Source organism: Nocardioides sp. (assembly GCF_035503875.1).
Classification (GTDB): Bacteria; Actinomycetota; Actinomycetes; order Propionibacteriales; family Nocardioidaceae; genus Nocardioides.
Window position 1 is genome coordinate 1 of record NZ_DATJTA010000105.1, and the last position, 56,038, is coordinate 56,038.

Sequence of the window (56,038 nt, forward strand, 5' to 3'; positions counted from 1 at the left end):
CGGCAGGTCTTCACCAGCAACACTGCCCGCGCCGCTGCCCTTGCACCCTGGCTCGAGCACTACAACACTGAACGCCGCCACAGCGCCCTCGGAGGCAAGCCCCCAACCAGCCGACTGTCACCAACCTGATGGCCGGGTACACCTAGCGGCGCTAGCGGTTCACGCCGATGGTGCGCTCGGGAGCGTGCCCGTGCCGGATCTCCTCGGCCACCTCGTGGATCCGTACGCCGGCGGCCTGCCAGTCGCCGACCTGCTCCTCCCACCACGGCCGGAATCCCCGCCGCGCCTCGATGGTCCAGTGCCGCCCGAACAGCACCCGGCCGAGCACGGCGAACGGCAGGACCAGCAGCAGGAGCAGTAGCTCCAACCCGGCGACGAGCGCGAGCAGCAGGAACGGCAGCAGCAGGATCAGCAGGACGATGCCGATGATCGCGCTGACCGGGTCGTCCCCGAGTCCCGAGCTGGGCAGACTCGGCATCGCGTCGAGCGTGCCCTTGAGCCGCCGTCGCCACGGCACCCAGCGTCGGGTCACCCGCCACGTCTGTCCCTGTGGATCGCGCACCTTCACGAGGCGGAGGATAGGGGTGGCCCTCCGGCTGCCTGCCCAACGGCTGCAATTGCGGCCTCCGGACATGTTCCACCGCCCGCGACCTGTCCAACGGCTGCAATTGCGGCCCCCGGACAACCCAGCCCGGCCCCCCGACATCCCAGCCCGGCGCCCCGCACCCCGGATCGAAAAAGTCACACTTCGTGGCCGACCTCACCCAACGCTCCTAAGGTGCCCTCCATGACCGAGGTGGAAGGTGGGCTCCCGGAGCCCGAGGAGCTCGAGCCCGCGCAGGGTTCGCTCGACCTGGCGGCTCCCGAGGACCGGCACACCCGCGAGGAGTGGGAGGCGGCGACCGCGGCCGTGCTCCGCAAGTCGCGGCGGATCGGCGACGACGCCCCCGACAGCGTCGTGTGGGAGAAGCTGGCCCGCACCACCCTGGACGGCATCGCCGTCACGCCGCTCGGCACCCCCGAGCTCCTCGACGACCTGGTGACCAGCGGCCGCCCGGCTCGCACCGGCGCCTGGGACATCCGCGCGCACCATGGCGCGGGCGCGGCGAAGGCGGTCAACGAGGCGGTCCTCGTCGACCTCGATGGCGGCGTGAGCTCGCTGTGGGTCGAGACCGACGGCTCCGACCTCGCCACGGTTCTCGACGGGGTCCTCCTCGACCTCGCCCCGGTCGTCCTCGACGCCATCGACGCCCCGCTCGACGCCGCCCGCGCGTTCGTCGAGTACGCCGCCGGCCGCGAGCTCGCCGCCGGCACCAACCTCGGCGTCGACGCGACGGCCGCCACCGACGTACTCGTCGCCGCCGCGAGCCTCGCCCGCGAGGCCGGCACCCTCGCCCTGGTGGTCGACGGCACCGCCGTGCACGACCGCGGCGCCTCCGACGTCCAGGAGCTCGCGCACTCGCTGAGGGTCGGGGTGGGTGCGCTGCGCGCCCTCGCCGACGCCGGGGTCCCGGTGGCCGAGGCCGCCGCGCTCATCGAGTTCCGGTACGCCGCGACCGACGAGCAGTTCCCGACCATCGCCAAGCTCCGGGCCGCCCGCCGGCTCTGGGCGCGCGTCCTGGAGCTGTCGCAGGCGACGGGCACGATGCGCCAGCACGTCGTCACCAGCAAGCCGATGATGACCCGCTACGACCCCTACGTGAACATGCTGCGCACCACCGTCGCCGCGTTCGCCGCCGGCGTCGGGGGAGCGGACGCGGTCACCGTGCTGCCGTTCGACAGCCCGCTCGGCCGCCCCGACGGCTTCGGCCGCCGGATCGCGCGCAACACCTCGCACCTGCTCGTCGACGAGTCGCACGTCGCGAAGGTGGCGGACCCGGCCGGCGGCTCGTACGCCGTCGAGAAGCTCACCGACGACCTCGCCCGCGCCGCCTGGGACCTGTTCGGTCGTCTGGAGGACGGCGCCGACCTCGACGCCGAGATCTCCGCGACCGTCGAGCGCCGCGAGGCCGAGGTCGCGAAGCGCAAGCGCCCGCTCACCGGCCTGTCGGAGTTCCCGAACCTCGCGGAGACGCTGCCTGAGCGCGAGGACGACGGCGCCTGGGCCGGCGTCCGCTCCTACGGCGCCAGCTTCGAGGCGATGCGCGACACCCCGCCCGCCACCCACGTCTTCCTGGCGACGCTCGGCCCGATCGCCCAGCACACCGCCCGGGCCACCTTCGCGAGCAACCTGTTCGCCGCGGGCGGCGTCGCGGTCGACGTCGCCGGTGCCACGAAGGGAGCTGACGACCTGGTCGCGGCGTACGCCGGGCAGCAGGTCGTCTGCCTCGCCGGCTCCGACGCGGCGTACGCCGAGTGGGGCCAGGCCGCCGCCGAGGCGCTGCGGTCCGCCGGAGCGTCGTACGTCGTGGTCGCGGGGAAGCCGATGGAAGGCACCGACGACTCCTGCGCGACGGGCGTCGACGCCCTCGCGTTCCTCACCCGCATCAGGGAGCAGCTGGCATGAGCGTTCCGAAGTCCTTCTCCGGCCTGTCGCTGGGCGGCGGCGCCGTCCCGACCGGCGAGGCCGTCGCGGCCGAGCCGTGGATGTCCCCCGAGGGCATCGAGATCAAGCCGTCGTACGACGCGAGCGACCTCGCGGGCCTCGACGCGCTCGACACCTGGCCGGGCCTGAGCCCGTTCCTGCGCGGGCCGTACCCGACGATGTACACCACCCAGCCCTGGACCGTCCGCCAGTACGCCGGGTTCTCGACCGCCGAGGAGTCCAACGCCTTCTACCGCCGCAACCTCGCGGCCGGGCAGAAGGGCCTCTCGGTCGCCTTCGACCTGGCCACCCACCGCGGCTACGACTCCGACCACCCCCGGGTGCGCGGCGACGTCGGCATGGCGGGCGTGGCCATCGACTCCATCTACGACGCGCGGACCCTCTTCGACGGCATCCCGCTCGACGAGATGTCGGTGTCGATGACGATGAACGGCGCGGTGCTGCCGGTCCTCGCGCTCTACATCGCGGCGGCCGAGGAGCAGGGGGTGAAGCCGGAGCAGCTCGCGGGGACCATCCAGAACGACATCCTCAAGGAGTTCATGGTCCGCAACACCTACATCTACCCGCCCGCCCCGAGCATGCGGATCATCTCCGACATCTTCAGCTACACCGCCGCGAAGATGCCGCGCTTCAACTCGATCTCGATCTCCGGCTACCACATCCAGGAGGCCGGGGCGACGGCCGACCTGGAGCTGGCGTACACCCTCGCGGACGGCGTCGAGTACATCCGCGCGGGCCTCGAGACCGGCATGACGATCGACCAGTTCGCGCCGCGGCTCAGCTTCTTCTGGGCCATCGGCATGAACTTCTACATGGAGATCGCCAAGATGCGGGCGGCGCGGGCGCTGTGGAGCCGGCTGGTCCGCCAGTTCGACCCGCAGAACCCCAAGTCGCTCAGCCTGCGCACGCACAGCCAGACCTCCGGCTGGTCGCTCACCGCGCAGGACGTGTTCAACAACGTCGGGCGCACCGCGATCGAGGCGATGGCCGCGACTCAGGGCCACACCCAGTCGCTGCACACCAACGCCCTCGACGAGGCGATCGCGCTGCCGACCGACTTCTCGGCGCGGATCGCCCGCAACACCCAGCTGCTGCTGCAGCAGGAGAGCGGGACGACGGGCACCATCGACCCGTGGGCCGGCTCCTACTACGTCGAGCGGCTCACCCACGACCTCGCCGAGCGGGCCTGGGCGCACATCCAGGAGGCCGAGCAGGCCGGCGGGATGGCGAAGGCCATCGAGCAGGGCATCCCGAAGATGCGCATCGAGGAGGCCGCGGCCCGCACCCAGGCCCGGATCGACTCGGGTGCGCAGAAGGTCATCGGCGTCAACACCTTCCGGCTCGCGGCCGAGGACAAGCTCGACGTGCTCCGCGTCGACAACGACGACGTCTACCGCCAGCAGATCGCCAAGCTGGAGCGGCTGCGCGCCGAGCGCGACGACGACGAGGTACGCCGCAGCCTCGAGGCGCTGACCAACAGCGCCGAGCGCGGCTCCGAGCGGGGCTCGCTCGACGGCAACCTGCTCGCGCTGGCCGTCGACGCGGCCCGCGCCAAGGCGACGGTCGGCGAGATCTCGGACGCGCTGGAGAAGGTCTACGGCCGCCACCAGGCGGTCATCCGTACGATCAGCGGCGTGTACCGCGACACCGCCGGCGAGGGCGACGGCACCCTGGTCCAGCAGGTCCTCGACGCCACGGACGAGTTCGAGGAGTCCGAGGGCCGCCGCCCCCGGATCCTGGTGGCCAAGATGGGCCAGGACGGCCACGACCGCGGCCAGAAGGTCGTCGTCTCGGCCTTCGCCGACCTCGGCTTCGACGTCGACGTGGGGCCGCTGTTCTCGACGCCCGAGGAGGTCGCCCAGCAGGCGGTCGACGCCGACGTGCACATCGTCGGGGTCAGCTCGCTCGCGGCGGGCCACCTCGCGCTGCTGCCCGCGCTGAAGCAGGCGCTGGCCGAGCAGGGACGTCCCGACATCATGATCGTGATCGGCGGCGTGATCCCGCCCGACGACGTACCGACCCTGCGGGAGATGGGCGCCGCCGCGGTGTTCCTGCCCGGCACGGTCATCGCGGAGTCGGCCCTCGACCTGCTGGCCGCGCTGCGCGAGCAGCTCGGGCACGATGCCCCCGCCTGACGTCGACCAGCTTCTCGAGGGAGTCCGCGCGGGGCGTCGGGCGGCGGTCTCGCAGGCGATCACGCTGGTCGAGTCCTCCCGCCCGCAGCACCGCGAGCGCGCCCGCGAGCTGCTCACCCGGCTCGCCGAGTCCGGCGACGCCGGCGTCCACTCGCCGGCGACCCGGGTCGGCGTCTCGGGCGTGCCCGGTGTCGGGAAGTCGACCTTCATCGAGGCCCTCGGCAGCCGGCTGACCGCCGCCGGCCACCGGGTCGGGGTGCTCGCGGTCGACCCGTCGAGCGTCCGCACCGGCGGCTCGGTGCTCGGCGACAAGACCCGGATGGCGCGGCTGAGCGTCGACCCGTCGGCCTTCATCCGGCCCTCGCCGAGCGCGGGCACCCTCGGCGGCGTCGCCCGCGCGACGGTCCAGGCGATGTCGGTCCTCGAGGCGGCGTCGTACGACGTCGTGCTCGTCGAGACCGTCGGTGTCGGCCAGTCCGAGGTGACCGTGGCCGGGATGGTCGACACCTTCCTGTTCCTGACCCTGGCCCGCACCGGCGACCAGCTGCAGGGCATCAAGAAGGGCATCCTCGAGATCGCCGACGTGATCGCGGTCAACAAGGCCGACGGCGACCGGGAGCAGGAGGCCCGCGCCGCCGCCCGCGAGCTGGCGGGCGCGCTGCGGCTGGTCCGCGGCCACGACGAGTGGGCGCCGCCGGTCGTCACCTGCTCCGGCCTCACCGACGTGGGTGTCGACGACCTGTGGGACCGGGTCCTCGCGCACCGCGATCACCTCGGCACCGACGGCCTCGCCGCGAAGCGCGCCGGCCAGCAGCTCGACTTCACCTGGGCCCTCGTGCGCGACGAGCTCGACCAGCGGCTGCGGCACTCGCCCGCCGTGCGCGCGATCCGCGACCGGGTCCGCGCCGACGTACTCTCCGGCGACCTCCCGGCCCCCGTCGCCGCCGACCGGATCCTCGCGGCGTACGACGAGCGCTGAGCCGCACCTCGCCGCACCCAGCTCCCGGGTCGGCCGGGACACGGCACCCTGTCGCCCGGGACACCGGGACCGGGAGCCTCCTCGTGTTCACCCACGACTGGAGGCACCACCCATGCGTCACACCACCCGTTCGCCCCTCGCCGTCGCCGTCGGCGGCCTGACCGTCCTCGCCCTGCTCGGCGCGGCCACGTCCGCCGTCGCGGCCCCGCCCGGGACGGAGCCGGCCGAGAAGGCCGTCGCGAAGGGACTGCTCAGCCCGTTGAGCCTGGCCGTCGCCGAGAACGGCACCGTCTACTACTCGCAGAACTTCGCCGGCAGTCTGCACGCGCAGCGGCCGGGCCGGAAGGCGCGCACGATCTTCACCGCGAAGACGCCCGGCGACGAGGTCGGCGCGGTGTCCGAGCGCGCCGGTGTCGTCACCTTCGCGACGACCAGCGGTACCGGCCAGACCGCCGTCCTGCAGCGCTCCGCCAAGGGCAGGGTCCGCACGCTCGCCGACCTCGACGCGTTCGAGCGCAAGCGGAACCCCGACCGCGGCGTGACCTACGGCATCCGCGGCCTGGCGGCGGACTGCGCCGCGCAGTTCCCGGCCGAGGGCCTGCCGGCGACGTACCGCGGCATCGTCGAGTCGCACCCGTACGCCACCGCCACCACCCGCCGCGCGGTGTACGTCGCGGACGCCGCGGCCAACGCCGTGTTCCGCGTCCGGGGCCGCAAGGTCACCACCGTGGCCGTGCTGCCGCCGGTGCCCGTCAAGATCACGTCCACCGTGGCGACCTCGATGGGCCTGCCCGCCTGCGCGGTGGGGAGGACGTACCACTTCGAGTCGGTCCCCACCGACGTCGAGGTCGCGCGCGACGGCGACCTGTACGTCTCCACGCTGCCGGGCGGTCCCGAGGACGGCACCATGGCCGGCCACGCCGCCGTCTACCGGATCGACCCGGCCGCCAAGCGCCCGCGGGCGAGGAAGGTGGCCGGCGGCCTGACCAGCGCCACCGGGCTCGCCGTCTCCTCGAAGGGCAGCGTGTACGTCGCCCAGCTGTTCGCCGGCTCGGTCGTCGAGATCAAGAAGGGCTCGAAGCGGGCGCGTCCGGTCCGCAAGGCGATGATGCCCGGTGACGTGGAGTGGACGCCTCGGGGGATCTACGCCACGACCGGCGTGCTGAGCGGCCTGGAGCCGGGCACCGCGCCGGCCGGGAAGGTCGAGCGCTGGCGGCGCTGACCCGCGCACTGATGGACGGCAGGGACCGTCGGGGGCCGTCGTGAACTAACCTCGCTCACGATGCCTGCGGACGAACCGACCTCCTCGCTCCTGGCCGGCGTCGTGGAGAAGCACGACGCCGAGCTGGTGGGACTGCGCCGCGACCTGCACGCCCATCCCGAGCTCTCGTGGGACGAGGTGCGCACCACCCGGCTGGTCGCCCGGCGTCTGGAGGAGGCCGGCTGGCGGGTCACCCGGCTGCCCCGCACCGGGCTCGTCGCCGAGCTCGGTGCGGGAGCCCGCGTCGTCGCGCTGCGGGCCGACATCGACGCGCTGCCCGTTCAGGACGCGACCGACGACCCGTGGAGCAGCACCGTCGCCGGAGTCGCCCACGCCTGCGGGCACGACGTGCACACGACGGCCCTGGTCGGCGCGGCCCTCGCGCTGGCCGAGGCCGACGCCCGCGGGCTGCTCGACGGCCGGGTACGGCTGTTCTTCCAGCCCGCCGAGGAGGTCATGCCCGGCGGCGCCGTCTACCTGATGGGGCTGGGCGCCCTCGACGACGTCGAGCGGATCTTCGCCCTGCACTGCGACCCGGGCGTCGACGTCGGCCAGGTGGGGCTGCGCCTCGGCCCGCTGACCAGCGCCGCCGACCGGGTCGAGGTACGCCTCGAGGGCCGCGGCGGGCACACCTCCCGGCCGCACCTCACCGGCGACCTCACCTTCGCGCTCGCGAAGGTGATCACCGAGCTCCCGGCCGTGCTGTCGCGGCGGATGGACCCGCGGGCCGGGGTCAGCGTGGTCTGGGGGAGCGTGAACGCCGGCTCCGCCCCGAACGTCATCCCCGACCAGGGTCTGGTCGCGGGCACGGTGCGGATCCTCGACGCCGTCGCCTGGGCCGACTGCGAGAAGCTGGTACGCGAGCTGGTCCCCGAGCTGGTGAGCCCGTACGGCGTGACCGCCCACGTCGACTATCAGCGCGGCGTCCCGCCGGTCGTCAACGAGCCCGTGTCCAACCGGATCCTCGCCCGGGCGGTGCTCGACGTGCTCGGCGAGCGGGGCCAGGTCGTCGCCCCGCAGAGCCTCGGCGGCGAGGACTTCGGGTGGTACCTCGACCAGGTCCCCGGAGCCATGATGCGGCTCGGCACCCGCACCCCGGACGGCCCGACGTACGACCTGCACCAGGGCAACCTGCGCATCGACGAGCGGGCGATCGGGATCGGTGCGCGGGTGCTCGCCGGTGCCGTGCTGGGAGCCCTCGCGGAGGACTGACGCGCCGGCCGGAGCACGCCCGATCCAGGTTTGACCGGAGGGGGTCACGGGCAGGACGCGGCCATGGGACTGGCGGATCCGGGTGCGCTGGAGGACCTCGCCGCGAAGCTCGACGGACGGGCGGAGGAGGTGCGGGAGCAGACCCGCGCCTTCCGCTCCGAGGTCGGCCTCGTGGCGTGGCACTCGGCGGGCGCGGACCGCTACCGCGAGCGGTGCTCGGGACTGTGCGAGGACCTCGAGGGCAACGCCCAGCAGCTCAACGACGCGGCCGACGACCTGCGCGCCCACGCCCGGGCCGTCCGGGACCGAATCGCGTGGATGCACGACATGGTCGACAGGATCCGGGACACGGCCGAGGAGGCCTGGGACGAGACCCAGGGGGCCTTCGAGTGGGGCCACGACAAGGCCGAGGAGGCGTGGGACAGGGTGACCGGATGGCTGTGATCCGGCTCGGCGAGCGGCGGCCCGTCGCCGCCCCTCGCCGCGTGCGGCTCGGCCTGCCGGGGCTGAGCGCCCTGGACCGCGCCCTGGTGGAGTCCGGCGACCTGCGGCTGCCGGCTGACCTGGTGCCGGAGCCGTCGCCGACCGTCGCCGCGCTCGCCGGCGTCGACCTCGACCTGCTGCTCGCCGAGGCCGGAATCGCGCTGCACGGCCACGGCGTGCTCGACGACCACGGGGTCACTCCCGCCGTCGCGGCCAATGTCGCCGGCCTGGTGGCGGCGCCCCGGAGGGTGCGGATCTCGCTGGCCGGAACCGGCCTCGACCTGCTCGGCTACCACTGGGTCGACGCCGCGGTCGGCGGGTCGCTGGTGCGCGACCGGGCCGACGCCGTGCTGTCCCTGTACGACGCCCGCTCGATCGGCACCGAGCTCCTGGCCGCGCTGCCCGACCCGGGCCCGGGCGGCGACCGCCGGCCGGTGGAGGTCCCGCTGGAGGCGCTGAGCACGCTGCCCGCCGCCGCGGGCGACCCGGCACTGCATCCCGAGCTCGCCGGCCTGCTCGGGGTCGACACCGACGTCGTCCCCCTGCTGCAGGAGTGGAGCGGCAGCGTCCAGGGCGTCCTGCACGTCACCGTCCTCCCGAGCGTGCCCGACCGGCTGCCCGGGATGCTCGTGTGGTTCCTCGACCAGCACGGCTGGTGGGGTGCCCGCACGCATCGGGGCGACGACGGGACGCCCCGGGTGCGCCTGGAGCCCTGCGAGCGTGGCGACTTGGTGCCCCGGCTGGCGACCCTGATCGAGGGGGCCTGGGCGTGAGCGACCGCGACTACACCGTCGTCGGCGGCAGCCACGGGGTGGAGGCCGACCTGGAGGACATGGACGCCGCCGGGGGCCTGATCCGCAGCAAGGGCTGGAACGTCGGCGAGACCGCGCTGGCCACCCACAAGTACGTCCTCGACGCCAACCTGCTCAGCAGCGCGGTCCTCGCCCCCGCGACGTTCGCGACCTTCGAGAGCGGGTTGCTCGGCGCGCTCGACGGCCCGGGCGGCCTCAGCGCGAACGCGGTGCGGATGACCGCGACGGGCTCCTTCCTGCAGGCCAAGGCCGCGGCCCTGGCCACGACCGACCGCGCGCTGGAGTACCTCGTCGACGTCCGCCAGCACACCCAGGGCCTGGTCTTCGGGCTCGGCCTCACGACGGCGCCGCTGCCGACCGCGGCGGTGACCGCGCTGGCCCTGTGGCAGGGCGACTTCTTCGAGGACCCGAGCCGGTGGCTGCTCGAGCACCCCGACGTGCTGGAGGAGGTGGTCGCGAGCACGCCCGGACTGCTCGACTTCTTCATGCCCGGGGTCGGCTTCCCTGCTGACGCCGAGCAGGGCGCCGCACTGCTTGCCCTCCTCTACGACCAGGACCTGGGCGGGCTGACGTCCGAGCAGGACGAGGAGGTCGCCCCGGCGAGCCTCGCCGACGCGATGCGCAAGCTCGACGAGATGGCCGACCAGCCCGACGCGTTCAAGATCGAGCGCGTCGGCACGCCGCCGCACGAGGTCTACAACGTCTACCTGCCCGGCACCAAGGCCTTCGACGGCCCGTTCCCCGCCGGCACCCCCGGCCTGCCGGACGAGCTCACCGACAGCGGCCTCGTCCAGAACCTCGGCACCAACTTCGCCGGGGTCGCCGGGGCCGACAACGCCTACGTCGAGGCGGTCCTCCGCGCGATGCGCGAGGCGGGCATCCCGCCCGATGCGCCCGTGAACCTGCTCGGGCACAGCCAGGGCGGCATCGTCGCGGCCCGGGTCGCCGAGGCCGTCTCGCACGGCGAGGGCGGCCGGTCCTACCGGATCGACAACGTCGTCACGGCGGGCTCGCCGGTCGACCACGTCGAGCTGCCCGACGACGTCTCGGTGCTCTCCCTGGTCAACGAGTACGACATCGTGCCGCGCCTCGACGGGGAGGCGTACGGCGACGACGCCCGGCACACCACGATCGTCACCGAGGTGCAGACGGGATCGGTCGCGGGCAACCACTCCATGACCGAGCTCTACCGGCCGATGGTCGACGACCTCGAGGCGTCCGACGACCCGGCCGTCCGCGACGCGCTGGACCGGCTCTCGGGGCTCCACCCGGGCGGCGGCTCGACGGCCTGGACGTTCCACATGGCACGCGGGTGAGGCGGCTCCTCCCCACGGTCGTGGTGGCCGTCGCCCTCTCGGCCTGCGGCCCGGCCGCCTCTCCGGAGCAGGCGGGGGCGAACCAGGAGATCCTCGACCGCGTGGCCGAGCAGCTCGCTGCCGAGGACGGCGTCACCGGCGTACGCGCCACCTACGTCGACGACGCCGGGAACGAGGCCAAGGCGTCGGTCCGGGTCGACTGCCGTGGCTGCGACCTCCCCGCGGTGCTGGACTCGGCCGTGCGGGCCGTCTGGGGCTCCGAGGTGACGCCCCTGCTGGCGATCAGCGCCTCGGTCGAGGATCTCGAGCGGGCCGAGTCCGACGACGTCGCCCTCAGCGTCCGCACCGACGAGGCCGAGCTGACCCGGAGGTACGGCGAGCGCCCGGTCCCCAGCCTCCCCGGCGACGACTGACCGGGCCGACCCGGGGTGTTTTGACCCCGACCAGCCCGGGAAGGAGGGGGAGGCGACCGGGGTCCCACTCCCGGTCGTCGGCGCGAGTGACCGTGAGTGACGAGGAGTGCAGTTGATGATGGCCGGCCGACTGGCTGCCCTGCTGAGCGTAGGGGTCCTCGCCCTGACGGCCTGTGGTGACGACGGCGGGAGCGAGCCGGAGCAGCTGAGCCTCGACGAGCCGACGCCCACCGCCACCCCGGAGCCCACCACGCCCGTCGACGACGGCCCGATCCCGGAGGACCCGGTCGACGGCGAGGTGACACGGGGGCTCTCCGCCGCGAAGGGCGCCGAGCAGCGGGCCGTCGAGGACGTCTGGTTCGCGTACTGGACCGAGCTGATCGAGATGTACGCCACCGGAGAGGTCGACCGCGACGCGGTGTACGCCCTCGCCGACGACGCCGCCGCGAGCGGACCGCTCGAGTACGCCGCCGAGCTGAAGGCCGAGGGCCACCGCCAGACCGGCGGCGTGATCGCCGCGACCACCAGCATCAAGGTCGCCGGCGACACCGCCACCGTGATCGGTTGCATGCGCAACACCACCATCGACGTCGACGCCGACGGCAAGGCGGTCGAGCAGCCGTCGGCCTTCCTGACCACCAAGGACACCCTGCGCCGGGAGGGCCCCGACTGGCGCCTGACCGAGCAGATCATCACGGACAAGGACGCCCCGTGCGCATATCGCTGACCTGCGGCGCTGCCGCCGCCGTCGTCGCCTCCACCCTGACCGTCGCGCTGACGGCCGGACCCGCCGCGGCCGACCTCGGAGGAGGCGGTGGCACCGACACCGACGGCGGGTACGGCGCCGGAGCCACCCACGTGACGGTCACCGGCCACGTGAGCCAGGCCCTGCGGGCTTCGGTTCCCGGGCCGCCGCCGCTGTGCTGGTGGGAGCCGATCAGCACCTCGTGGGACGTCGACCCCGACGATCCGGAGGCGGTGCAGAAGTACTGGGACGAGGAGCTGCGGCCCTACCTCACGGGGCACGCGGCCGAGGGCACCCAGTCGGTGCACTACGAGCGCTTCGAGCAGGCGATCAAGGCGCACGCCCGCGGGGAGGACATCACCTGGTACCGCCTGCGGATCAACCAGGGCGCCGTCCCCGGCGGAGACGGGTACGAGCAGGCCGCGGCCCTCGACGCGGCGGGGTGCGGCAGCGGCACCCAGCCCGGCCGGGAGGGTCCGATCCTGGTCACCTACGACTGGTTCCCCACCGGGCAGCAGCCCGAGCCGGTGGTCGACCCGTTGATCCTCGCCGAGTACGCCTACGAGGTGATGGACCTCGTCGAGCCGACGCTGGACTGGAACCCCAAGATCGGCAACGTCGCGAACGCCTCGCTGGTCAACCTCGCGACCTGGATGTGGGTCGACGACGTCGCGGCGGTGGGGGAGCGGTCGGTGACCGCGACCGCCGGCCCGGTCAGCGTGACCGTCGTGGCCACCACCGACGGGCTGTCGGTGACCTCCCCGGCCGGCACCACCCGCTGCGACGCCGAGCAGGCCCGCCGGGCGTACGCCCCCGGCGCGTCCGAGGACGCGGCGTGCACGCTCTCCTTCGGTCGTGCGTCGTGGGGCTACCCCTCGGGCTTCCCGGTCGAGGCCTCCGCGGTCTGGCAGGCGACCTGGACCTCCAACCAGGGCGACGCGGACACGCTGGAGGACAAGACGCGCGGCGCCACGACGTACATCCCGGTGGCCGAGTCGCAGGCGCTGGTGAACGCGGTCGGCTGATCCGACTCCCGACGCACCGAGGGGGCGTGACCGTCACGGTCACGCCCCCTCGGTGCGTCTGTCGTCGCTGCTGCCCGCCTAGCCTTTTCGGTACGGCACGCCGACCGCGGCCGGACCGCGGGAGCGCCCGACCAGCCCGGCGACGGCGAAGATCGTCACGACGTACGGGAGCATCAGCATGAACTCACTCGGCACCGGCGAACCGATCACCGAGAGCACGCCCTGCAGGTTGGAGGCGAAGCCGAAGAGCAGGGCCGCCAGCGTCGCCCGGATCGGGTCCCACTTGCCGAAGATGACGGCGGCCAGGGCGATGTAGCCCGCGCCGCCGGTCATCTCGCGGTTGAACTGCTGGACCGAGACGAGGGTGTAGAAGGCCCCGCCGGCCCCCGCGATCGCGCCCGCGATGAGCACCGTGCGGTAGCGGGTGCGCAGGACGTTGATGCCGACCGTGTCCGCCGCCTTCGGGTGCTCGCCGACCGCGCGCACCCGCAGGCCCCACCGGGTGCGGTAGAGCGCCCACGCGACGACCACGACGGCGACGTAGAGCAGGTAGACGAGGGGCGACTGCCGGAAGAAGATCGGGCCGATCACGGGGATGTCACCCAGCACCGGGATCGCGACCGGACCCAGCCGTGGCGGGCTGTTCAGGTCCGCGGTGTTGGGGGCCAGCACCTGCGAGAACATGAAGCTGGTGACGCCGATGACCAGCACGTTGAGGACCACGCCGACGATGACCTGGTCGACGAAGTAGGTGATGGCGAAGATCCCGAGGATCAGCGCGACCAGGGCGCCGGCCGCCATCGCACCCAGCACGCCGGCCCACGCGGAGCCGACCACGGAGCCGACGACCGCCGCGGCGAAGGCCCCGGCGAGGAGCTGGCCGTCGATCGCGATGTTGACCACGCCGGCCCGCTCACCGAGGACTCCACCGAGGGCTCCGAAGACGAGCGGTACGGCGAGGGCCAGCGCGCCGGCCAGCAGACCGACGACCGGGAGCGTCCCGCCCGCCGCGGCCCAGGTCAGGAAGCCGATCATGCCGATCACCGAGAAGACGGCGGTCAGCCAGAGCGGAGTGGTCCGCTTCGCGACGTAGCGGCGCGCCGACTCGGCCGTGCACAGCGCCATCAGCGCCACCATGACCCAGGCGGTCGCCTCGGCCGGGACGGTGACGGCCGGCAGCTTGTAGACGTCGTGGCGGGTGGCCAGCCGGAAGGTGGTGTCACCGGACTGCGAGCTGAAGCCCACCGCCGCGGCCAGCCCGAGGGTCAGCACGGCGTACAGGACCGGGACCTTCTTGCTGACCAGGGTGATGACCTGGGGCTGGTCGGTGACTCCCGGGGCGGGGACCGACGGGGTGGTCGTGCTCACTTGGCCTCCTTCGCGGGCAGCCGGAAGACGGCGCGCACCAGGGGCGGCGCCGCGATGAACAGCACGATGAGCGACTGGATGACCAGGACGATGTCGACGGGGATCCCCTCCGAGGCCTGCATCGAGAAGCCGCCGGCCTTGAACGCGCCGAACAGCAGCCCGGCGGCGAGGATCCCGAACGGCCTGGACCGGCCGAGCAGCGCCACGGTGATGGCGTCGAAGCCGATGCCGGCGTCGAGGTCGACGGTGACGCCGCTGGTGACCGTGCCGAGCACCTGGTTGGCGCCGGCGAGACCCACCAGCGAGCCGGCGATGAGCATCACGATCACGTAGGTGCGACCGACGTCGATGCCGGCCGTGCGCGCGGCGTGCGGGTTCACGCCGACGGCGCGGAAGCGGTAGCCGAGCGAGGATCGGCTCAGCAGCCACCACACGACCACCACGGCGACCAGGGCCAGCAGGAAGCCGAGGTGCAGGTTGTAGCGGTCGCCCGCCAGCTTCGGCAGCACCGCGCTGTCGTCCATCGGCAGCGACTTCGGGTTGATCGAGCCGGGCGCCTGGAGAATGCCCTGGGTGGAGAGGGCGTAGAAGACCAGGTAGAAGCCGACGTAGTTGAGCATGATCGTGACGATCACCTCGTGGGCGCCGGTGCGGGCCTTCAGCAGGCCGGCGAGGCCCGCCCAGAGCGCTCCGGCGAGCATGCCGGCCGCGACGGCGACCACCAGGTGCAGCGGGAACGGCAGGTCGACCTGGGTGCCGACCCAGCCCGCGGCGCCGCCGGCGAGCAGCATCTGGCCCCGGCCGCCGATGTTGAACAGGCCTGCGCGGAACGCGAGGCCGACACCGAGGCCGGCGGTGATCAGCGGCGCGGCGAACTTCAGCGTCTCGGTCAGCGGCCGGATGCCGGTCTGGAAGTCCTCGGCCCGGGTGTTGTAGATCGACCCGCGGAAGAGGGCGCCGTACGCACCGGTGATGGCCTCGCGGGCGGCGGAGAAGAAGTCGCCCGGGCGGGCGGTGATGTAGCCGGCCGCGCTGCGGACCTCCTCGTCCGTGGCCAGGATCATGATCGACCCGACCAGGACGGCGAGCAGCACGGAGAGGAAGGCCACCATCGCGTTGCCGGTGGTGATCGAGCGCAGCGTCTCGTGCCACCGCCCGGCCTCCGGCGGGGAGTCCTCGCTGCCCGGCGGCGGGGACGCCTGCGTCTCCACCTCGGTGGGCTGTTCGTCGGCGTGCGTCATGCCACTGCTCCTGCGGGTCGTTCTCCGGTCATCATCAGGCCGAGCACATCGCGTGGGGTGTCGGCCGGCACGATGCCGACGACCTGGCCGCGGTAGAGCACCATGATCCGGTCGGCGAGCGCCACGACCTCGTCGAGCTCGGTGGAGACGACCAGCACGGGGACGCCCGCGTCGCGGGTCGCCACGATCTGCTGGTGGATGAACTCGATGGAGCCCACGTCCACGCCGCGAGTGGGTTGGGCGGCCACCAGCAGCCGCAGGTCGCGGGAGAGCTCCCGGGCGACGACGACCTTCTGCTGGTTGCCGCCGGACAGCTGACTCGCGAGCGTGGTGATGCCGGGGGCGCGGACGTCGTACTCCTCCAGCTTCTCGCGCGCGAAGGTGTCGCGAGTGCCGACCTGCAGGGTGCCGTTGCGGACGAAGGGCGGGGCGAAGCTGCGGTCGAGCATGAGGTTCTCGGCGATCGTGAACTCGCCGACCAGGCCGTCGACCTGCCGGTCCTCGGGGACGAAGCCCACCCCGGCGTCGAGGATCTTGCGGACCGAGCGTCCGGTGAGCTCCTTGCCGTCGAGCCTGATCGAGCCGAGCACGTGCTCCTGCAGACCGAGCAGCGCCTCGGTGAGCTCGGTCTGGCCGTTGCCCTGGACGCCCGCGACCGCGAGCACCTCGCCGCGGCGGATGGTGAAGCTGACGTCGTCGACGTGGACCAGGCCGCTGCTGTCGGCGACCGTCAGGCCGCTGACGACGAGCGCGTCCTCGCCGAGGGTCGGCGGCTCCTTGTGGACGGTCAGCTCGACCGGACGGCCGACCATGAGGGAGGCGAGCTCGGCGTTGCTGGCCGTCGGCTCGGCCTCGCCGACGACCTTGCCGCGGCGGATCACGGTGATCCGGTCGGCGACTTCGCGGACCTCGCGGAGCTTGTGGGTGATGAAGACGATGGCGGCCCCGGACTCGCGGAGCTGGCGCATGGTCTGCATCAGCTCGTCGGTCTCCTGGGGCGTCAGGACGGCGGTCGGCTCGTCGAAGACCAGGATCTTGGCGTCGCGGGAGAGCGCCTTGATGATCTCGACGCGCTGCTGGACGCCGACGGGGAGGTCCTCGACGACGGCGTCCGGGTTGACGTGGAAGCCGAACCGCGCCGAGATCTCCCGGACCCGCTCGCGGGCCGCGTCGAGGTCGAGGGAGCCGGCGAAGCCGGTCTGCTCGTTGCCGAGCATGACGTTCTCGGCGACCGTGAAGACCGGGACGAGCATGAAGTGCTGGTGCACCATGCCGATGCCCGCGGCGATCGCGTCGCCCGGGTTGGCGAAGCTCATCACCTCGCCGTCGACGACGATCTCGCCCTCGTCGGCCTGGTAGAGCCCGTAGAGCACGTTCATCAGGGTCGACTTGCCCGCGCCGTTCTCACCCAGCAGGCAGTGGATCTCGCCCTGGTCGACGGTCAGGGAGATGCGGTCGTTGGCGACGAGGCTGCCGAAGCGCTTGGTCACGTTGCGCAGAGCCAGTTGCATGGAGCGATCCTAGGAGGAGACGACGGGGGTACGTCGAGGGCGCGTGGGCCGCATCGACGCGGAAGGGAGGCCGACCGGCCGGAGCCGGTCGACCTCCCTTCGCGGAGGTGTCACTTGCTGAGGTAGGACTCCACCGGGATCGAGCCGTCGATGATGCCGGCCTTGATCTCGTCGAGCTCGCCCTGGAGGGTCTCCGAGACCTCACCCTCGAAGTTGTGGAACGGGGCGATGCCGACGCCGTCGTTCTCGAGCGTGCCGATGTACGGCTCGCCGTCGAAGTTGTCGTCGGCGGCCGCGAGCACGACCTCCTTGGTGGAGATGTCCATGCCCTTGAGGACCGAGGTCAGGATGACCTCCTGGGTGCGCGGGTCGGACTCGAACACGTCGGCGTCGGTGCCGATCATCACGGCGTCGGCGCCCGAGTCGGCGATCGCGGTCAGCGCGCCTTCGTAGATCGGGCCACCGACGGGCAGCAGCACGTCGGCGTCCTGGTCGAGCAGCTGCTGAGCGGCGTTGGTGGCCTTCTCGTTGGCCTCGAAGCCGCCGGTGAAGGTGCCGTTCTCCCCGTCCCAGCCGACGACCTTGACCTTCTTGCCCTTCTGGGCGTTGTAGTACTCGACGCCCTGGCGGAAGCCGTCCATGAAGATCGTCACGGTCGGGAACGGCTGGCCGCCGTACGTGCCGACGGTGCCGGTCTTGGTGAAGTCGGCGGCCGCGTAGCCGGCCATGAACGCCGCCTGCGCGGTGTCGTAGAGGAGCGGCTTGACGTTCTCGGCGTCCTTCTCACCGTCGAAGTCGTTGTCGGCCGCGTCGTCGATCAGCGCGTAGTGGAGGTCGGGGTTCGCGGTGGCGGACTCCACGGTGGCCGCGGAGAGGGCGAAGCCGACGGAGACGATGATGTCGCAGCCCTCGGAGACCAGGCTCTCCAGGTTGGGGCCGTAGTCGTTCTCGCTGTTGGACTCGACGCCCTTGAAGTCGGCGTTGAGCTCCTCGGCCGCCGCCTGGACGCCCTCGTAGCCCAGCTGGTTGAACGACTTGTCGTCGAAGCCGCCGGCGTCGGAGACGATGCACGGGAGGAAGTCGCTCTTGGCCTCGGACCCACCCGAACCCGACTCGTCAGGGGCGTCTCCACACGCGACCAGCGCGCTGGACGCCGCCAGGACGGCGATACCGCCGACGATGGCCTTCCGCATCTTCTTCACATCTGCCTCCAAGTCCTTGCCCCGCCTCTGGGGGCGACGACCGGCACCGTAGTGCGTTCGGCGGTTCCGCGGGGCAACTCCGGGGATCGGAGACGAAAGGGTTATCGACTTGGGACCTTCGCACCGGCGGTTCTGCTGTCTGTGGCAGGGTCGGCACGGACGAAAGGGGGCCGGATGGCCGAGGTGGACCAGGCGCCGTGGACGGACCTGCGCGCGGCCGCGATCGAGGTCGCGAAGCGCGCCTACGCGCCGTACAGCGGCTTCCCCGTGGGCGCAGCCGCGCTCGTGGACGACGGCCGGGTCGTCGTCGGCTGCAACGTCGAGAACGCCGGGTACGGCGTCACCCTGTGCGCCGAGTGCGGCCTGGTGTCGTCGCTGGTCGCGGGCGGGGCCGGCCGGCTGACCCACTTCGTGTGCGTCAACGGCGACGACGACGTGATCATGCCGTGCGGCCGGTGCCGTCAGCTGCTGTGGGAGCACGGCGGGGCGGCGCTGCTCGTCTGGACCCCCGCCGGGGTCCTGCCGATGGACCAGGTGCTGCCGCAGGCCTTCGGTCCCGAGGCGCTGGAGCGCTGAGGATCCCGGTTAGCCTGACGCGGTGACACTCCACGATGCGGTCGAGGTGATCCTCGCCAAGCGGGACGGCGGCGCGCTGTCCGACAGCCAGATCGACTGGGTCATCGACGCCTACACCCGCGGCGAGGTCGCCGACGAGCAGATGTCGGCGCTGGCGATGGCCATCCTGCTCAACGGCATGGACCGGCGCGAGATCTCGCGCTGGACGGGCGCGATGATCGCCTCGGGCGAGCGGATGGACTTCTCGGGTCTGTCCCGCCCGACCGCCGACAAGCACTCCACGGGCGGGGTCGGCGACAAGATCACGCTGCCGCTCGCACCGCTGGTCGCCGCGTGCGGCGTCGCCGTACCCCAGCTGTCCGGGCGGGGGCTCGGCCACACCGGCGGCACCCTCGACAAGCTGGAGGCGATCCCCGGCTGGCGGGCCGCGCTCAGCAACGAGGAGCTGTTCGCGCAGCTCGAGGACGTCGGCGCGGTGATCTGCGCCGCCGGGGACGGCCTCGCGCCGGCCGACAAGAAGCTGTACGCCCTGCGCGACGTCACCGGCACCGTCGAGGCCATCCCGCTGATCGCCTCCTCGATCATGAGCAAGAAGATCGCCGAGGGGACCGGTGCGCTGGTCCTCGACGTGAAGGTCGGGTCCGGGGCGTTCATGAAGGACGAGGCCCGCGCGCGGGAGCTGGCCGAGACGATGGTCGCCCTGGGCCAGGACGCCGGCGTCCACACCGTCGCGCTCCTCACCGACATGTCCACCCCGCTCGGGCTCACCGCCGGCAACGCCCTGGAGGTCGAGGAGTCCGTCGAGGTGCTGGCGGGCGGCGGTCCCGCCGACGTCGTCGAGCTCACCCTGGCCCTGGCCCGCGAGATGCTCGCCGGCGCGGGCGTCACCGACGTCGACCCGGCCGACCGGCTCGCCGACGGCTCCGCGATGGACGCCTGGACGGCGATGATCCGCGCCCAGGGCGGGGACCCCAGGGCCACGCTCCCCACCGCGCGCGAGACCCACGTCGTCACCGCACCGGCCACCGGGGTGCTGACCCGGCTCGACGCGATGGCCGTCGGCCTGGCCGCCTGGCGCCTCGGCGCGGGCCGTGCCCGCAAGGAGGACCCGGTGCAGGCGGCGGCCGGAGTCCGCTGGCACGCCCGGCCCGGAGACCGGGTGAGCGAGGGTCAGCCGCTGCTGACCCTGTGCACGGACGAGCCCCAGCGCTTCGACCGGGCCCTCGCCGCCCTCGAGGGTGGGTACGACGTCGCGCCCGACGGCTCGTCGTACACCCCGACGCCGCTGGTGATCGACCGCATCGGCTGAGGTTTGGCGTGGTGCCGACCGGGCAGAACGGGGTTTGTCCAGGCACCACATCATCTCGAGGAGTGACGCATGTCCGACGGCAAGATTTCCGTATCCCACGGTGATATCGAGACCCAGGCCAAGAACCTGGCCGACATCAAGAACCAGGTCGAGCAGATCCTGACGACGGCCAAGGGCCAGGTCGACAACCTCCGCGAGAGCGGTGGCTTCAAGTCCGTCGCCGGTGACTCCTTCAACGGCACCTACGAGGAGTGGAACGCCGCCAACATGAAGAGCGTCGGCCTCCTCGAGGAGATGGCGACGTACCTCACCAAGGCCTCCGGCGCCTTCGCGGAGATCGACGCGGCGTACACCATCAAGTGACCCGCTGACCTGGGCGCGGCGACGCGCCTCCTCGGGTCGATGACCGCACGAGGCCCGGCTCCCTCTCGGGGGGCCGGGCCTCGTGGCGTCTGCGTGTCCGGGGACCCTCAGCCCGCGAGCGGCACCTGGACGCCGATCTGGTCGCCGTTGCCCGGGAAGAGCACGCCGCGACCGGGCTGCACCCGCGCGACCAGGGAGGTCCGCGCGACCCGGCCGCCGAAGATGTCGGCCTGCAGGGCCTCCTGGGGGGAGAGCAGCAGGCCCTTGCGACCCTTGCGCGCCTCGGTGATCCACCCCGAGAAGCCCGATCCGAGCTCGGTGATGCCGCCCGCGACCACCACGGTGAACCCACGCTCGCGCGCCTGGCGCACCACGGCGAGCAGCACCGGGGCGAGCGGACCCTCGCGGAGCGCCTCGCCGTCGTCGATGAGCACGACGGAGCCGTCGGTGAGGCCACGCAGCCGCTCGACCACCGCCGTCGGCTCGGCCTCGGTCCCGACGACCGCGCGCTCGCCCAGCGCCGCGCTGAGGGCGTTGGCGACCGGGGTCAGCCCCAGGACGTCGCGACCGGTCGCCTCCGCCCAGCGGAGCAGGAAGAGCAGCGTGCTGGTGCGGCCGCTGCGCGGGGGGCCGACCACCAGGGCCGGGGAGCTGGCCGCCTCGACGCTCAGCAGCTCCAGGAGGTCGCCGCCGACGCCGAGCGGCACGTACCCCGCGGGCACGGCCGCGGCGCGCGCCGCGAGGGTCTCGGCGGCGCCGATCTCCGCGGGGAGCGCAGCCAGCCGCACCGGACGGAGGCCGGATGGTGCGGGCGGGAGCGCCGCCTCCCGGTCCGTCAGGGTCGCGCCGAGATCGCGGACGTACGCGCTCTGCGCCGCCCCCGACACGTCGTCGGTGAGGACGGCGACCTGGGCCTCGATGCCCGACTCGCCCCACAGGCCGCGCCCGTCGGCGAGGTTCTCCGGCACGTCCTTCGGCCGGAGGCCGGCGCTGGAGTAGTCGGAGCGGTCGGGGAGTCGCAGCATCAGCTTGTGCTCCACCAGCGCGGCCACCCGGCCGCTCAGCAGCGAGCGGTCGCCGGTGACGACGAGCTGGATGCCGACGCTGGCCCCCTCGCGCAGCAGCGAGAAGACCCGGTCGTTGAGCCGGCCCATGTCGACCTCCGCCAGGTCGGACACGAAGCCCTCCCAGCGGTCGATCAGCAGGACGACGTACGGGAGGCGCTCGTCGGGGGCCGCGGCCGCGCGCTGCTCGTCGATGTCGGCGAAGCCCGACCGGCCCAGGACGTCCTGGCGGCGCTTCACCTCGTCGCCGAGCCGGTCCAGCAGCCGGCCGGCTCGCTCCACCTCGGTGCGCTGCACCACGGCCCCGGTGTGGGGGAGCGCGGTCAGCGGGAGCAGCGCCCCGTTGCCGCAGTCGAGGCCGTAGACGTGCAGGTCGCGGGAGGTGGTCACCTCGGCGAGGCCCGCAGCGATCGTGCGCAGGGCGGTGGAGCGCCCCGAGCGCGCGCCGCCGACGACGTACAGGTGGCCGGAGGTGCCGAGCGCGAACTGGCGGGTCCGCTGGGCCTGGTCGGCCGGGTGGTCCTCGAGCACCCAGGGGGTCGACCACCCGGTCACGCGTACGCCGTCGCCCGCGTCGCCGTCGCGTGCGCGGAGCTCGTCGAGCCGGACCGGTGCGGGCAGCTCGGGCAGCCACGGCGAGTGCTGGGCCGGGATCCGGAGCCGCTCGGCGGCGCCGTTGACGGCCTCCACCAGCACCGACAGGTCGGTGTCGCCCTCGTCGGTGTCGCTGCCTGCGGCCTTCGGCCGGCCGGGCGCCGGGTGCCCGACCACGGACCAGCCGATCGGCCAGGCCAGCGGTGCCTCCCGCGCGAGGAGCTCGGTCGCGCCGACGCGCGGTCGTGCCCCGCCGACCCGGCCGGACTGGAACGGCAGCAGCGAGGAGTGGCCGAGCCGGGCGTAGCCCCGACCGGGCTGGTCCGGCCCGATGGTCGCCGACTCGCTCGCGTCGATCACGTCGCGCGACTCCGACTCGTCGGTGACCCGCAGCGCGATCCGCAGGTTGGTGTTGGCCCGGATGTCGTTGGAGATGACGCCGGAGGGTCGCTGGGTCGCCAGCACCAGGTGGATGCCCAGCGAGCGACCGCGCTGCGCGATGGTGACCAGGCCGGTCACGAAGTCGGGCAGCTCGGCCTTCAGGCTCGCGAACTCGTCGATGACGATCGCCAGCCGCGGGATCACCGGCAGCGACGGGTCGCGCCGCTGCATCGCCCAGTAGTCCTCCAGGTCCTTCGCACCCGGCCCCGCCAGCAGGTGCTCGCGGCGCCGCAGCTCCGCGCCGAGGGACGTCAGCGCCCGGCTGACCAGGTGGGTGTCGAGGTCGGTCACCATGCCGACCGTGTGCGGCAGCTGCGCGCAGTCCTTGAACGCCGAGCCGCCCTTGTAGTCGACCAGCACGAAGGTGAGCTGCTCGGGACTGTTCGCCAGCGCCAGGGAGGCGACGAGGGTCTGCAGCAGCTCGGACTTGCCGGAGCCCGTCGTACCGGCGATCAGGGCGTGGGGGCCGTCCTTGCGGATGTCGAGGCGGAACGGGCCGTCGAAGCCGACGCCGATCACGACGTCGGTGCGGGCCTCGGGACCCCACCGGCGCGCCACCAGCTCGTCGGTCGGTTCCTCCAGCCCGAGGACCTCCAGCAGCCGCGCCGACGACGGCAGCCCCGACGACTCGACGCTCGGCGTGGTGTCGCGCACCGGTGCGAGGGCGCGCCCGACGAGCTCGCCCCACGCGGGCTCCACCAGGTCGGGCCGGATCCGGGCCACCGCCTCGCTGCCGGTACGGCGCAGCTCGACCACGCCCTCGCGCAGGTCGAGCACCGCCGCACACTCCTCGGGCAGCGAGCGCTGGTCCTCGTCGAGGCAGAGCAGGTGGATGCCGACGGCCGGGCCGTCGCGCAGCAGGCTGACCACCCCGGGCAGGGTGCGCAGCCGGCGCGCCCCGTCGAGGACGACCAGCACGTCGGGGCCGGGCGGGAGCGCCTTGCGCACCGCGGCCGCCGGGCCGGCGGCCTGGGTCCGCTGGGCGAGCAGCTGGCCGAGCTCGCCGACCCGGCGCGAGATCGAGTCCTGGTCGGTGCCGATGAGCGCGCCGACCGGCTCGCCCTCGACGCGGCAGTGCGGGAGCCAGCGCAGCCAGCCCCACTGGTCCTCGCGGTCGGCACCGGTCAGGACGAAGAGACGCAGGTCGGTCGGCGAGTGCAGCACGGCGGCCTGGCCGAGGAACCAGCGCGCCACGGCGTCGACGCCGGCCTGGTCGCCGCAGGCGCCGATGATGGGGACGTCGCGCACCGAGATCGAGACCGGGACGTCGTGGAGCACGTTGGGCTCCCGGGGGGCGTCGGTCTCCTTGACCGACTTGTCCCGGACCGCCAGCGCCGACGGGCGGTCGGCGACCCCCACCCGGAGGGTGAGGTAGTCGGGGTCGGGGCGGCGCCGCATCCACAGCCGCTGGCCGGGCCCGACCGCCTCGAGCAGCACGGCGGCCGGGTCCGGGTGGTCCTGGCGCAGCTCGTCGCGCTCGAGCCCCTCGGCGACGGCCAGCCGGTGGCGTACCGAGCGGAGCTCGTGGCGGTACTCGACCAGCCGGTCGCGGTAGTCGCGCACGGTGCCGCGGCGCTGGGCGACGAAGTTGAAGAGGGCCATGAACGGCGAGAGCAGGGCGAAGAGCAGGAACCGGGGACCGAAGAAGAGGGCCATTGGGCCGGCCATGAGGAGCGGGGCGATGATGAGCGGCCACGGCAGCGTCGCCCGGCGCGGCGCCTTCGGCTCCTGGGGGATGACGAAGGAGCGCTCGCGGTCGGCGCGCAGCATCCGTGGCGGCCGGTTGAAGTCGATGCCGAGCAGCTCCTCGCTCGGGCTGATGTCGGCGTCGGGCACCCAGACCTGGCGCCATTGGAGCAGCGTGTCGCCGATCCGCAGGTCCGCGCCCTCGGGCCACACGATCTCGGCGGGCTCCTCCGGTGCGGCGCCCCGGCTCCTCGCCCGCTGTCGGGCCTTGGCACGGCGCCGCTTCTGCCGGCGCTCCCGCCGGGTGAGTGCGGCGTCCGGCAGCGAGTCGAGGAAGTCCGGGTCGTCGTGGTCGACCTCGGTCTCGTCCGCGCTCGGGTCGTCCGCCGCCGGGTCCGGATCGCCCGGCCGGCGGCCGTCGACGGTCACCGGGAGGTCGCACGCGACGACCTCGACCTCGGCGGCCGTCGTGACCCGGATGGTGAGCGCCTCGGTCGGGAGCAGCAGGTCGGGCAGGGACATGCCGGCGGCTCCGTTGCCCAGGGGGTGCTCGCCGATGCCGAGGCGGTGCACGCGGCCGGCGCCGGGGCCGGAGACGACCCGGACCTCGACCACCCCGCGCGGCAGGGCGCCGGTCGCGCCGGTCGGCTCGTGCAGGGCGACCACCGCGCCCGGGCGCAGGCCGGCGTCGCGGAGGGTGAGGTCGTTGTCGACCCGCCCGCCGTCGACGTACACCGCCGTCTGCCGGGCGAACGACTCGTGCATCTCGACACCGAGGGTGCGGAGCAGGACCGGGAGGAGCTCGGCGACCGTGCTGTGGGGGTCGGCGTCGACGAGGACGTCGTGCTGGCGGTCGGAGGTCCCGTCGACCACGCTGAGGCTGAATCTCACCCGGGTGTCCTTCCACACCGGGTCCGGATTCATGCGCATCCGGAACCGGACCAGACCAGATCACACGCGCTGCACGATGTGACCCAGCCGGGTGGTTAGAGCGCAGGTCGCAGGGGAAACAACCCCCTCGTGAGCACCGACATCCAGCCCGCGGCCGCCGACCGTCAGCGCGCCCGGGCCTTCCGGCGGAACACGCCGGCAGGTTCCGCGTCCAACCGCCCCACCACCGAGCCGCCGCGCCAGCGCCGCCCCGCGCTGGCCGCGCTGGCGCTGCTCCTGATCGTGGGCGGTGCCCTGGCCGCCGGCCTGCTCGCCGTACGGATGGACTCGCGCGAGCCGGTGCTGGGCGCCGCGCGGGACATCCCCGCCGGCACGCTGATCACGGCGGAGGACCTGCGTGAGGTGCAGGTCGCGAGCGAGGACGTGTCGACGATCTCGCTCGACCTGCTCGACCAGGTCGTCGGCACCTACGCCAAGGTCCCGATCCCGGCGAAGTCGCTCGTCACCGAGCCCATGCTCACCACGACCAGCCCGGTCTCCGACGACCGGGCCGAGGTCGCGATCCCGCTGAACCCGGCGCTGACGCCGGCCGGGCTCGCCAGCGGCGACCTGGTCCAGGTCATCCGGATCTCCGGCGCGGGCGGCGACGGCGGCGCCGAGGTGCTCGGCGAGGGCCTGGTGATGGAGGTCAGCGACGGCTCGTCCGACCAGCTCGGCGGCAGCCAGGCGGGCTCCCTGAACCTGCTGGTGCCGGCCGGGGCCGCCGCGTCCATCGTCAACGCCGCCGGGTCGAGCACCGCCGGCCTGGCGATCCTGGACCGCGGCCAGTCCACCGACGTCGACCTCTCCGGACCCGAGCAGTGAGCGTCATCGCCCTCGCGTCGGCCAAGGGATCGCCCGGGACGACGATCACCGGGCTGGCCCTGGCCAGCACCTGGCCCCGTGACGTCGTCCTGGCCGAGGTCGACCCGGCCGGCGGCGACCTCGGCTGGCGCTGCCGCGACCGCTCCGGCGACCCGCTCGACCCCGACCGCGGGCTGCTGTCCCTGGGCGCGGCCGCGCGCCGGGGCGCGTCCGAGACCACGCTCGGCGAGCACCTCCAGGAGGCGGCGTTCGGTCGTCCCGTCCTGGTCGGTGTGTCCTCGCCCGACCAGCTCGCCGGTCTCGGCGGCGCCTGGAGCCAGCTGTCCGCGCTGTTCAGCGCCCACCCCGACGACGTCCTGGTCGACGTCGGCCGGGTCACGCCCGGGTCGCCCGCGCTGCCGGTGCTGGTCCGCGCCGACGTCGTGCTCTTCGTCGTCCGCCCCGACCTGGAGGGGGTGGCCCACCTGCGCGAGCGGCTGCAGTCCCTGCGCACCGCCTTGCGCCTGGGGGAGTACGACGGCCCGCCCGTCGGCGTCGTCGCGGTGACGTCGTACCGCGACACCAACGTGGTCGACGACCTGCAGCGGCTGCTCGACTCGGAGAAGCTCGGCGTCCACGTGCTCGGCATCGTCGCCGACGACCCCAAGGCGGCCCGGATCCTGTCCTCCAGCCGGCTCGGCGACCCGCGCAAGACGCTGCTCGGCCGCTCGGCCAAGACGATCGCGGAGCGCGTCGTCCAGCTGGCCGGCGACGCCCGGCTCTCGGAGGTGAGGTGAGCATGGACCAGCAGCTCGTACGGCGGCTCCGCGAGGAGGTCGCGGAGGTCCTGTCCCGGCAGCGGCGCGAGGACGCGCTCAACGGCGTACCTCCCATGTCGGCGGAGGACGAGCGCCAGTTCGCCCGGGCCGTCGTCGCCCGGGTGCTCGACGGCTACGCCCGCGAGGAGGTCCGCGCGGGGCGTACCCCGCCCTCCCCGGACGAGGAGACCGCGCTCGCCGAGGGTGTGCACGCGGCCCTGTTCGGCGTCGGTCGTCTCCAGCCCCTCCTGGACAACCCCGAGATCGAGAACATCGACATCAACGGGCACGACCACGTCTTCATCGGCTACGCCGACGGTCGCGAGGAGCGCGGCCAGCCGGTCGCCGACTCCGACGACGAGCTGGTCGAGCTGGTGCAGACGCTCGGCGCCTACAGCGGCCTGACCAGCCGGCCCTTCGACACCGCCAACCCGCAGCTGGACATCCGGCTGCCCGACGGCTCGCGCCTCTCCGCCGTGATGGGCGTGTGCCGGCGGCCGTCGCTGTCGATCCGCCGGGCGCGCCTGTCCCGCGTCTCGCTCGACACCCTGGTCGGCTACGGCACCATGTCGCCGGAGCTGGCGGCGTTCCTCTCCGCGGCGGTGCGGGCGCGCAAGAACATCATGATCGCGGGCGCCACCAACGCCGGGAAGACCACGCTGCTGCGGGCGCTGGCCAACGAGATCGAGCCCGGTGAGCGGCTGATCACCGTCGAGCGCGCGCTGGAGCTCGGCCTGGGCGAGTTCCCCGACCTGCACCCGAACGTCGTCGCCTTCGAGGAGCGTCTGCCCAACGCCGAGGGTTCCGGCGCCATCCAGATGGCCGAGCTGGTCCGCCGCTCGCTGCGCATGAACCCCAGCCGGGTCATCGTCGGTGAGGTCCTCGGCGACGAGATCGTCACCATGCTCAACGCGATGAGCCAGGGCAACGACGGGTCGCTGTCGACCATCCACGCGAACTCGTCGGCCGAGGTGTTCAACCGGATCTGCACCTACGCCATCCAGAGTGCGGAGCGGCTGCCGTCGGAGGCGACGATGATGCTGATCGGCGGCGCCATCGACTTCGTGGTGTTCGTCGACCGGATCAACACCTTCGCCCAGGGCGGCAACCTGCGCCGCGTGGTCACGTCGGTGCGCGAGGTCAACGGCGTCGACGGGCGGGTGCTGTCCAGCGAGGTCTTCGCGGTCGGCGCCGACGGGGTGGCCGTGCCGGCCGCCGCCGTCTCCTGCCAGGCCGACCTGGAGGCCGTCGGGTACGTCCCGGGGGCGGCCGCGACCTGGCTGGAGCCGGTCTCGTGACCCTGACGCCGGAGCTGGCCCTCGTCGTCCTGGTCGGCGCGCTGGCGGGCGGCGGCGTGGTGCTGCTCGTCGCGGCCCTGACGCCGCGGGAGCAGGCGGCGCACGTCGAGGCGCCGTCCAACCTGCTCGAGCAGCTCCGGGGACTCGGGCGCCGCGTCCCGTTCGGCATCGGCGCGGGGGTGCTCGTGCTGGTGCTCACCCAGTGGCTCGTGGTCGCGCTGGCGGTCGGCGCCCTGGTCGCCTTCTGGGACCGGCTCTTCGGCGGCAGCCGCGAGACCCGCGACGGGGTGGCACGGATCGAGGGCCTGGCCGCGTGGACCGAGTCGCTGCGGGACACCGTCGCCGGCGCGGTCGGCCTCGAGCAGGCGATCCCCGCGACGGCATACGCCGCCTCCCCGGCGATCGCCGCCGACCTGCAGACCCTCGCCGACCGGCTGCGCGTGCGGGTGCCGCTGCCCGAGGCGCTGCAGCGCTTCGCCGACGACATGGACGACGCCGGCGCCGACCTGATCATCGCCGCACTGATCCTCAACGCCCGGCTGCGCGGACCCGGCCTCCGTGAGGTGCTGACCTCGCTCGCCGAGTCGGCCCGCGCCGAGCTGGAGATGCGCCAGCGCATCAACGCCGGCCGGCGCAGCACCCAGCGCAGCGTGCAGATCGTGGTGGGCGTGACGATCGTCTTCGTCGTGGGCCTGTCGATCTTCAACCCCGAGTACGTCGAGCCCTACGACAGCCCGGTCGGCCAGATCGTGCTGCTCTTCATCCTGGGCCTCTTCGCGGCCGGGTTCATGTGGATGCGGGCGCTGTCGAAGTTCGAGATGCCCGAGCGCTTCCTGCGCTCGCGGGCCGCGGGGGTGGTGCGCTGATGTGGCTACTGCTCGTGATGGCCGCGGGGGCGCTCGTCGGTGCCGGACTGCTGCTGGCCGGGATGCTCGTCGCCCAGCCGCGGACCTCCGGTCCCGTGGCGCTGGCCCAGCTCGACGCCCGGCTCGCCCGCGGACGGCGCCAGGCCACCGTGACCGCCGACCGGCGTCACCAGGCCGAGTCGGCCCGGATGCGCAAGTTCGGTGCCGAGATCTCCGACAGCCTCGACAACCGGGGCATCCGGCTGCCGCGCTCGCTGCGGGCGAGCCTGGCCATGGTCGGGCAGTCCCGGGAGATGTTCCTGGCGCAGACCGTGCTGTGCGGGCTGCTCGGCCTGGTGATGCCGGCCCTGCTTCTGGGCGCGCTCAGCGCGCTCGGGCTGCTCGGCGTCACGATCCCGTTCTGGCTCAGCGTGATCGGCGCCGTGCTGGGCGCCGCCGCGCCGTACCTGCAGGTGAGTAGCCAGGCCACGGAGCGGCGCCGGGGCTTCCGCCACGTGGTCAGCTCGTTCCTCGACCTCGTGGCCATGAACCTCGCCGGCGGCCGGGGCGTGCCCGAGGCACTGCAGGCGGCCTCGCACATCTCCGACGGCTGGGCGATGGTCCGCATCCGCGACGCGCTGGAGGCCGCCCGGCTGCAGGGGCGCACCCCGTGGGCCGCGCTGGGCGACCTCGGCGAGGAGGTCGACGTCGACGAGCTGCGCGACCTCTCCGCCGCGCTCGCCCTGGTGGCCGAGGACGGCGCCAAGGTGCGCGACTCCCTGACCGCCCGGGCCGCCTCCATGCGCCGCAAGGAGCTGGCCGACGCCGAGGGCCGCGCGGCCGCCCGGTCCCAGTCGATGCTGGTCGCCCAGCTGCTGCTCTGCGTGGGCTTCCTGGTCTTCCTGGGCTATCCGGCGGTCGCGCAGATCCTGGGCTGAGAATCACCCCGCCCCGAGGATTCATCCGCCGAGGCCGGGGAACTCTGATCACCAGTCGTTCATCCCGAGGAGACATCACCATGACCGAGTTCCACCAGTACCTCCGCATCCTGATCGCCGGCCACCTCGAGAAGGCGCGCAGCGAGCGCGGCGCGTCGGCCGTCGAGTGGGTCGTCATCACCGGCCTCGTGATCGGCATCTGCATCGCCGTCGGCGCGATCCTGATGAACACGATCAGCGACGGTGCCGATCAGATCAACCTGGGCGGCAACTGATCCCATGCGGCGACCCCGGCGGCGTGACGAGCGCGGTGCCTCGGCGGTGGAGATGGTCTTCTTCCTGCCGATCCTGTTCACCGTCGTCCTGATCGCCGTCCAGTTCGCCATGGTCTACCTCGGCAACCAGGCCGCCGGCGCCATCGCCCGCGAGACGGCCCGGGTGGCCCGGGCGACGGCCGACGGCCAGGAGGCCCACCGGGCCGGGGACCGCTACGCGCACAACATGAGCACCGGCATCCTCAACGACTACCGGATCGTCATCACCCCGCTCGGCGAGGACCGCGTGCGGGTGACGGTGACGGGCGAGGCCCAGAAGATCTCGCCGATCGGCGTCCCACGGGTCTCGCAGACCGTCGAGGGACCGATCGAGCGGTTCGTGGGGGCCGACTGATGCGCTCCCTCCGGAGCCGCCTCCGACGCCGTCGGCGCGGGGAGCGGGGCTCGATGGCCGTCGAGATGGTGCTGCTGACCCCGGTGCTGATGGGCTTCGTGATGCTGATCGTGGCCTTCGGCCGGTACGTCGCGGTCCAGGGCGACATCGAGGCGGCGGCCCGCGACGCGGCGCGGACCGCCTCGCTGCAGGCCTCGGCCGGGGCGGCCGACAGCGCGGCGCGGGCGAGCGTCGCCGCCTCCCTCGACGACCTGACCACGTGCTCGACGGTCTCGGTCGGCGGCGACTGGACCTCGGGCGGCGACGTCGTCGTCCGGCTGCAGTGCTCGGTGTCCATGTCCGGCCTCGGCCTGATCGGCATCCCGGGCCGCGTCGCGGTCGAGGCGGAGAGCTCGGTGCCGCTCGATCCCTACCGGAGGTACGAATGAGACCGCCGCGTCGTCGCGGCGAACGGGGTGCGGCCGCCACCTCGTTCGTCGTCGGCATGACCGTCGTCCTGCTCGCCTGCGCGGGCCTCGTCGTGGACGGCGGCGGCGCCCTGAACGCGCGGATGAGGCTCGCCGACGAGGTCGAGCAGGCGGCGCGCGCCGGGGCGCAGATGATCGACGAGGGCCAGCTGCGCCAGAACGGCGTCGTCCGCCTGAACCAGGTGGCCGCCGAGCAGCGGGCCGTGGCGTACCTGCGTGAGCGCGGTCATCCCAACCCGCGCGCCGCTGCCGGGCTGACCAGCATCGTCGTCACCTCCGACGACCAGGTCGAGCCGACGCTGCTCAGCCTGATCGCCGTCCCCCCGTTCGACATCCATGCCACAGCCACCGCGGAGGCCGAGACCCGATGACCACGACCAGCCCCGCCCCCACCGGCCCCGACGGAGTGCGCGGACCGCAGCGGTTCGCCGCCCCGACGGTCGAGGAGGACCGGCCGTCCTGGGCCAAGGTGCTCGGGTCCGTCGTCGCGCTGCTGGGCCTGCTCGTCGGCATCCCCGTCCTGCTCCTGGTGCTCACCGGCGCCCCGCCGCTGCCCGACGGCCTCCCGACGAAGGAGACGCTGACCGAGCCGCTCAGCATCGACGCGGTGTTCGCGGTGCTGCGGATCGTCGTCTGGCTGGCCTGGCTGCAGTTCGCGGTCTGCACCGTGGTCGAGGTGGTCAGCCTGGTCCGCGGCGGTGGCCTGCCGCGACCGGTCCCGTTCTCGGGCCGGTCCCAGGCGCTGGCGCGTGCGCTGGTCGGCACCATCCTGATCGGCTCGTCGATCCTCGGGACCTCCGGTGCCGCGAACGCGGCCGAGGACGCGCGGGCCGTCGAGAGCCCCGCCACGGTCGCCGTGCAGCAGACCCAGGACGCCGACCAGACGCAGGCCGCGGCCCAGGACCGGGCCGAGGAGGTGCAGGCCGAGGCCCAGGACACGCCCCGGATGAAGCACGTGGCCGGCGTACCTCGCGACATGACCGACGTCATCGGCAAGAAGGTCGCGATCGTCCAGCCGCCCAAGGGGCACTACCACGACAACCTCTGGGACATCGCCGAGCGGCACCTCGACGACGGCCGGCGCTGGAAGGAGATCTTCGACCTCAACAAGGGCCGGGTCCAGCCCGACGGGCTGCAGCTCGAGCTCGGTCGCCTGATCCAGCCGGGCTGGGTGCTGATCATGCCGGGCGACGCCCACGGCGTGCAGCGGGTGCAGGCGCTCGAGCAGTCCGCGCCCGAGCCGGACGAGGCCGGCGCCGCCGGCGCCAGCACGGCCGTCGACCGCGGTGACCAGGTCGCGGAGGCCGGCGGCGAGGAGAGCGCCGTCCAGGAGGCCGCACCGCTGCTGCTGGGCGGACTGCTCTCGGCGATGCTCGCCGGCGCCGTGGCCGCCGAGCGCCGACGCCGACGGGGTCGTGCGCTCGACGACGACGACCTCGAGGCCGAGGTCACGCTCCGCATCGGTGCCGACGAGGAGCGCGTGCGCTGGCTCGACCGCGCGCTGCGCGGCCTGAGCGCCACCTGCCGGGCCGAGCGCGTGCCACTGCCGCAGGTGTACGCCGCGACCGTCTCCGACGACGCCGTCGAGCTGCGGGTGGCCCCGCCGGTCGAGGTCGCGCCCGCGCCCTGGTCGGTCCTCGACGGCGGCAGCCGCTGGCGCCTGGACCGCGACGCCGACGAGCCCGCGGAGGGCGGCCACGCGCCGTACCCCGGCCTGGTCTGCCTGGGCCGCGACGACGAGGGACGCGACGTCCTGCTGGACCTGGAGTCCGTCGCCGGCGCGGTGACGGTGACCGGCTCGCCGACGGTGGCCCGCGAGGTCGTGTCGGCGCTGGCCGTGCAGCTGGCGACCGCGCCGTGGGCCGACGACCAGCGGGTCTGGGCCCACGACCTCGCGCCGGTGCTGGCCGACGTCGGCGGCTCGCCGCTGCTGATGGTCGACGACCTCGCCGCGCACCTCGACGACTGGCAGCGCAGCTCGCCCGCGCGGCGGGCGCAGGAGGTCCTCAGCGGGCGTCTGGGGCGCCACCCCGGCGCGGCTCCCGAGTATCTCGTGCTCGGCGGCCTGCCCGGCCTCGCCGCGGGCGCGCAGCTCGACGCCCTCGGCCCGGCCGACACGCGCGGTCTCGGCGTGCTGTCCGCGGTCCCGGTCCCCGGCGCCCGGTGGCGGCTCGGCATCGACGACTCCGGCCGGCTCTCGATCCCGCTGCTCGACCTGGAGGTCGACGCCGTCCGGCTGACCGCCGACGCGGCCGACGACCTGGCGGCGCTGTTCACGAAGGTGCGCGCCGACGCGCCCGTCGACGTACGCGACCGGGTCACGGTGCCGGTCCCGCCGCACGAGCACGACGACAGCCACTGGCGTGCCGCGCCGATCCGGGTCGGCGTACTCGGCCCGGTCGAGCTGCGCAGCGCCGGCCAGCTCGACCCGGCCCGCCTCGACCTCGCCACCGAGGTCGTCGTCTTCCTCGCACTACAGAGCGCGCCGGTGCACCCGAGCGTCGTCGGTGCCTCGGTGTGGCCGCGCGGCGTCACCGCCGAGGTGCGCGACGCGACGATCGCCCGGGTCCGCGACTGGCTGGGCGACGACCGGGACGGCAACGCGCTGCTGCGCGAGACCGCCGAGGGTCGCCTGCACCTCGCCCCCGACGTCGCTGTGGACTGGCACGCCTTCTGCGCGCTGGCTCGTCGAGCCCGGGAGAGCGACACCGGCACCGAGAGGGAGCTGCTGCGCCGCGCGCTGCAGCTGGTACGCGGCGAGCTGATCGACCGGCGCCCGGTGGCCCGCTACAGCTGGCTGCCCCGGACGCGCCTGGAGCGCCAGGCCGTCGACGTGGTGGTCGACGCGGCCCACCGGCTGGCCGAGCTCTCCTTCGACGACGACCCCGCCGGCGCCGCGGCCGCCTGCCAGGCCGGCCTCCGGCTCGCGCCGACCTCGCAGGTCCTGTGGCGCGACCTGCTCGTCGCGGAGGACCGCAACCCCGACGGCCCCGGCACGTCGGCCGTGGTCGACGAGATGGCCCGCACCCTGCAGGCGGCCAAGGCCCCGCTCGACCCCGAGACCGAGTCCCTGGTCATCGAGCTCCTCCCCAACCGCCCCGAGGGCGGCGAGGTCACCTCCGCCTGACCGCCGAGTCGGCAGTACTTGTCGACGGTCTGTCTGCAAGTACTGCCGACTCGGCGCGCAACTTCTGCCGACTCGGCGGGCTACTCGGCCAGGAGGAGTACGACGGTCTCCGCGACGCAGGCGGGCTTGGTCTCGCCCTCGATCTCGACGGTGTAGCGGATGATCACCTGCTTGCCGGCGGGCAGGTCGGTGACCTCGCCGAAGGCGGCGTGGCCGCGGACCCGCTTGCCGACCAGCAGCGGGTTCGGGAAGCGGACCTTGTTGACCCCGTAGTTGAGCTTCGCGCCCGGGGTGTCGAGGCTGAAGATCTGGCTGCCGAGCCACGGGACGAGCGACAGGGTGAGGTAGCCGTGCGCGATGGTGCCGCCGAAGGGTCCCGAGGCGGCCTTGTCGACATCGACGTGGATCCACTGGTGGTCGCCGGTGGCCTCGGCGAAGGTGTCGACCCGGGCCTGGTCGACGGTGACCCAGTCGGTGCTGCCGAGGTCCTCGCCGGAGGCGGCGGCGACGTCGTCGAAGCTGGTGAACACGCGCAAGGCAGGGCTCCTTCTCGTCCGTGATCTGGGGGAGGGCTGTGATGGGATGGCGCCATGAGCGCCGTCGCCGAACCTACCGGTCTGACTCGTGAGACCGTCCTGCGCGCCCCGAAGGTGCTGCTCCACGACCACCTCGACGGGGGACTGCGTCCCCAGACCATCATCGACCTGGCCGCGGACTGCGGGCACGAGCTGCCGGCGACCGCCGCGGAGGCGCTCGGTGCGTGGTTCGCCGAGTCCGCGGACTCGGGCTCCCTGGAGCGCTACCTGGAGACCTTCGACCACACCGTCGCCGTCATGCAGAGCGGCCCGGCGATCACCCGGGTCGCGCGCGAGTGCGTCGAGGACCTCGCCGCCGACGGGATCGTGTACGCCGAGGTCCGCTACGCGCCCGAGCAGCACGTCGAGGGCGGGCTGACTCTCGACGAGGTCGTCGCCGCGGTCCAGGAGGGCTTCGACCAGGCGACCGAGGCGGCGGGCGGGCGGATCGTCGTACGCCAGCTGCTGACCGCGATGCGGCACCAGGCGCGCTCGATGGAGATCGCCGAGCTGGCCGTCGCGTGGCGCGACCGCGGCGTCGCGGGCTTCGACATCGCGGGCGCCGAGGCGGGCTACCCGCCCACCCGCCACCTCGACGCGTTCGAGTACCTCCAGCGCGAGAACTCCCACTTCACCATCCACGCCGGCGAGGGCTTCGGGCTGCCCTCGATCTGGCAGGCCATCCAGTGGTGCGGCGCCGACCGGCTAGGCCACGGCGTCCGGATCATCGACGACATCACCGTGGGCGACGACGGCGAGGTGACGCTGGGCCGGCTGGCGGCGTACGTCCGCGACAAGCGGATCCCGCTGGAGATGTGCCCGGCCTCCAACGTCCAGACCGGCGCGGCGGCCTCGATCGCCGAGCACCCGATCGGGCTGCTGAAGCGGCTGCGCTTCCGGGTCACGGTCAACACCGACAACCGGCTGATGAGCCGGACCTCGATGACCTCCGAGCTGTGGAACCTCTCCCAGGCCTTCGGGTACGGCGTCCGCGACCTGGAGTGGTTCACCGTCAACGCGATGAAGTCCGCGTTCCTGCCGTTCGACGAGCGGTTCGACCTGATCTCGCAGGTGATCAAGCCGGCGTACGCCGAGCTGGCCGCGGAGCAGGGCTGATCGGGTGAACGTCCATCTCGGGCCGAGCCTCATCCTGCTCGTGGGTGCCCTGGTGCTGCTCGCCGCCGCGTCCGCGATGGCGGCGCGGGGGCTGCGGCAGCGGCGCCGCGCCGTGCAGCTGGACGCCCGCGCCGTCCAGACGACGGCGGCGGTGCTGGAGCTGTCCGCCAAGGACGTCAGCGTGGCGGGCGAGCCGACGACGCTCTACTACCCGACGGTCCGGTTCACCCCCGAGGGTGGCGAGCCGGTCGAGGCGGAGTGCCTCTCCGGCGTCCAGCCCCCGCCGCCGCACGTCGGGGACGCCGTCGAGGTCCGCTACGACCCCGAGCACCCGACCGACGTCGAGCTCGCGGGCGTCGACCCGCGGGTATCGGCGGGCCGGAGCTCGTTCGTGGTCGCCCGGGTGCTGCTCGCCGTCGCCGCCGCGCTACCGGTCGCCTGGCTCCTGCTCGCCCTGCTCGTGTGGGAGTGACGCCGCGCGCCCCAGGTCCCGCGCGGCGGCGTACGCCTCCTCGTTGGTGACCGGCACGCAGCCGAGGGCCACGGCGTGCCCGACCACCTTGCGCTGCGCACGCATCAGCGCGAGCCCGCGGCGGACCAGGACCAGCGGCGGCTTGCGGTGCTCGCGCAGGTCGCGGGTGAGCCGCCGCCAGAAGGTCAGCAGCGGGTGCCGCCGGACGCAGTACGCCGCCGCGAGCAGTCCCGCCTCGCGGGCGTGCGGGACGATCTCCTGGGCGAAGATCCCCTCGGCCACGAAGAGCGGGCTCCCGTCGAGGTCGAGCACCCGCGACCCGCAGCGGCCGCTGCGCGCGATGTCGTAGATCGGCACGTCCGCCCGCCCGGTGCGGCACAGCTCGTCGAGCGCGGCCATGGCGTCGTCGAGCAGCCACGAGTCCGGGTCGTCCCAGTCGACGATCCCGGCGTTCGCGCCCTCGGTGATCAAGGGCAGCGTGGGGTCGCCGACGTCCTTGTAGAAGTCGTCGAGGCGCAGCACCGGCAGGCCGATGCGTTCGGCGAGCCGGGACTTGCCGGTCCCCGAGGGGCCGGCGAGGACGATGACGCGAGCGTCCACGCGTCAGTACGACGCGTCGCCGCTGCCGTCACCGGCGAGCAGCTGACGGCTGCCGGAGACGCCGAGCCGGGTCGCGCCGGCGGCGATCATCGCGCGGGCCTGCTCCAGGGTGCGGACGCCTCCGGAGGCCTTGACCTGGACGGTCGGGCCGACGGTCTCGGCCATCAGGCGCACGGCGTGCTCCGAGGCGCCGCCCGCCGGGTGGAAGCCGGTCGAGGTCTTCACGAAGTCGGCGCCTGCGTCGGCGGCCGCGCGGCACACGCCCACGATCTGCTCGTCGTCGAGGGCGGCGGACTCGATGATCACCTTGAGCACGGTCGGCGCGGGTGCGGCGGCACGGACCGCGGCGACGTCGGCGCGCACGGCGTCGTACCGACCCTCGCGTGCGGCGCCGACGTCGATGACCATGTCGATCTCGTCGGCACCGTCGCGGACGGCGCCCGCGGCCTCGGCGGCCTTGATCGTCGAGGTGTGCTTGCCGCTGGGGAAGCCGCAGACCGCCGCGACCTTCAGGTCGCTGCCGGCCGGGACCGCCACGGGGAGCATCGAGGGGGAGACGCAGACGGAGTACGTCCCGAGCTCGACGGCCTCGGCGACCAGGGCCGCGACGTCGGCGTGGGTGGCCTCCGGCTTGAGGAGGGTGTGGTCGATCGCGCGGGCGACCTCGGCGGGCGTCGGGGACGAAGGGGTGCTCACGCCCGCCAGGATAGGCTCACGAGGTCTGCCAACCGCACTTCGAGGGAGGGTCCGTGCCGTCTGGGACGGTCGAGACGTTTCGGCCGACGAGCGGCCAGCTCCTCGGGTGGACCGGTCTGGTCCTCGCCGGGGTGATCGCCGTCGCCGGGGTGATCGAGGGTCCGTCGTGGCCCGTGGTCACCGGTGCGCTCGTGTTCGGGGTGCTGGTGTGGGCGGCCGTCCTGAAGCCGCGCCTGTCCGTGTCCGGCCGCTGGCTGGTGCTGCGCAACATGCTGGAGACGGTTCACATCCCGCTCGCGGCGATCGAGGAGCTCGCCGTACGGCAGGTGCTGGCGGTGCGGGTCGGCGACAGGCGGTACGTCACCCCGGCCGTCGGCCGATCCTTCCGGCAGACGGTCAAGAGCAACCGGCGCGCCCAGGGCGCGGACGCGCAGGGCGACACCGACCTGGCCGCGCAGGCGTACCCCGACTTCGTCGAGCAGCGGATCCGCCACCTGGCGGCCGAGGCGCGCGAGCTGGAGTCGGTGGGGCGCTACACCGCCGAGCAGGAGGCGCTGGCCGCGGAGGTACGCCGCGAGCCGGCGCTGCTGGAGATCGGGCTGCTCGTCGTCACCGGCGTGGCGTTCGTGGTGTCGCTGATCCTCTGACGGGGTTCAGATGCCCGCGGCCGCCTGCACGTCGGCGCGGATGGCGTCGAGGCGTCCCGCGGCGGCGATCCGGGCGGCGTCCACGCCGTCCTCCGGCCGGACGGGTACGACGACCTCCAGGTAGCACTTCAGCTTCGGCTCCGTGCCGCTCGGGCGTACGACGACCCGCGCGCCCTCCGCGAGCACGTAGCGCAGCCCCTCGGTCGGCGGCAGGTCGGCGCTGCCGAGCGACAGGTCGTCGACGCGCTCGACGGCGAGGCCGCCGAGGGTCGCGGGCGGGGTGCCGCGGAGCCGCGTCATCGCGGCGCCGATCTCGGCCAGGTCGGTGACCCGGACCGACAGCTGGTCGGTCGCGTGCAGGCCGTGCTCCTGGGCGAGGTCGTCGAGCAGGTCGACCAGCCCGCGTCCCTCGGCCTTCGCCGCGGCCGCCAGCTCGCACAGGAGCAGCAGTGCCGAGACGCCGTCCTTGTCCTTCACGTGGTCGGGGTCGACGCAGTAGCCGAGCGCCTCCTCGTAGCCGTAGGCCAGCCCCTCGACCCGGCCGATCCACTTGAAGCCGGTCAGCGTCTCGGCGTACGGGCGACCGGCCGCGCGGGCCATCGCGCCGAGCAGGCTGGAGGAGACGATGGTGGTGGCGAAGGTGCCCTCGCGCCCGGACGCCAGCAGCGCGTGGCCGAGCAGCGCCCCGACCTCGTCGCCGCGGAGCATCCGCCAGCCGTGCGGTCCGGGGACGGCCACGGCACACCGGTCGGCGTCGGGGTCGTTGGCGACCACGATGTCGGCGCCGCTCCTCTCGGCGAGCGCCATGGCCAGGTCCATCGCGCCCGGCTCCTCGGGGTTCGGGAACGCGACCGTCGGGAACTCCGGGTCCGGGTGCTCCTGCTCGGCGACCACCCGCGGCGTCGAGAAGCCGGCGGTCTCCAGGACCTGGACGACCGAGGTGCCGCCCACGCCGTGCAGCGGCGTGTAGACGATGTCGAGGTCGCGCGGGCCGTCGCCGGCCAGCGCGGCCACCGTGTCGTAGTAGGTGTCGACGATCTCCTCGTCGAGGACCTTCCCGGGGCCGCCACGGGGTACGTCGGCGAGCGGCCCGACGGCCGCGATCCGCGCGGCGATCTCCGCGTCGGCAGGCGGGACGATCTGGCTCCCGTCGCCGAGGTAGACCTTGTAGCCGTTGTCCTGCGGCGGGTTGTGGCTCGCGGTGACCATCACGCCCGCCGAGCAGCCGAGCTCGCGGATCGCGAAGGCCAGGAGCGGCGTGGGCAGCGGGCGGGGGAGCAGCAGCGCACCGATCCCGGCTCCCGTCATCACCTCGGCGGTGTCGCGCGCGAAGACGTCGGAGTTGTGGCGGGCGTCGTACCCGATCACGACGGGGCCGCGCGCCCCGGTGTCGCGGAGGTACGCCGCCAGGCCGGCCGCCGCCCGGGTCACGACGACCCGGTTCATCCGGTTCGGTCCCGCGCCGAGCGCGCCGCGGAGCCCGGCGGTGCCGAACTCCAGCGTCCCGGCGAACCGGTCGGCGAGATCGGCCGCGTCGCCACCGGCCTCGACCGCGGCGAGGACCTGCTCCAGCTCGGCGCGGGTCGCCTCGTCGGGGTCCTCCGCGATCCAGGCGCGGGCGGACTCGAGCAGTTCTCCGTGGGTCATGGAGGCACGATACGAGGGTGGGAGTCCTGCCGCCGCCTCGAGACACCGACCGGCCGCTCGGCCACCTGGTGCGCGAGCTCGCGGGCCACCTGGGGGTGCCGGGCACGGTCGCGGTCTGCGTCGACCTGCTGGCCGGCGGCGACCCGGCGCCGTACGCCGTCGAGGTGGTCTACCTGTCCGGGCTGCGGGTCCGACCGGAGGAGCGGGAGGCGTACTGGTTCCGCGCGTGGGGCGCCCGCGGGCTGCTGCACGTGTGGACCGACGACGCCGCGCCGGCGGTGCTGCGCGGGCTCCACGACGAGCACTGGCGACCGGCGGAGAACTGCCTGAAGGTCGCCTCGAAGCGCGAGCTCGGCGAGGCGGGACCGGCGGCCGTGGGGCTGCTCGGCCACGACCTGCCGCGGATGCGGGCGCAGGCGGTCCGACTCCTCGGGATCGCCGGCGACACCGAGCACGTCGACGCGGTCCACGCAACGCTCGACGACCCCGATCCGGGGGTCCGGCAGGCGGCCGGACGTGCGCTCGACCGGATGACCCTGCGGCTGGACCTGGCGTGAGGGCGTCGTACACCTTCTCCGACGCGTGGCACCTGGACGCGAGCCCGGAGGCCGTGCGGGACGTCGTGGTCGACCTGGAGCACTACCCCGAGTGGTGGCCGCAGGTGGTCGCGGTCGCCTCGCTCGGGCCGGACGACGCCTGGGTCCTCTGCCGCTCGGTGCTGCCGTACACCCTCGACCTCGTGCTGCACGCGGTCAGCCGCGAGCTCCCCGTCCTGGAGGTCGGCGTCAGCGGCGACCTGGAGGGGACGGTGCGCTTCGCGCTGTCCCCGGCGTACGGCGGGACGCGGCTGCGGCTCGAGCAGGAGGTGAGCGTCGCCGGATGGCTCGGGGTGCTCTCGCCGTTCGTCCGCCCCGTCCTCGTGTGGAACCACGACCGGATGATGCGCGGCTGCGTCAGCGGGCTGCGTCGTCGGCTCGGGTGCGCGCCACCACGCCCAGGACGATGAAGAGCTGGGCGAGCGTGTACGTCGTCATCACGGCCGCGCCGCCCGCGGCCTCCGGCACGTCCCACGGCCCGAAGCCGCCGATCGCGATCAGCCCGTCGGACACCGCGAACAGCGCGCCGCCCGCCCACGCGAGCGGGTGCACGCCCGAGGCGAGCAGGGCCATCGCGAGCAGGCAGGCGCCGTACACCAGGACCGCCGGCGCCAGCACCCCCGCCTCCGGCAGGGTCAGCGCCATCAGCGCGGCGGCCGGGAGCAGGTACGCCGCCAGCACGGACCGCGGACCGGTGAGCACGCTGCGGCCGGCGTACGGGCGGAACGCGACGATGTAGACGACCTGCGCCACCAGGAAGAACCCCACCATCGCCAGGAACGCCGGGTCCTCCTCCAGCAGCCGCGGCACCGAGTCACCGAGCCAGGAGAACCCCAGCGCGACGAGCGTCAGCCGGACCAGCCGCGGACCGGTCCCGGCCAGCTGGACCAGGGCGAGCGCCAGGAGCGGCATCAGGAGGACCTGGGTCGTGGTCGCCAGGGTCTCGGCCTCCGCGAGCTGAGCACCGACGTGGGTCACGGCGACGGCTGCGTAGACGCTGAGGACTGCCAGTGAGCGTCGCGACATGGCCGCACCGTAGTGCCCAGCCCGCCGAGCCGGCGTGAATATGGTTCCTCCGCTGCGCTCCTCCACCATATTCACGCCGGCTTGGCGATATCGACGCTACGCGTCGATGCTGCTCATGTCGCCGTAGCGGTCGCCGACGACGGCGTCGCGGGGGACGGCGGCGGTGAGCCGCGTCAGGTCCTCGGGGGAGAGCACGACCTCGGCCGCGGCGACGTTCTCCTCGAGGTAGCGGACCCGCTTGGTGCCCGGGATGGGGACGACGTCGTCGCCCTGCGCGAGCACCCACGCGAGCGCGAGCTGGCCGGGGGTGCAGCCCTTCTCCTCGGCGATCGCGCGGACCGCGTCGACGAGCCGCAGGTTGGCGGTCAGGCCCTCGCCGTTGAGGCGGGGGAAGTACCCGGAGCGCCGCGTGTCGTTCTCCTCCAGCACCGACTCGGTGGTGATCGCGCCGGTGAGGAGGCCGCGGCCGAGCGGGGAGTACGGCACCAGGCCGATGCCGAGCTCGCGCAGCGTCGGGAGGATCTCGTCCTCGAGGTCGCGGGTGAACAGGGAGAACTCGCTCTGGAGGGCGGTGATCGGGTGGACCGCGTGCGCGCGCCGGATGGTGGCGGCCGAGGCCTCGGACAGGCCCAGGTGGCGCACCTTGCCGGCGGCGACCAGCTCGGCCATCGCGCCGACGGTCTCCTCGATCGGGACGTCGGGGTCCACCCGGTGCTGGTAGTAGAGGTCGAGGTGGTCGACGCCGAGCCGCTCCAGGGAGGCGTCGCAGGCGGAGCGGACGTACTCCGGCCGCCCGTCGATGCGCCGAGTGCCGTCGGGGAGGGTGACGTTGCCGAACTTGGTCGCGAGCTGGACCTCCTCGCGCCGGCCGGCGATGGCGCGGCCGACGAGGCGCTCGTTGGTGTGCGGGCCGTACATGTCGGCGGTGTCCAGGAAGGTGACGCCGAGGTCGAGGGCCCGGTGGATGGTGGCGATGCCGCCCTCCTCGTCGGGAATGCCGTAGAAGGCGGACATGCCCATGCAGCCGAGCCCGAGGGCGGAGACGGTCAGGGGGGAGGTGGTGCCGAGGGTGCGCTGGTCGATGCTCATGGCACCTACTCAAACGGTTGGAGTGCGCTCCAGGTCAAGCCCCCGCCGCGCGAGGCTGTCGGTGTAGATCCCGATCTTCATGTCGATCGCGCCGAGGTGGCGCTGCACCTCGGCCAGCTGGTCCAGCACCTGCTGGCGGTGCGCCTGCAGGAGGGCCAGCCGCTCGACCTCGTTGCCGTCCCCGGCGCGGACCAGCGCGGCGTAGCGGCGTACGTCGCGGATCGGCATGCCGGTCGCCCGGAGCCGGTTGACCATCTCGATCCAGCGCAGCGCGTCCTCGTCGTACTGCCGGTGGCCGGAGGCGGACCGGCCGACCGGACGGACCAGCAGCCCGTCGCGCTCGTAGTAGCGCAGGGTGTCGGGGGTCAGCCCGGTGTGCGCGGCCGCCTCGGCGATGGTGAGGCTCATCGGCCCAGTGTGACTCCTGGAGTGCGCTCCAGGTCAAGCGGCCGCCGACCTCAGCCGCGGCGGTCCAGGGCGGGTCGGTGGTACGTCGCGGTCGCGAACGGGCCGCCGACGTGGGCGCCGTCCCAGTCGTCCTCGGGGGAGGGGCTGATCGAGTCGGCGTAGGTCTCGGCGTCGTCCTGCGGCTCGTAGCCGAGCGCGCGGCCGGGCTCGAGGTCCCACCAGGCGCGGGTGTTGGCGGAGATGCCGTAGAGCACCGCGAAGCCGGGGGCGGTCGTGGTCAGGGCGGCGTCGACCATCCGGACGCAGTCGTCGGGGGAGAGCCAGGTCGAGAGCTGGCGGATCGTCTCCGGGCGCGACCCGAAGGAGCCGATCCGGCACGCGACGGCGTCGAGCCCGTAGCGGTCGGCGTACAGGCTCAGCAGCGCCTCGGCCGCGACCTTGCCGACGCCGTAGAAGGTGTCGGGGCGCGGGCGGGTGCCGGTCGTGAGCAGCTCACGCCGCGGCGTGCGGCCGACGGCGTGGTTCGACGAGGCGTAGACGATCCGGCGGACGTCGTGCTCGACCATCGCGTCCAGCAGGGCCGCGGTGGTGACCACGTGCGAGGTCAGCGAGTCCGGGAGGCTCGCCTCGTCGGGGTGACCGGCGAGGTGGACGACGGCGTCCGGCCGCTCCTCGGCGAAGACCGCCGCCACCGCGTCCGGGTCGGTGCACTCGACGGTGTGGAAGCGGGTCTGGTCGCCGTCCGGCTCGGGCACCCGGTCGAGCGAGACCACCTCGTGCCCGCGGGCGAGGAGCCCGACGGTGACGACGCGGCCGATGCTCCCGGCCGCGCCGGTCACCAGCACTCTCACGGGGTCCTCAGCGCAGGCCCCGTCGAGGTCCGGTCAGCGGCGGTACCCATCGATGTCTCGCCCCAGCTCAACGAAGACGGCCTGGTTCAGGTGGAACGCTACCTTCACCTCGCCGACCACTCGACCCTTCTCGTCGGCGGAGAGCTCGAGGCCGTCGAGGCGGGCGCGGTAGCCGTCCTTGTAGACCTTGGGCTTGGGGATCTCGGTGAAGTCGTAGAACGCGATGCCGGCGCCGTCGAGCTCGTAGGTCCGCTCCAGGATCCGGCCGATCGCCTGGCCGCCCGAGAGGTCGCCCAGGTAGCGCGTGTAGTGGTGGGCGACGAGCAGGCCGCCCCACTCGGTGGCCGCCGTCACGCGCTCGCGGTACGCCGCGACCGCCGGCGTGTCGATCGTGCGCGGGCCGCCGGGGGACCAGTGGTCGAGGTCGGCGTCGATCGTGGCGAGCCGCTCGAGGGCCGGGTCGTACATGGCGGCGACCAGCGGGTCGTCGAGCCGCGAGCGGAGCGCGGTCTCCAGCGCCTCGTAGACCGCCCGGAAGCGCAGCAGGTAGTCGGCGTACGCCTGCTCGTTGAGCTTGCCGCCCATCAGCTCGGACATGAACGACGAGTGCTCGGCGGCCTCGTGCTCGGCCATCGAGCCTTCGCGCATCGCGGTCGAGAGGGGGGTGTCGACGAGGGTGTGGTCGAGCACGGTCATGGCGGTCTCCTGGGAGGAGTCAGGGCGGGCTGGAGCAGGTGTGGATCGTAGGCCGGATCCGGGTTCGGAGTCCGTCGTACGACCAGTTTATGGACAAAGTGTCGAAATCAAGATGACAGCCTGTCAACAAATGTCTGGACCGGTACTAAGGTCAGCCTGGCCAATGTTAGGCTCACCTAAGTTACAACGTGAGAGGACTCTTCATGCCCGCCGCTCTTCGACCACCCGCTCTCGGGGTGCTCGCCGCACTGCTCGCGCTCCTGCTGGGGGCGTGCGGCATCAGTGCCGGCGGAGGTCACGGCTCGGACGACGCCGAGGGGTCCACCTCGGCCGCGCCGCCGCTGGCCGACGTGGAGCCGATCGCCGACGTGCGGTCGTGGGAGGGCGAGAAGATCGCGGTGCCCCGGGACGAGCTCGACCCGGTCGCGGAGAACCCCGCGCAGGACCTGCCGGCCACGGTCACCGACTCGCAGGGCACCCGCGTGAAGATCACCGACGCCAGCCGGGTCCTCGCCCTCGACGTCTACGGCACCCTCTCGCGCACCGTCCACGAGCTCGGGCTGGGCGACACGCTGATCGGGCGGGACGTGTCCACGCAGTTCGCGGGCACCGAGGACCTGCCGCTCGTCACCCAGAACGGCCACGACCTCAACGCCGAGGCGATCCTCGGGCTCGACCCGACTCTGATCATCACCGACACCTCGCTCGGTCCGTGGGACGTCGTCCTGCAGATGCGCGACGCGGGCATCCCCGTCGTGGTCGTCGACTCCCACCGCGGTCTCGACAACGTCGTGAGCCTGACCAACGAGGTCGCCGCCGCCCTGGGCGTGCCCGCAGAGGGCAAGAAGCTGGCCGAGCGCATCCAGGCCGAGGTCGACGCGATCGTCGAGCAGATCGCCGCCGTCGCGCCCGCCGACCAGGGGCAGCGGCTGCGCACCGTGTTCCTCTATGTGCGCGGCCAGTCCGGCGTCTACTACATGTTCGGCGAGGGCTCGGGGGCCGACTCCCTGATCGACGCGATCGGTGCGTACGACGTCGCCGAGGAGATCGGCTGGAACGGCATGAAGCCGCTCACCGACGAGGGCCTGATCGCCGCCCAGCCCGACCTGGTGCTGATGATGTCGAAGGGCCTGGACTCGGCCGGCGGCGTCGACGGGCTCCTCGAGCGGCTCCCGGCCCTGGCCGAGACCCCGGCCGGCCAGCACCGGCGGTTCGTGGCGATGGAGGACTCCGAGATCCTCGGCTTCGGCCCCGCGACCGCCTCCGTCCTCGACGCGCTCGCCGTCGCCGTGTACGCCCCGGACGCGATCAAGTGAGCGCCACGACCGTCCCGGTCACCCCGGTACGGGCCACCCTGCGCGGCGTCGTGGCCCGCGTCGGCCTGCTCGGCGGGCTGACGGTCGCGCTGGCCGTGATCCTGGTCCTCTCCGCCGGCACCGGGCAGCTCGACATCCCGCGCGACGAGGTGCTGGGCTCGCTGCTGCACAAGATCGGCCTCGACCTCGGCCCGGTGCCCAGCCACCCGCAGGGTGAGAACACCCTGTGGCAGGTGCGCTTCCCGCGCGTCGTGATGGCGGCCATCGCCGGTGCCGCGCTGGCCACCGCCGGCGCGCTGATGCAGGGCGTGTTCGGCAACCCGCTCGCCGAGCCCGGTGTCGTCGGCGTCTCGTCGGGCGCCGCGGTCGCGGCGGCTGCCGTCATCGTCTTCGGCTGGACCTTCGCCGGCTCCTGGACGGTCGCGCTGTGCGCCTTCCTCGGTGGGTTGCTCACCACCACGCTCGTCTACCTGATGTCCCGCGACGGCGGCCGCACCGAGGTCGTCACCCTGGTGCTCACCGGCATCGCGCTGAACGCGATGACCAGCGCGGGCCTCGCGTTCATGATGTTCCTCGGTGACACCCAGGCGCGCGAGGAGATCGTCTTCTGGCAGCTCGGCAGCCTCAACGGCTCGCGCTGGGAGTACGTCGGCGTCGTCGCCCCGCTCGCCCTCGTCGGGATCGTCGCGGCGATGCTGCTCGCGCCCAAGCTCGACCTGCTCGCACTGGGCGACCGGGCCGCCCGCCACGTCGGCGTCGACGTCGAGCGGCTCCGGATCGGCACGATCGTCGTGGTCGCGGTGCTCACCGCCGCCGCCGTGAGCTTCTGCGGGATCATCGCCTTCGTCGGCCTGGTCGTCCCGCACCTGATCCGGCTGATCGCCGGTCCCGGGCACCGCCTGCTGGTGCCCGCGAGCGCGCTCGGCGGCGCCGTGCTCCTCGTCGCGGCCGACCTGTGGGCCCGCACCGCCGTGGAGTACGCCGACCTGCCGATCGGCATGCTGACCTCGCTGATCGGCGGCCCGTTCTTCTTCTGGCTGCTGCGCCGCGCGCGTCGTACCGCGGGAGGCTGGGCATGAGCGTGCTGTCCGCCCACCAGGTGAGCGTGACCATCGACGGCAACCCGATCGTCGCCGACGTCGACCTCGAGGTGTCCGCCGGTGAGGTGGTCGTCCTGGTCGGGCCGAACGGCGCCGGGAAGTCGACCCTGCTCTCGGTGCTCTCCGGCGACGTCGACCCGTCCTCGGGGCACGTCGAGCTGGCCGGCAAGCACCTCGGCCACCGCCACGCCCGCGAGCTGGCCCGGTTGCGGGGCGTCCAGCTGCAGAAGCAGGGCCTGGCCTTCGGGTTCCGGGTGCACGAGGTGGTCCGGATGGGCCGCTCGCCGTGGCACCGCACCGAGGCGGCCGAGCGTGACGACGTCGCGGTCGAGGACTCCATGGTCCGCGCCGACGTCACCGAGCTCGCCGACCGGCTCTTCCCGACCCTCTCCGGCGGTGAGCAGGCGCGGACCTCGTTCGCCCGGCTGCTGGCCCAGGAGACGCCGGTGCTGATGCTCGACGAGCCCACCGCCGCGCTCGACATCCGCCACCAGGAGCAGCTGCTCGGCGTGGTCCGCGACGTCGCCGCGGCCGGTGCGGCGGTCGTCGTCGTGCTCCACGACCTCTCCCTCGCGGCGGCGTACGCCGATCGCGTGTGCGTCCTCGCGAACGGCCGGGTCCGCGCCGACGGTCCGCCCGCGGAGGTGCTGACCGGCGAGCTCCTGACCGAGGTCTACGGGCACCCGGTCGACGTCATCCACCACGACGGCGCCCTGCTCGTGGTCCCGGTGCGTCCGCGACCCGTGACCACGCTGACCGACACGAGTGAGGAGGAGTCGTCGTGCTCCGCCGTCTGATCCTGCTGGTGGCCGCACTGCTGCCCGCCGCCCTGATCGCGCTGCCCGCACCCGCCCAGGCCGCCGCCCGCGTGAGCGTGACCAACGACCGCGGCAGCCAGCTCGTCGACGGCACGTACGCCACGAAGCTGACCGTCCGGGGCAGCGGCTTCCAGTCGGTCCGCGGCGGTCACGGCGGCATCTACGTCTGGTTCGGCACCGTCTCGGGGGCATGGCAGCCCAGCAAGGGCGGCACCTCCGGCGAGAACTACGTCTACGTCCCCGACAGCGAGTCGCGCGACAACGCCGGCTACCAGCGCTTCGTCGCCTTCCCCGGCTCCGACACCGCCTCGTCGGCCAACGGCGGGACGATGAGCGGCAACGGCGGCTGGTCCGTGGACCTGGCCGTCCCGGGGCCGGTCTTCGAGGCCGTCGGCCGCAACGGCGGCGTCCGCACCGTCGACTGCCGCAAGGTCACCTGCGGGATCATCACCGTCGGCGCGCACGGCGTGAAGAACGCCCGCAACGAGACCTTCACCCCGCTGAAGATCGGCGAGGTGTACGACGCCGCGCCCGCCGGCGCCGCATCCACCGAGACGCCCGCCGCGACCCCGACGCCGACCCCGACGGCCGGTGCCACGTCCGCCCCGACCACGGCTCCCGACGCCGGGGCCGCGCCGCCTCCCGCGGGCGGCAGGGCGGCCACTCCCGCGCTGGAGGTGGACCGGGCCTCGGCCCGGGCCGGCAACGCCCTCGCCTTCACCGGCTCCGGCCTGCCCGCCGGTCGCCAGGTGACCGTGGTCTTCGACGACGGCGCGGCCGCGTCCGGGCCGTTCCTGGTCGGCAGCGACGGCAGCATCGCGGGCGTCGTACTGCTTCCGGCCGAGACGGCTCCCGGCACCCACGAGCTGCGGGTGTTCGGCCTCGAGAACCCGCCCACGGTCAACTTCGCGGTCGCCGCCGCCGACGTCGAGTCGGCAGAAGTTGCCGCCGCCTCGGACAGCAGCGACGACGAGAGCCGCGCGGCCTGGGTGTTCGCCGGGGCGTCCGCCCTGGTGCTGCTGGTCGTTCTCGGCCAGCTCGTGTGGCGGATGCGGAGGTCGCGTCGTGCGACGGCCTGAGCGGAGCGCCCGCACCGGCGCCGCGGCCTCGCTGCTGGTCGCCGGCCTGGTGAGCCTGGTCGTCGGAGTCTTCGCCGTGCTGCCCGCGGGCGCCGCGGGGGAGGGGCCGGACGACGAGGTCACCACGACCACCACCGGTACGGCCACCCCCACCGACGAGCCGACCGAGGAGCCCACCGAGGAGCCGACGGAGGAGCCCACCGAGGAGCCCACCGAGGAGCCGAGCACCAGCCCGACCCCCTCGCCGACCGACTCCGCCGGTCCGGTGGAGATCGAGGGCGCCGTGCTGCGCTGGGGCGTCAGCAACCAGAGCAACGCCCGGTCGCACAACCCCGCCGCCATCAACTTCCTGGCCGCCGGCGTCGCCAACCCGGGTCGGGGCGGCGTCGCCCTCCGCGAGTCGCAGTGGCGGGCGGCCCAGGGCAACGTCACCGTCGAGAAGCGCACGGCCGCCGGTGCCTGGCGGACCGCCACCTGGGCCGGACTCGGCACCTCGCCGGCCGGCGCGTCCATCGGGGTGTACGGCCCGTTCAGCGAGCACGCCGTCGTCCTGCGCAAGGGCACGGGGACGGTGGACCGGGCCGCCGGGACGGCCACGGTGTCGTGGAAGGGGACCTTCACCGTCGTCTACTACGGCGGGAACACGATCTTCACGGTGACCGATCCGACCCTGCAGGTCGCGGGCGGCAGCGGAACGCTGACCGCGACCCTCGGCGGCTACCTCGCCGACCGCAACGACCCGACGGTCTGGCAGACGGCGACGCCGCAGCGGCTCCGCGTCGTGGATCTGCCCCGCGTCACCCTCGGCGAGCTCGGCCTCACCGCGCAACCGGCGTACGAAGGCGTGCGCGTCAGCGGCTCGGTGGCCCAGGACCGGGCCGGCTCGGGCTGGGGTGCGTTCCCGCAGCCGTTCGTGAGCTACCTGGAGCCGTTCGGCATCGACCAGTTCTGGTACTCCACCGGCCTGCAGTCCGACTCGACGAAGCGACCCCTGCCGATGACGATCAGCTACTCGGCGAAGGAGATCGCGGCCCCGGCGCCGACGAAGACCCCGACGCCGAAGCCGGACGTCGACAACTCGGCTCCTGCCGCGCCGAGCGCGCCCGCCGCACCCACGCCGACGTCCGGAGGCAACGCCGCCCCGGGTGTGCCGGTGGCTGCCGGGCCGGTCGCGGCCGGCGCGCCCCCGGCCGGCGCGCCGCTGGCCCTCGCCGCGCCCGGGCCGCTGCCGGGCGCCGTCCAGCTCGCCGCCGCTCCCGTCTCCAGCACGACGGCCGCGGCCTCGGCCACCGCGAGCAGCGCCGGATGGTTCGTCGGCGGCGCGCTCCTGCTCGCAGCCGCCCTTCTTCTCCTCCTCCCCGCACCGGGCTCGGGCCCGCGCCGGACACCCTGAGAATGCACGACGAAAGGAACACCATGTCCATGCTCACCCGAGGCAGGTCGCGCTTCGCGGCCCTCGGCACCGCCGGCGCGCTCGCCGCGTCCGCGCTCGTCTTCGCCGCGCCGTCGGCGCAGGCGGCCGAGCCGACCGCAGTCTCGCGGGCGCTGTCCTGGTCGATCTCGACGCAGTTCATCGAGCACCTCTCCACCCGCACGCTCGGTGGCGGCGCCACCTTCGACGAGACTGCCCAGACCTTCACCTTCCCGGGGGCGAGCACCGCGGTCTCCGGCGATGTCACCACCTACTCGTACGGCGGGTCCGTCCGGGGAGCGTTCGCCTTCAGCGGTACGGAGTACTACTCCGTGACCATCGCCGAGCCCCAGGTCAGCGTGGACGGCGAGGGCGACGGCGAGATCACCGCGGTGGTGTCGGCCACGAACGCGGCCTCCGGCGGCAACCCGGCAGGCTCGACCACGCCCGCTCGGGTCACGGTCGCCGAGTTTGCCGACGGCACCGTGGACTTGGGCGGGGTGTCCGCCACTCCTGACTGGACCGGCGTCCTGCCGTCCGGCAGCGAAGAGGCGATCGCGCTCGGCATCGTCACGAGCCCGACCAAGCCGGAGAACCCGGTGGGCGGCGCCTCCTTCAACCCGGACTTCCTGGAGCAGCTGACGTCGGGCGTGCGCGCGCACTTCTACGCCAGCGGCGCGACCGCTGATCCCAAGAAGCCGGTCGCGTCCTTCATCGCGAGCGCGGTCCCGACGGTGACCCCGTCGACCCTGGCGACCTCCTACGCGGACGGCGTCGACGTGCGCATCGACGGCGCCGGGTTCAACCCGAGCACCCAGCCCGGTGACGCCGGTGTCTACGTGGGCGTCGCGCCCGCCGACGCGGACATCGACTTCAACGACCGCGAGGCCGGGACGGCCGCGATGGTGGCCGTCGACTGGGTGATGCCGAACCAGTTCACCGACGGTGCGTTCACGAAGTTCCTGAACCTGCCGACCGCGAAGCTGGTCAAGGGCAAGGAGTACGCGATCTTCACGTGGCAGGCCCACACCTACTCCAACCCGAGCCAGGACACCATCACCCCGGTCGCCATCGACTGGAACGCGCTCACCCCGCCGGTGGTCACCCCGCCCGTCACCCCGCCGGCGCCCGCCAAGGTCGCCCCGAAGCTGACCCTGAAGGTCACCAAGGCGCCGACCACCCGCAAGGCCGGCCGCGCCGTCCTCACGGTCAAGGGCAGCAAGGGTGCCGCGACCGGCAAGGTCAAGGTGCAGGTGCTGAAGGGCAAGAAGGTCGTCAAGAAGTTCCGCACCGCGTCGCTGAAGAAGGGCAAGCTCACCATCGCCCTGCCCAGGCGCGCGAAGGGGACCTACAAGGTCAAGGTCACCTACGCCGGCAACGCGTCGTACAAGGCCGCGTCGAAGGCGAAGGCCTTCAAGATCCGCAAGCGCTGACCTGACGCCCGTCCCTCAGCCCGCGGCGCCGACCGCCCGGAGCACGAACGTCTCGATCGTGCCCGGCGGCAGGTGCCGCGGGCTGAGGCATGCATGGACCAGGGACAGCGTGCCGTCGAGGTCCTCGATGCGGAACGCCCCGGACTCGACGCCCGCGCGCAGGATGTCGCGCAGCACGTCCTCGACCGCGACGACGTGCTCGCGGATCGCCTGGCGCGACGAGGGCGGGAGGATGCCGTACAGCTGGGGTCCCAGCCCCATGTGGAACTGCTCGCCGGCCTCAAGGTGGTGGCGCAGGTAGGTCCGCAGCTGGTCGACCGGGTCGGAGCTGCCGCGCAGCGCCTGGCGCAGCTGGGCGACGTACTGCTCGGTCTCGTGGGTGGCGAACGCGACGACCACCGCTTCCTTGTCGTGGAAGTGGTGGTAGATCGCCGTCCGGCCGATCTCGGCGCGCTCGGCGATCAGCGCCATCGTGATCGCGTCGAAGCTCCGCTCGGCCATCAGCTCGGCGAAGGCGGCGAAGACCCGACGCTGGAGCTGCTCGCGATGCTGCTGCAGGTTGTCGCCGGAGATGCGGGGCACGCGTGCAGGCTAGCGGCTCAGGGGAGAGGCGCGGTCACCATCGCGGTCACCATCGAGATCAGGTTGCGGATGAAGTCGTCGGTCGGCAGCTGGGGCCGGCCCGGGACCTCCTGGTCCAACGCCTTCGCCCGGTCGGCGATCGAGCGCAGCAGGAAGCTGGTCGCGAGTGCGGTCCGTTCGAGCCGGAGCTCCTCGGACATCTCCGGCAGCCGCGCGTTGATCAGCTCGTAGACCTCGAAGCCACCCGACCGGGACAGCACCTCCTGGACCGCCGGGTCGGCGGACTCGGGCTCGTCGTCGACGAGCTGGGCGACGATCTGCAGGAAGCACCGTCCGCGCCAGCCGGTCTCGGCGAGCTCGACGGAGGGTCGTACGACAGCCTCGAACGCGCTGGCCAGGTCGTCGTCCGGCCGGCTCCGGGCGATCGCCAGCAGCTCGCGCTCGCGGGGGCCGAGGAACTCGGCCTCGCGCGCGAGGACGGCGACGAGCATGCCCTCCCGCGAGCCGAAGTGGTAGTGGACGGCGCCGCGGTTGCGCTGGCCGGCCTGCCGGGTGATCTCGAGCAGCGACGCGTTGTGGACGCCGTGCTCGGCGAACGCTCGGGTGGCTGCGTCGATCAGCAGCTGACGGGTGTCGTCGGCGCTCATGTGCTTTCCTCCTGCTAGATCCTCGGGACGATCCGTCCCAACAGCCCACCCATGCGCGAGGCCGCTGCCCGCCCGGCCTCCAGGACCTCGGCGTGATCGAGGGGCGCGCCGCTGATCCCGGCGGCGAGGTTGGTGACCAGGCTGATGCCGAGCACCTCCATGCCTGCCTCGCGCGCGGCGATCGCCTCCAGGGTGGTGCTCATGCCGACCAGGTGGCCGCCGATGATGCCGGCCATGCGCACCTCGGCCGGCGTCTCGTAGTGCGGCCCGGGGAACTGGACGTACACCCCCTCGTCGAGCGAGGGGTCGATCTCCCGGCACAGCTCGCGCAGCCGGGGGGAGTACAGGTCGGTGAGGTCGACGAAACGCGCCCCCACGATCGGCGAGCGCCCGGTGAGGTTGATGTGGTCGCTGATCAGGACCGGGGTCCCGGGCGTCCAGCTCTCCTTGAGCCCGCCGCAGCCGTTGGTCAGCACGATGGTGCGGCACCCGGCCGCGGCCGCGGTGCGGACCCCGTGGACGACGGCCTCGACACCCTTGCCCTCGTAGTAGTGCGTACGGCTCATGAACACCAGCAGCTGCTTGTCGCCCGCCGCGATCGAGCGGATCTTGCCCGAGTGCCCCGCCACCGCCGCCGCCGAGAACCCCGGCAGGTCGGTCGTGTCGATCTCCGCCGTCGCCGTCCCGAGGGCGTCCACCGCCGGCAGCCACCCCGACCCCAGGACCAGCGCGACGTCGTGACTGGCGACGCCGGTCAGCTCCGCGAGAGTCGCGGCAGCCTGCTCGGCCAGGTCGTAGGGGGTCTGCTGATCCGTCACGCGCCGGACTCTAGTCCTCCGAGTGGGTTCCGAGCAGCGACGCGCGGTGGGGTGGGGTGGGTGGGAAATTCCCCGGTCTACCGAGGAAGTTGGACGTTCTCAGGCATCGCGTCGGCCCAGAACGTACGGAAATGGCCGAGAAGTGGGTCCCGGTCTCCGGGCGCGCGCGGCCGGGAATCGTGCACAGACGCGGATCTGCCGGCGCACGGGCTGGCGCTGCATCCGGCTCACCTGGGCCGACCTGGAGAACCCCGAGCGGACACCGGTAGACCGGGGAATCTGCAGACCCGGACCCCTACAACCCCGTCGACCGGCAGGGCCGGCGGCGGAGCGCGGCGACGTAGTCGGCCGGGGCGTCGGCGGCCTCGGCGGCGTCGGCGAGGACGCCGAGGGCGAGGGCGGAGGGCAGGCCGCCCTCGTAGGCGTCCAGCACGTACGTCCAGGCGACCAGCTCGCCGGTCATCGTCGCGACGCGGACCTTGGTCTTGCGGTACAGCCCCGAGTCGGCGGACTCCCAGCCGTCGAGCGACGACTCGTCCTCGCGGGTGACGTCGTACACCGCGACGAAGACCTGCTCGAACGGGTCCTGGACGAGTGTGGGGAGCGCGCCGTCCCAGCCGTGCTCCTCGCCGCCGAAGGTGAGGCGCCAGCCCTCCAGCCACCCGGTGGTCTGCAACGGGGAGTGCGGGCAGCGCTCGCCCATCCGGGTCGGGTCCAGGTTGGTCCCGTAGGCGGCGTAGAGCGTCACGGGGAGCAGGCTATCCGCCAGGACCTCCCGCCTTGGGGTGACCTGCGCGACAGCCCTAGTCTGGATGTCGTGACCACCCACTTCGATGTCCTCGTCCTCGGCGCCGGCCCCGGTGGCTACGTCGCCGCGATCCGCGCCGCCCAGCTCGGCAAGTCCGTCGCCGTCGTCGAGGACAAGTACTGGGGAGGCGTCTGCCTCAACGTCGGGTGCATCCCGTCCAAGGCGCTGCTGAAGAACGCCGAGCTCGCGCACACGCTGACCCACGAGAAGGCCAAGTACGGCATCGAGGGCGACGCGACCATGGCCTTCGGCCCGACCCACCAGCGCTCGCGCCAGGTGAGCGCCGGGATCGTCAAGGGCGTCCACTACCTGATGAAGAAGAACAAGATCACCGAGATCGACGGTTGGGGCACCCTGACCGGCGCGAAGGGGATCGACGTCAAGGACAAGGACGGCGGCACCACGTCGTACACCTTCGACAACCTGATCATCGCCGCGGGCGCCCAGGTGCGGATGCTGCCGGGCATGCAGAAGAGCGACAACGTCGTCACCTACGAGGAGCAGATCCTCGACGAGAACCTCCCGAAGTCCGTGATCATCGGCGGCTCCGGCGCGATCGGCGTCGAGTTCGCCTACGTCATGGCCAACTTCGGCGTCGACGTGACCATCGTCGAGTTCCTCGACCGGATGGTGCCGACCGAGGACGCCGACGTGTCCAAGGAGCTGCTGAAGCACTACAAGAAGCTCGGCGTGAAGGTGCTGCTCTCGACGAAGGTCGAGAACGTCGAGGACACCGGCTCCGGCGTCAAGGTCACCGTCAGCAAGGACGGCAACACCGAGGTCCTCGAGGCCGACAAGATGCTGGCGGCCTTCGGCTTCGCCCCGCGCGTCGAGGGCTACGGCCTGGAGAACGCCGGCGTCGAGCTCACCGACCGCGGCGCGATCGCGATCGACGACTTCGGCCGCACGAACGTCGAGGGCGTCTACGCCATCGGCGACGTCACCGGGAAGCTGATGCTCGCCCACGTCGCCGAGGCGATGGGCATCGTGGCCGCCGAGACGATCGCCGGCGCGGAGACCATGCCGGTCGAGTACGACTTCGTCCCGCGCGCGACGTACTGCCAGCCCCAGGTGGCCTCGTTCGGCTACACCCAGGCCCAGGCCGAGGAGAAGGGGTACGACGTCAAGACGGCCACCTTCCCGTTCTCGGCCAACGGCAAGGCCCAGGGCCTCGGCGAGGCGGTCGGCTTCGTCAAGGTCGTCGCGGACGCCGAGCACAACGAGATCATCGGTGCCCACCTGATCGGCCCCGACGTGACCGAGCTGCTGCCGGTGCTGACGCTGGCCCAGAAGTGGGACCTGACCGCCGACGAGGTCGCGCGCAACGTGTTCGCCCACCCCACGCTCGGTGAGTCGGTCAAGGAAGCCGTCCACGGCATCGCCGGCCACATGATCAACCTCTGATGACTGACCGCGTCGTCATCGTCGGC

General features: G+C 73.2%; 57 protein-coding genes (1 of these 57 cut by a window edge). 38 read left to right on the forward strand and 19 right to left on the reverse strand.

What is annotated here, in order from left to right; genetic code table 11:
• Positions 1 to 129: integrase core domain-containing protein (locus VMF51_RS25295; RefSeq protein ID WP_325476236.1), on the forward strand; the 129-nt coding region annotated here is incomplete at its 5' end.
• A 22-nt stretch (positions 130 to 151) separates the two neighbouring features.
• Here the strand turns inward: VMF51_RS25295 and VMF51_RS25300 are convergent.
• Positions 152 to 568: a hypothetical protein gene (locus VMF51_RS25300; RefSeq protein WP_325477265.1), complete on the reverse strand. Its 417-nt coding sequence runs from the start codon at positions 566 to 568 to the stop codon at positions 152 to 154.
• Positions 569 to 787: 219 nt separating this feature from the next.
• Between VMF51_RS25300 and VMF51_RS25305 the strand changes: the two genes are divergently transcribed.
• The 11 genes from VMF51_RS25305 to VMF51_RS25355 all read left to right on the forward strand — a co-directional run bounded on the left by VMF51_RS25305 (position 788) and on the right by VMF51_RS25355 (position 12,926).
• Positions 788 to 2,506, forward strand: a complete 1,719-nt coding sequence (locus VMF51_RS25305) for a methylmalonyl-CoA mutase family protein (RefSeq protein WP_325477266.1) — start codon at positions 788 to 790, stop codon at positions 2,504 to 2,506.
• Entirely contained in the window at positions 2,503 to 4,680 is a 2,178-nt protein-coding gene (scpA, locus tag VMF51_RS25310; RefSeq protein ID WP_325477267.1) for a methylmalonyl-CoA mutase, read from the forward strand. The genes VMF51_RS25305 and scpA overlap by 4 nt, the downstream gene beginning before the upstream one ends.
• Entirely contained in the window at positions 4,667 to 5,659 is a 993-nt protein-coding gene (gene meaB, locus VMF51_RS25315; protein ID WP_325477268.1) for a methylmalonyl Co-A mutase-associated GTPase MeaB, read from the forward strand. The genes scpA and meaB overlap by 14 nt, the downstream gene beginning before the upstream one ends.
• A gap of 112 nt (positions 5,660 to 5,771) precedes the next feature.
• A complete protein-coding gene (locus VMF51_RS25320; protein ID WP_325477269.1) occupies positions 5,772 to 6,881 on the forward strand; it encodes a ScyD/ScyE family protein in 1,110 nt (369 codons plus the stop codon).
• Positions 6,882 to 6,941: 60 nt separating this feature from the next.
• A complete protein-coding gene (locus tag VMF51_RS25325; RefSeq protein WP_325477270.1) occupies positions 6,942 to 8,132 on the forward strand; it encodes an amidohydrolase in 1,191 nt (396 codons plus the stop codon).
• A 63-nt stretch (positions 8,133 to 8,195) separates the two neighbouring features.
• Positions 8,196 to 8,576 carry a hypothetical protein gene (locus VMF51_RS25330; RefSeq protein WP_325477271.1) on the forward strand — a complete coding sequence of 127 codons (381 nt, stop codon included), beginning with the start codon at positions 8,196 to 8,198 and terminating at the stop codon, positions 8,574 to 8,576.
• Positions 8,567 to 9,388: a hypothetical protein gene (locus tag VMF51_RS25335; RefSeq protein WP_325477272.1), complete on the forward strand. Its 822-nt coding sequence runs from the start codon at positions 8,567 to 8,569 to the stop codon at positions 9,386 to 9,388. Before VMF51_RS25330 ends, VMF51_RS25335 begins: the two co-directional genes overlap by 10 nt.
• The gene (locus VMF51_RS25340) at positions 9,385 to 10,743 is read left to right on the forward strand and encodes an alpha/beta hydrolase (RefSeq protein ID WP_325477273.1); all 1,359 of its coding nucleotides are present in this window, start codon (positions 9,385 to 9,387) and stop codon (positions 10,741 to 10,743) included. Before VMF51_RS25335 ends, VMF51_RS25340 begins: the two co-directional genes overlap by 4 nt.
• Entirely contained in the window at positions 10,740 to 11,156 is a 417-nt protein-coding gene (locus VMF51_RS25345; RefSeq protein WP_325477274.1) for a hypothetical protein, read from the forward strand. Before VMF51_RS25340 ends, VMF51_RS25345 begins: the two co-directional genes overlap by 4 nt.
• Before the next feature lie 115 nt (positions 11,157 to 11,271).
• Positions 11,272 to 11,883, forward strand: a complete 612-nt coding sequence (locus VMF51_RS25350) for a hypothetical protein (RefSeq protein ID WP_325477275.1) — start codon at positions 11,272 to 11,274, stop codon at positions 11,881 to 11,883.
• Positions 11,868 to 12,926 carry a hypothetical protein gene (locus VMF51_RS25355; protein ID WP_325477276.1) on the forward strand — a complete coding sequence of 353 codons (1,059 nt, stop codon included), beginning with the start codon at positions 11,868 to 11,870 and terminating at the stop codon, positions 12,924 to 12,926. The genes VMF51_RS25350 and VMF51_RS25355 overlap by 16 nt, the downstream gene beginning before the upstream one ends.
• A 78-nt stretch (positions 12,927 to 13,004) precedes the next feature.
• Here the strand turns inward: VMF51_RS25355 and VMF51_RS25360 are convergent, their stop codons facing one another.
• The 4 genes from VMF51_RS25360 to VMF51_RS25375 all read right to left on the reverse strand — a co-directional run bounded on the left by VMF51_RS25360 (position 13,005) and on the right by VMF51_RS25375 (position 18,239).
• A complete protein-coding gene (locus tag VMF51_RS25360; protein ID WP_325477277.1) occupies positions 13,005 to 14,294 on the reverse strand; it encodes an ABC transporter permease in 1,290 nt (429 codons plus the stop codon).
• A complete protein-coding gene (locus tag VMF51_RS25365) occupies positions 14,291 to 15,535 on the reverse strand; it encodes an ABC transporter permease (RefSeq protein WP_325477278.1) in 1,245 nt (414 codons plus the stop codon). Before VMF51_RS25365 ends, VMF51_RS25360 begins: the two co-directional genes overlap by 4 nt.
• Positions 15,532 to 17,046 carry an ABC transporter ATP-binding protein gene (locus VMF51_RS25370; RefSeq protein ID WP_325477279.1) on the reverse strand — a complete coding sequence of 505 codons (1,515 nt, stop codon included), beginning with the start codon at positions 17,044 to 17,046 and terminating at the stop codon, positions 15,532 to 15,534. The genes VMF51_RS25365 and VMF51_RS25370 overlap by 4 nt, the downstream gene beginning before the upstream one ends.
• 110 nt (positions 17,047 to 17,156) lie before the next feature.
• Positions 17,157 to 18,239 (reverse strand): BMP family ABC transporter substrate-binding protein, encoded by a 1,083-nt coding sequence (locus VMF51_RS25375; protein WP_325477327.1) that lies wholly within the window; start codon positions 18,237 to 18,239, stop codon positions 17,157 to 17,159.
• A 183-nt stretch (positions 18,240 to 18,422) separates the two neighbouring features.
• Between VMF51_RS25375 and VMF51_RS25380 the strand changes: the two genes are divergently transcribed.
• The 3 genes from VMF51_RS25380 (at position 18,423) to VMF51_RS25390 (ending at position 20,496) form a co-directional block, all read left to right on the forward strand.
• Positions 18,423 to 18,824 (forward strand): cytidine deaminase, encoded by a 402-nt coding sequence (locus VMF51_RS25380; protein ID WP_325477280.1) that lies wholly within the window; start codon positions 18,423 to 18,425, stop codon positions 18,822 to 18,824.
• Between the two features lie 22 nt (positions 18,825 to 18,846).
• On the forward strand, positions 18,847 to 20,133 hold the full coding sequence (locus tag VMF51_RS25385) for a thymidine phosphorylase (protein WP_325477281.1): 1,287 nt from the start codon (positions 18,847 to 18,849) through the stop codon (positions 20,131 to 20,133).
• 69 nt (positions 20,134 to 20,202) lie between these two features.
• Complete coding sequence (locus VMF51_RS25390; RefSeq protein ID WP_325477282.1) at positions 20,203 to 20,496, forward strand: WXG100 family type VII secretion target; 294 nt, start codon at positions 20,203 to 20,205, stop codon at positions 20,494 to 20,496.
• A gap of 107 nt (positions 20,497 to 20,603) precedes the next feature.
• On the opposite strand, the gene VMF51_RS25395 is transcribed toward VMF51_RS25390, so the two are convergent.
• Entirely contained in the window at positions 20,604 to 25,172 is a 4,569-nt protein-coding gene (locus VMF51_RS25395) for an FtsK/SpoIIIE domain-containing protein (RefSeq protein ID WP_325477283.1), read from the reverse strand.
• Positions 25,173 to 25,301: 129 nt separating this feature from the next.
• Between VMF51_RS25395 and VMF51_RS25400 the strand changes: the two genes are divergently transcribed.
• From VMF51_RS25400 to VMF51_RS25445, 10 genes are all read left to right on the forward strand, one after another.
• Positions 25,302 to 26,036, forward strand: a complete 735-nt coding sequence (locus VMF51_RS25400) for an SAF domain-containing protein (protein WP_325477284.1) — start codon at positions 25,302 to 25,304, stop codon at positions 26,034 to 26,036.
• Complete coding sequence (locus tag VMF51_RS25405) at positions 26,033 to 26,812, forward strand: hypothetical protein (RefSeq protein ID WP_325477285.1); 780 nt, start codon at positions 26,033 to 26,035, stop codon at positions 26,810 to 26,812. The genes VMF51_RS25400 and VMF51_RS25405 overlap by 4 nt, the downstream gene beginning before the upstream one ends.
• A 2-nt stretch (positions 26,813 to 26,814) precedes the next feature.
• Positions 26,815 to 28,131, forward strand: coding sequence for a CpaF family protein (locus VMF51_RS25410; protein ID WP_325477286.1), 1,317 nt, complete (start codon positions 26,815 to 26,817; stop codon positions 28,129 to 28,131).
• Positions 28,128 to 28,997, forward strand: a complete 870-nt coding sequence (locus tag VMF51_RS25415; RefSeq protein WP_325477287.1) for a type II secretion system F family protein — start codon at positions 28,128 to 28,130, stop codon at positions 28,995 to 28,997. Before VMF51_RS25410 ends, VMF51_RS25415 begins: the two co-directional genes overlap by 4 nt.
• Positions 28,997 to 29,914, forward strand: a complete 918-nt coding sequence (locus VMF51_RS25420) for a type II secretion system F family protein (protein WP_325477288.1) — start codon at positions 28,997 to 28,999, stop codon at positions 29,912 to 29,914. Before VMF51_RS25415 ends, VMF51_RS25420 begins: the two co-directional genes overlap by 1 nt.
• Before the next feature lie 80 nt (positions 29,915 to 29,994).
• Positions 29,995 to 30,189, forward strand: coding sequence for a hypothetical protein (locus VMF51_RS25425; protein WP_325477289.1), 195 nt, complete (start codon positions 29,995 to 29,997; stop codon positions 30,187 to 30,189).
• Positions 30,190 to 30,193: 4 nt separating this feature from the next.
• A complete protein-coding gene (locus VMF51_RS25430) occupies positions 30,194 to 30,583 on the forward strand; it encodes a TadE family protein (RefSeq protein ID WP_325477290.1) in 390 nt (129 codons plus the stop codon).
• A 53-nt stretch (positions 30,584 to 30,636) separates the two neighbouring features.
• Complete coding sequence (locus tag VMF51_RS25435; protein WP_325477291.1) at positions 30,637 to 31,011, forward strand: TadE family protein; 375 nt, start codon at positions 30,637 to 30,639, stop codon at positions 31,009 to 31,011.
• Positions 31,008 to 31,421: a pilus assembly protein TadG-related protein gene (locus VMF51_RS25440; protein ID WP_325477292.1), complete on the forward strand. Its 414-nt coding sequence runs from the start codon at positions 31,008 to 31,010 to the stop codon at positions 31,419 to 31,421. Before VMF51_RS25435 ends, VMF51_RS25440 begins: the two co-directional genes overlap by 4 nt.
• A complete protein-coding gene (locus VMF51_RS25445; RefSeq protein WP_325477293.1) occupies positions 31,418 to 34,177 on the forward strand; it encodes a hypothetical protein in 2,760 nt (919 codons plus the stop codon). The genes VMF51_RS25440 and VMF51_RS25445 overlap by 4 nt, the downstream gene beginning before the upstream one ends.
• Positions 34,178 to 34,257: 80 nt before the next feature.
• Here VMF51_RS25445 and VMF51_RS25450 read toward each other — a convergent pair whose 3' ends face one another.
• A complete protein-coding gene (locus tag VMF51_RS25450) occupies positions 34,258 to 34,713 on the reverse strand; it encodes a MaoC family dehydratase (RefSeq protein ID WP_325477294.1) in 456 nt (151 codons plus the stop codon).
• A gap of 54 nt (positions 34,714 to 34,767) precedes the next feature.
• Here VMF51_RS25450 and VMF51_RS25455 point away from each other — a divergent pair, with 54 nt between their 5' ends.
• Complete coding sequence (locus VMF51_RS25455) at positions 34,768 to 35,868, forward strand: adenosine deaminase (RefSeq protein WP_325477295.1); 1,101 nt, start codon at positions 34,768 to 34,770, stop codon at positions 35,866 to 35,868.
• Positions 35,869 to 35,872: 4 nt separating this feature from the next.
• Positions 35,873 to 36,340: a DUF3592 domain-containing protein gene (locus VMF51_RS25460; RefSeq protein WP_325477296.1), complete on the forward strand. Its 468-nt coding sequence runs from the start codon at positions 35,873 to 35,875 to the stop codon at positions 36,338 to 36,340.
• Here the strand turns inward: VMF51_RS25460 and VMF51_RS25465 are convergent.
• Together VMF51_RS25465 and deoC are read right to left on the reverse strand one after the other, a co-directional pair.
• The gene (locus VMF51_RS25465; protein ID WP_325477297.1) at positions 36,296 to 36,940 is read right to left on the reverse strand and encodes an ATP-binding protein; all 645 of its coding nucleotides are present in this window, start codon (positions 36,938 to 36,940) and stop codon (positions 36,296 to 36,298) included. The genes VMF51_RS25460 and VMF51_RS25465 overlap by 45 nt on opposite strands.
• A gap of 3 nt (positions 36,941 to 36,943) precedes the next feature.
• A complete protein-coding gene (gene deoC / locus VMF51_RS25470; protein WP_325477298.1) occupies positions 36,944 to 37,636 on the reverse strand; it encodes a deoxyribose-phosphate aldolase in 693 nt (230 codons plus the stop codon).
• 53 nt (positions 37,637 to 37,689) lie between these two features.
• Here deoC and VMF51_RS25475 point away from each other — a divergent pair, with 53 nt between their 5' ends.
• Entirely contained in the window at positions 37,690 to 38,283 is a 594-nt protein-coding gene (locus tag VMF51_RS25475) for a hypothetical protein (protein WP_325477299.1), read from the forward strand.
• A gap of 6 nt (positions 38,284 to 38,289) precedes the next feature.
• On the opposite strand, the gene VMF51_RS25480 is transcribed toward VMF51_RS25475, so the two are convergent.
• Complete coding sequence (locus tag VMF51_RS25480; protein ID WP_325477300.1) at positions 38,290 to 39,930, reverse strand: phospho-sugar mutase; 1,641 nt, start codon at positions 39,928 to 39,930, stop codon at positions 38,290 to 38,292.
• Between the two features lie 17 nt (positions 39,931 to 39,947).
• Between VMF51_RS25480 and VMF51_RS25485 the strand changes: the two genes are divergently transcribed.
• Together VMF51_RS25485 and VMF51_RS25490 are read left to right on the forward strand one after the other, a co-directional pair.
• A complete protein-coding gene (locus VMF51_RS25485) occupies positions 39,948 to 40,487 on the forward strand; it encodes a HEAT repeat domain-containing protein (RefSeq protein WP_325477301.1) in 540 nt (179 codons plus the stop codon).
• A complete protein-coding gene (locus VMF51_RS25490; protein ID WP_325477302.1) occupies positions 40,484 to 40,936 on the forward strand; it encodes an SRPBCC family protein in 453 nt (150 codons plus the stop codon). Before VMF51_RS25485 ends, VMF51_RS25490 begins: the two co-directional genes overlap by 4 nt.
• On the opposite strand, the gene VMF51_RS25495 is transcribed toward VMF51_RS25490, so the two are convergent.
• The 5 genes from VMF51_RS25495 to VMF51_RS25515 form a co-directional block, all read right to left on the reverse strand.
• Positions 40,884 to 41,552, reverse strand: coding sequence for a lysoplasmalogenase (locus tag VMF51_RS25495; protein WP_325477303.1), 669 nt, complete (start codon positions 41,550 to 41,552; stop codon positions 40,884 to 40,886). The genes VMF51_RS25490 and VMF51_RS25495 overlap by 53 nt on opposite strands.
• 96 nt (positions 41,553 to 41,648) lie before the next feature.
• Positions 41,649 to 42,641: an aldo/keto reductase gene (locus VMF51_RS25500; protein ID WP_325477304.1), complete on the reverse strand. Its 993-nt coding sequence runs from the start codon at positions 42,639 to 42,641 to the stop codon at positions 41,649 to 41,651.
• Between the two features lie 9 nt (positions 42,642 to 42,650).
• Positions 42,651 to 43,049: a MerR family transcriptional regulator gene (locus VMF51_RS25505; RefSeq protein ID WP_325477305.1), complete on the reverse strand. Its 399-nt coding sequence runs from the start codon at positions 43,047 to 43,049 to the stop codon at positions 42,651 to 42,653.
• 50 nt (positions 43,050 to 43,099) lie between these two features.
• On the reverse strand, positions 43,100 to 43,900 hold the full coding sequence (locus tag VMF51_RS25510) for an NAD(P)-dependent oxidoreductase (protein WP_325477306.1): 801 nt from the start codon (positions 43,898 to 43,900) through the stop codon (positions 43,100 to 43,102).
• Between the two features lie 33 nt (positions 43,901 to 43,933).
• A complete protein-coding gene (locus tag VMF51_RS25515) occupies positions 43,934 to 44,596 on the reverse strand; it encodes a biliverdin-producing heme oxygenase (protein ID WP_325477307.1) in 663 nt (220 codons plus the stop codon).
• Between the two features lie 203 nt (positions 44,597 to 44,799).
• Here VMF51_RS25515 and VMF51_RS25520 point away from each other — a divergent pair, with 203 nt between their 5' ends.
• Genes VMF51_RS25520 through VMF51_RS25545 form a run of 6 tightly spaced genes read left to right on the forward strand, consistent with a single transcriptional unit; the run spans position 44,800 to position 51,753 of the window.
• A complete protein-coding gene (locus tag VMF51_RS25520; RefSeq protein WP_325477308.1) occupies positions 44,800 to 45,912 on the forward strand; it encodes a heme/hemin ABC transporter substrate-binding protein in 1,113 nt (370 codons plus the stop codon).
• Positions 45,909 to 46,991 (forward strand): iron ABC transporter permease, encoded by a 1,083-nt coding sequence (locus tag VMF51_RS25525; protein WP_325477309.1) that lies wholly within the window; start codon positions 45,909 to 45,911, stop codon positions 46,989 to 46,991. The genes VMF51_RS25520 and VMF51_RS25525 overlap by 4 nt, the downstream gene beginning before the upstream one ends.
• Entirely contained in the window at positions 46,988 to 47,809 is an 822-nt protein-coding gene (locus VMF51_RS25530) for a heme ABC transporter ATP-binding protein (RefSeq protein ID WP_325477310.1), read from the forward strand. Before VMF51_RS25525 ends, VMF51_RS25530 begins: the two co-directional genes overlap by 4 nt.
• Entirely contained in the window at positions 47,794 to 48,909 is a 1,116-nt protein-coding gene (locus VMF51_RS25535) for a hypothetical protein (protein ID WP_325477311.1), read from the forward strand. The genes VMF51_RS25530 and VMF51_RS25535 overlap by 16 nt, the downstream gene beginning before the upstream one ends.
• The gene (locus tag VMF51_RS25540) at positions 48,896 to 50,302 is read left to right on the forward strand and encodes a hypothetical protein (RefSeq protein WP_325477312.1); all 1,407 of its coding nucleotides are present in this window, start codon (positions 48,896 to 48,898) and stop codon (positions 50,300 to 50,302) included. The genes VMF51_RS25535 and VMF51_RS25540 overlap by 14 nt, the downstream gene beginning before the upstream one ends.
• A gap of 23 nt (positions 50,303 to 50,325) precedes the next feature.
• Entirely contained in the window at positions 50,326 to 51,753 is a 1,428-nt protein-coding gene (locus VMF51_RS25545; RefSeq protein WP_325477313.1) for an Ig-like domain repeat protein, read from the forward strand.
• Positions 51,754 to 51,768: 15 nt separating this feature from the next.
• Here VMF51_RS25545 and VMF51_RS25550 read toward each other — a convergent pair whose 3' ends face one another.
• From VMF51_RS25550 to VMF51_RS25565, 4 genes are all read right to left on the reverse strand, one after another.
• The gene (locus VMF51_RS25550; RefSeq protein ID WP_325477314.1) at positions 51,769 to 52,335 is read right to left on the reverse strand and encodes a TetR/AcrR family transcriptional regulator; all 567 of its coding nucleotides are present in this window, start codon (positions 52,333 to 52,335) and stop codon (positions 51,769 to 51,771) included.
• A gap of 17 nt (positions 52,336 to 52,352) precedes the next feature.
• A complete protein-coding gene (locus VMF51_RS25555) occupies positions 52,353 to 52,982 on the reverse strand; it encodes a helix-turn-helix domain-containing protein (RefSeq protein WP_325477315.1) in 630 nt (209 codons plus the stop codon).
• A 14-nt stretch (positions 52,983 to 52,996) separates the two neighbouring features.
• Positions 52,997 to 53,800, reverse strand: coding sequence for a purine-nucleoside phosphorylase (locus VMF51_RS25560; RefSeq protein ID WP_325477316.1), 804 nt, complete (start codon positions 53,798 to 53,800; stop codon positions 52,997 to 52,999).
• A 295-nt stretch (positions 53,801 to 54,095) separates the two neighbouring features.
• Positions 54,096 to 54,548, reverse strand: a complete 453-nt coding sequence (locus VMF51_RS25565; RefSeq protein WP_325477317.1) for a gamma-glutamylcyclotransferase family protein — start codon at positions 54,546 to 54,548, stop codon at positions 54,096 to 54,098.
• Positions 54,549 to 54,617: 69 nt separating this feature from the next.
• On the opposite strand from VMF51_RS25565, the gene lpdA reads away from it, so the two are divergent.
• Both lpdA and VMF51_RS25575 read left to right on the forward strand, forming a co-directional pair.
• Positions 54,618 to 56,012: a dihydrolipoyl dehydrogenase gene (gene lpdA, locus VMF51_RS25570; RefSeq protein WP_325477318.1), complete on the forward strand. Its 1,395-nt coding sequence runs from the start codon at positions 54,618 to 54,620 to the stop codon at positions 56,010 to 56,012.
• Positions 56,012 to 56,038: the start of an NAD(P)H-quinone dehydrogenase gene (locus tag VMF51_RS25575; RefSeq protein WP_325477319.1), read on the forward strand. It continues 1,368 nt past the right edge of the window; only the first 27 of its 1,395 coding nucleotides appear in the window; the start codon lies at positions 56,012 to 56,014; its stop codon lies off the right edge, out of view. The genes lpdA and VMF51_RS25575 overlap by 1 nt, the downstream gene beginning before the upstream one ends.

What these genes read in the sequence shown, in the direction of transcription:
- VMF51_RS25375 (WP_325477327.1), bottom strand. Translation starts at nt 18,239, where the DNA reads ATGCGGAAGGCCATCGTCGGCGGTATCGCCGTCCTGGCGGCGTCCAGC.
- VMF51_RS25320 (WP_325477269.1), top strand. Translation starts at nt 5,772, where the DNA reads ATGCGTCACACCACCCGTTCGCCCCTCGCCGTCGCCGTCGGCGGCCTG.
- VMF51_RS25500 (WP_325477304.1), bottom strand. Translation starts at nt 42,641, where the DNA reads ATGAGCATCGACCAGCGCACCCTCGGCACCACCTCCCCCCTGACCGTC.
- VMF51_RS25520 (WP_325477308.1), top strand. Translation starts at nt 44,800, where the DNA reads ATGCCCGCCGCTCTTCGACCACCCGCTCTCGGGGTGCTCGCCGCACTG.
- VMF51_RS25445 (WP_325477293.1), top strand. Translation starts at nt 31,418, where the DNA reads ATGACCACGACCAGCCCCGCCCCCACCGGCCCCGACGGAGTGCGCGGA.
- VMF51_RS25365 (WP_325477278.1), bottom strand. Translation starts at nt 15,535, where the DNA reads ATGACGCACGCCGACGAACAGCCCACCGAGGTGGAGACGCAGGCGTCC.
- VMF51_RS25530 (WP_325477310.1), top strand. Translation starts at nt 46,988, where the DNA reads ATGAGCGTGCTGTCCGCCCACCAGGTGAGCGTGACCATCGACGGCAAC.
- VMF51_RS25410 (WP_325477286.1), top strand. Translation starts at nt 26,815, where the DNA reads ATGGACCAGCAGCTCGTACGGCGGCTCCGCGAGGAGGTCGCGGAGGTC.
- VMF51_RS25505 (WP_325477305.1), bottom strand. Translation starts at nt 43,049, where the DNA reads ATGAGCCTCACCATCGCCGAGGCGGCCGCGCACACCGGGCTGACCCCC.
- VMF51_RS25440 (WP_325477292.1), top strand. Translation starts at nt 31,008, where the DNA reads ATGAGACCGCCGCGTCGTCGCGGCGAACGGGGTGCGGCCGCCACCTCG.
- VMF51_RS25480 (WP_325477300.1), bottom strand. Translation starts at nt 39,930, where the DNA reads ATGACCCACGGAGAACTGCTCGAGTCCGCCCGCGCCTGGATCGCGGAG.
- VMF51_RS25380 (WP_325477280.1), top strand. Translation starts at nt 18,423, where the DNA reads ATGGCCGAGGTGGACCAGGCGCCGTGGACGGACCTGCGCGCGGCCGCG.
- VMF51_RS25555 (WP_325477315.1), bottom strand. Translation starts at nt 52,982, where the DNA reads ATGAGCGCCGACGACACCCGTCAGCTGCTGATCGACGCAGCCACCCGA.
- VMF51_RS25455 (WP_325477295.1), top strand. Translation starts at nt 34,768, where the DNA reads ATGAGCGCCGTCGCCGAACCTACCGGTCTGACTCGTGAGACCGTCCTG.
- VMF51_RS25420 (WP_325477288.1), top strand. Translation starts at nt 28,997, where the DNA reads ATGTGGCTACTGCTCGTGATGGCCGCGGGGGCGCTCGTCGGTGCCGGA.
- VMF51_RS25425 (WP_325477289.1), top strand. Translation starts at nt 29,995, where the DNA reads ATGACCGAGTTCCACCAGTACCTCCGCATCCTGATCGCCGGCCACCTC.
- VMF51_RS25305 (WP_325477266.1), top strand. Translation starts at nt 788, where the DNA reads ATGACCGAGGTGGAAGGTGGGCTCCCGGAGCCCGAGGAGCTCGAGCCC.
- VMF51_RS25325 (WP_325477270.1), top strand. Translation starts at nt 6,942, where the DNA reads ATGCCTGCGGACGAACCGACCTCCTCGCTCCTGGCCGGCGTCGTGGAG.
- VMF51_RS25390 (WP_325477282.1), top strand. Translation starts at nt 20,203, where the DNA reads ATGTCCGACGGCAAGATTTCCGTATCCCACGGTGATATCGAGACCCAG.
- VMF51_RS25370 (WP_325477279.1), bottom strand. Translation starts at nt 17,046, where the DNA reads ATGCAACTGGCTCTGCGCAACGTGACCAAGCGCTTCGGCAGCCTCGTC.
- scpA (WP_325477267.1), top strand. Translation starts at nt 2,503, where the DNA reads ATGAGCGTTCCGAAGTCCTTCTCCGGCCTGTCGCTGGGCGGCGGCGCC.
- VMF51_RS25545 (WP_325477313.1), top strand. Translation starts at nt 50,326, where the DNA reads ATGTCCATGCTCACCCGAGGCAGGTCGCGCTTCGCGGCCCTCGGCACC.
- VMF51_RS25350 (WP_325477275.1), top strand. Translation starts at nt 11,272, where the DNA reads ATGATGGCCGGCCGACTGGCTGCCCTGCTGAGCGTAGGGGTCCTCGCC.
- VMF51_RS25435 (WP_325477291.1), top strand. Translation starts at nt 30,637, where the DNA reads ATGGCCGTCGAGATGGTGCTGCTGACCCCGGTGCTGATGGGCTTCGTG.
- VMF51_RS25495 (WP_325477303.1), bottom strand. Translation starts at nt 41,552, where the DNA reads ATGTCGCGACGCTCACTGGCAGTCCTCAGCGTCTACGCAGCCGTCGCC.
- VMF51_RS25335 (WP_325477272.1), top strand. Translation starts at nt 8,567, where the DNA reads ATGGCTGTGATCCGGCTCGGCGAGCGGCGGCCCGTCGCCGCCCCTCGC.
- meaB (WP_325477268.1), top strand. Translation starts at nt 4,667, where the DNA reads ATGCCCCCGCCTGACGTCGACCAGCTTCTCGAGGGAGTCCGCGCGGGG.
- VMF51_RS25330 (WP_325477271.1), top strand. Translation starts at nt 8,196, where the DNA reads ATGGGACTGGCGGATCCGGGTGCGCTGGAGGACCTCGCCGCGAAGCTC.
- VMF51_RS25430 (WP_325477290.1), top strand. Translation starts at nt 30,194, where the DNA reads ATGCGGCGACCCCGGCGGCGTGACGAGCGCGGTGCCTCGGCGGTGGAG.
- VMF51_RS25515 (WP_325477307.1), bottom strand. Translation starts at nt 44,596, where the DNA reads ATGACCGTGCTCGACCACACCCTCGTCGACACCCCCCTCTCGACCGCG.